This window comes from Trichococcus ilyis (assembly GCF_900109135.1).
GTDB classification, from domain to species: Bacteria; Bacillota; Bacilli; order Lactobacillales; family Aerococcaceae; genus Trichococcus; species Trichococcus ilyis.
Genome location: NZ_FNYT01000004.1, coordinates 57672 through 115342 on the forward strand (window position 1 = coordinate 57672; position 57671 = coordinate 115342).

Genomic DNA, 57671 nt, shown 5'->3' on the forward strand with positions numbered 1-57671 from the left:
TACGGTCATCCCTACGGAGCATCGGGGGCCATCATCTTGCTGCACCTCCTGAAAGTACTGGAACTGCAGCAAGGCTCCCTGGGCATCGCCACGGTGGGCGCTGTGGGCGGCCAAGCCGTCTCCATCCTGATTGAGAGGTGTACCGATCCATGCGCATAGACGGGAACCTGAAAAAATGGGCGCAGGAACAGCCCGAAAGAATTTGCCTGATCCACAGCGGTCAACGCTTGACTTATCTTCAGCTGGAAAACGAGGTCGATGCGGTTTCCCGCCGACTGGCCAGCCAGTTGCAGAAAGGGGACCGGGTCGCCATCCAATTGAACGACCCTATCCAACAGATCCTGTACCTGCTGGCAACCGTCCGCGCCGGCGGCATTGCCGTTCTATTGGACCCATCTTTACCCGCGGACAAAAGACTGCAAACCGAAAAGAAAATACAGGCTGCGCTGCTGATTGATCCCACTTTCATCCTTCCGGAGGACAGCGCGGAGCAGCTGCCGGCAATCAAGCCGAGCGACCTTTTCCTGGGCGCCTTCAGTTCCGGCAGCACGGGCAACCCCAAACTCATCTGGAGGGATCACCAAAGCTGGACCAGCGCCTTTGCGGCCCAAAGCCAAGTATTTCATTTGTCCAGCGAGACTTGCCTCTACCTGGTCGGTTCTTTGGTCTACACAGGCAACCTGAACAGCGCCATTCATCTTCTCCATGCTGGCGGAACGCTCGTTTTCGGGAAAAACCGTTCGCCGCGGACTTGGGTCCAGGAAATCACAGCCCATCAGGTCAGCGCAATTTTCATGGTGCCCACCCATTACCGGCTCCTGCTGCATGCGCTCGATGAACCGCTGGAGCAAATCAGCGCGCTGGTCAGCTGTGGGGCAAAAATGGATTTCCAAACGGCCCGGCAACTCACGGAACGCTTCCCGGCTGCCCGGTTTTGCGAATACTACGGAGCCAGCGAACTGGGGCATGTCAGTTACGCTTCCTTTGCCGATCTGGAGAAATATCCAGACAGCATCGGCAAGCTTTTCCCGGGGGTGCACGTGTCCCTTCGCGATGGCTTGATCTGGGTGGAAAGCCCCTACCTCGCCCCGGACTTCCGCCCTTTCGCAACCGTTGGCGACCTGGGCAAAATCAACGAGGATGGCTATCTCTTTCTGACGGGCCGCGAAGGCGACATCATCAACAGCGGAGGCATCAAAATCCGGCCGAAGGAAGTGGAGCAGGTCCTGAACCGCTGCCCCGGCATTTCCGAAGCCGTTGTGAAGGGGATAGCGGATCCCTTGCGGGGCCAGAAGGTAGCCGCCTGGATCGTCAAGGCGGATCCGGATCTGAAACCGGATGAGATCAAGCACTTTTGCAGCAGCCAGCTTTCCAAACAAGCCGCTCCTCAAAAAATATTCTTCATCGACAAGCTTCCTCTGACCACCAGCGGCAAACCGGACTACAGCAAATTGACGTGCGAGGATTGAAAAAATCCGAATGTCATTAACTTAAGGGTACTGACAAATAAGAGACAGTGGAAATCGGAGATAAATCCTCTCATTTCCACTGTCTCGTTCATTTCTGACAAGCGAATAATCCCAGGAAAACAAACCGCTCAGCACAGGGGCTCGAAATTGTCGAATAGGTGAGGAACATTCGATTATGTGCTTCCGCATCGGGCCGAGTTTGTCGAATGCCAAGAAACATTCGGCAATTTGATTCCGCATCGCACTGGAATTGTCGAATGCGCGAGCGACATCCGACAATCTCTCACCCCGCAGTCAAAAAAAGCGAGGATGCATTATGCAGCCTCACTTTTTTTACAGTTGTCAAGTCGCTTAAGTTAATGACATTGAACAAAATCCTGCCCACATTAAAAAGCCTATGCAGAATTCACGAGTCGAATCTGCATAGGCTTTTTTCATCTTTGTTTTTGCGGCTGCCCTTCATTAAGTCAAATAGCACAAACATTTTTCCAGATCTGATCTGCTTTGGTCTATTTCTTTCGTTAGTTTTCTCTCGACTTCAGCTTTATCGATCATCAGCCTATGTCGTTTGACGAATGCGTACAGCTCTTGCCTGAACGCTGCATCCAAGCTTCCGAAGTCCAGCGGCAAGCGGGTCCTGTCCCCCGTTGTAAAATACATTTTGTACTGTTCCTTCGCCCAACTTTCGGCCTGTTCGCCAAGGCCGAAAGCTAATTTTTGGTTTTCCTTGGCTACTCTTTTCCAAGCAAGCAGATTCGGCTGCAAATACCTTGACCACAGCGCCTCCCTTTGCAAAAGAAGGAAAGCATTCCGATATTTTTCCAAGTAATACCGCAGGAGCGTTTCCTGCAGATAATCTCTATGCACTGCATAGCAACGCTCCACTTCGATTTTTTTGCTGTCGTTAGCTTCCTGTTCAAACTTATAGCTGAATCCCCGCACGGCACCGTCCACAGTAACTACAGAATTGCCGTAACTGGAAAGCAACCTGTCTTCTTTTTGAACATCAGGCAACCCACCAGCGAAGTATCTCTTGAAGGCTACAAACAAGCTGTAGTCCACCTGGATAAAGTCGTTTATCGGAACGGCGGGCATCGCTTCGCTTAATTCTGCTAGCTGAGGTCCTGCCCACGAAGATTCCAAAAACGAACGCATCCTATCAAAACTGAAATATTCAACTTCAGATCCCGACATCTTTGAGGACATCAGGAAGGCAAAATAGGAACCTATCACAAACAGCAAGACAAGCATCGTTACAAAAATCCCTTGGAAACCGCCGACAGCAAAGCCCACCATGGGAAGTGCCAGAAAAAGAATGAGGAAGATATTTTTTACCTTTTTCATAACCAAAGCCCACATACATTTTGGATGGCTTCATCAACCTTACCCTCTTTCCCAGGGAATGCACACATCAGCACGCATCCCGGATCGTATCTATGCAACCCCATTATACGGGAGCACATTTGCTGTTTATATTGATAGATTAGCTTGTGATAAGCATGTGCGTATCATATTCAACTGCGGTTTTTTTATCGCATTAGTTGAGTTACGGAACCCCTACTTGCTAATGCCATTCGGATGAATTTGACTGAAGAGATAGAATCGAGGATCTATTGCTCTGGATAGGTTACACTTAACTGGAAACATTACAAAAGGATGGTATGTATGGAATGATGAGTAAAATGTTGCATGATAAAGGTAGTTTGTGTCATTGCAAGGAAAGAGTAATCGTATTAACTGGAAAACGTCATTCCTGTTTTCCTTGTGAATATTGACATTGAATGATAAGATAAAAAGAGAACTTATGCACATAACAGATATGCGAAAGATAAAACAAACAATACTATCAAAGCATGGTAATCGTTAGATGAATAATACTATTTATGGAGGCACAATTGATATATGTGCCTTCTAGTTTTATATAGTAAGCACATCAAGAAAGTGGGTGAAGCCGCATGGCAACAATTGAACAAGTAAAAGCTTTGATAAGAGCACATTTTGATAGTAATGATGAGAAATTTAAGACTGTTGTTTTGCAAATTGCGGCTCACGAGGCAAAAGTTGGACACACTGCTAGTGCCAGAGAAATCAAAGACATTATCCAAAACCCCAAATATTTAAATAAGAACAAAGTCTTAAAGCTTAATAATCGCTTGGATATTTTGGAACACCGAATGGTCAACTCTACTATCTCGGACTTAATTGTATCTACTGAGATTGAGGATAAAATAAAGCGTGTAATCAATGAATATCACAAAAAAGATATTCTGAGAAAGAACGGTCTTATGAATCGATCAAAAGTATTACTTGCTGGAGATCCTGGAACCGGCAAAACAATGACTGCTTCAGTAATAGCTAATGAACTATATTTACCTCTTTACATTATACAGTTTGATCGATTGATTACAAAATATATGGGAGAAACCAGTGCAAAACTAAGGCAAGTATTCGATCATATAAAAGAAGTTCGTGGAGTTTATCTTTTTGATGAATTTGACGCAATTGGATCAGATAGAAGCTTAGATAATGATGTCGGTGAAATGAGAAGAATATTAAATTCATTTCTGCAGAATCTTGAAGATGATGAATCGTATAGTATCATTATTGCTGCAACGAATAATCCAAATATTTTAGATAAAGCTTTATTTAGAAGATTTGATGATGTCATAGAATACAAAAATCCTGATGCTGAACAAATTGAAAGATTATTTAAAATGAAACTTCATGGGAAAGCATCCAATGATATTTTCTCAGAAGATATATATATACAAGCTTTAGGATTGAATCACGCAGATATTGTAAAGGCCTGTGAAGATGCAGTTAAGTATTCGATTTTAGAGGATAGCATTATTACAAAAGATATTTTAATGAATAACATCCAAGATAGAAAGGATTACTATAAATATAAGGAGGCTTAAGAGATAAATGGAATCAAGATTAAGTAACTTATATGTTAATCAAACAGCCAGAGCTATTGATTATACACCTGTTTCAAATAATAGAGGGACCAGTAATTTTCCACCAAGATCTAGTAGAAGATCTCATGCAGAACACCTTGAAATTGCTTTAAGAAGAGCATGGGAATTAGCAGAAGAGAACCAAGAAGCAATCGGAACAGTTTCTATTGCTTCAAGACATGGTGTTTATTTAGAAATAAAGGGTCAAGCAGGTTATGACTTAATCACTAAGAGCTTAGAAAACATCACTCAGCATGTTAGATTATGTAACGTTAAGACTGAAGATGTTGGTGAAGATCAAAAAATTATAAACTCAACAGTATTTGTCCCTGAAAATAAAAGGGATTTTTTTGTTAAAAAATTAAACAAATACAAAGAAACTGAAAACGAAGAAAAAGTCATTGGTACTATAGAGAGCATCAATTTGGCGTTTGTAGAGGCTCTTTGGATGAGTGACAGAAATGAAATACCCACCACGGATCCAAAATGGTGTGAAGTATGGCTAATGTATGAAAGCGATGAAAAAATTGAAAAAGTTATCCATGAGTTCTACGCGATTTGTAATGAAAAAAACATTCAATATAAGGATCAAAGAATAATATTCCCGGAGAGACTCGTTTTAGGAGTAAGAGCGAATAGGCAGCAATTGTCTGAATTACAATGGCTCAGTTCAAGGATTGCTGAATTTAGAATCATGGTTACCCCTACTGGTTTTTTTGATAATCTTTCCGAAACTGATCAAAGAGAATTTGTAAAGGATTTATCAGAAAGAATAGATGTCTCATCCAGGTCTAATACTTCTGTATGTCTACTAGATACAGGAGTCAATAATGGACATGAATTACTCAAGCCCCTTTTATTTGATGAAAACATGCATTCAGTAGACGTTTCCCAGAGTGCTTATGATATTGCTGACCATGGGACCAGAATGGCGGGAATTGCTGCATACTTTACGCTGGAAGATAAACTAGAAAGCTCTGATCCTATTGTGGTAAATCACTTTTTAGAATCAGTAAAACTATTTGATAATAGTGGCGATAATCATCGGGAATTGTATGGCTATGTGACAGAGAACGCTATTAGTTTAGCTGAAATACAAAGTCCAGAGACGAATAGATCCATTTGTATGGCTGTTACTGCTCCAACAAATGCAATTAAAAACGATGGTAGACCCTCTTCTTGGTCCGGCGCAATTGATTCTATTATTTCAGGCGCAAATGAAATTGAACAATCTGACATAAACAGAAAGTTGATGTTTGTATCAGCAGGGAATACTCTTGTTGAAGAAATTATAGAAGCGGGTGATGCTAAGACCGCGGTTATTAATCATATAATTGAAGATCCAGCACAAGCTTGGAATGCAATTACTGTGGGTGCATATACAAACAAATATCAAATACCTGAAGAGTTGAATGGAACATTTCAACCAGTTGCTGAGCCTGGATGCTTTTCACCTTTTACTTCTTCTTCTCTTATGTGGAGTGATAAATGGCCAGTAAAACCTGATATTGTTCTTGAAGGTGGAAATCTGTCCTATGATGAAAATTCCGATTTTTACTCTGAACTGCCCGACTTGCAGCTTTTAACCACAAGTATGAAATTCGAAACGGGGAAATCCTTTGATACCATAAGCATGACAAGTTCAGCTACAGCACAAGCAGCATGGCTTGGTGCAAATATTCAGCATCATTATCCAGATCTTTGGCCGGAAACAGTACGAGCGTTGATTATACATTCAGCAGATTGGACAGATTCTATGAAAAATGCGTTATTTGAGAATACATCCCCGAATAGAGCTGATTATCGTCGATTGTTGAGAACGTGTGGATATGGAGTGCCGGACTTTAGCAAAGCAATTTGGAGTGCATCAAATCGAGTGAACTTGGTTATTGAAGATGAAATTCAACCTTTTTTAAAAAAAGAAAATGGCAGTGTTACTTCAAACGAAATGCACATCCACAATATCCCCTGGCCAGATGATGTGTTATTGAGTTTAGGAGATGAGATTGTAAGAATGCGTGTAACACTATCATACTTTATTGAACCAGGTCCGGGTGAAGTTGGATGGAAAGACAAGTACAGGTATCCTTCTTGCAGGCTTCAGTTTGATGTTAATAATTCTACAGAAGATCATGAAAATTTCTTAAAGAGGATTAACAAAGCTATCAGAGATGATGAAGAAGATAAAGGTGATGTTAAAAATGACAGCAACCGCTGGGTAATTGGTTCATCAAACAGAAATGTTGGTTCTATACATTCTGACATTTGGGAAGGGACAGCAGGTGAATTAAGTCAAAGTAATAGGATTGCAGTTTATCCGATAACAGGTTGGTGGAAGTTAAGGACTAATCTACAGAAATTTAATTCAAAAATTCGATATTCTTTAGTGGTGAGTATCGAAGCGCCAGAAGCAGAAATTGACTTATATACTGTCATTAAGAATAAGATTGAAAGTGAAATCAGCGTTGAAAACAGAACCACAGTTTCTACTGAAATTACCTACTAACAACATGAACAACAGTAAGCCCTAAATATAAAAAACATACTAACATTAGTAGCACAAACCACGGCCATGGTTTGTGCTACTATTTTTTTATAGTAGAAGTGAAGGTAAGCCGACCAGCCTCTGGGACCATATAGAGTCCGCATCACAAACCGGCTCATTTCACACCCTTGTTTGAATCAGTTTAGTATGTTGGGGCCAAGAGACCGTGTATAAGAAAATGGAATCGATAAGGCACTGTGAGATCTTCTATGATGGCTAATGAGGAGGAAAAAAAATGAAGCATATAATCGCACTTGATGTCAGTAAAGGAAAGAGCACTATGGTGCTGTACAATCACAACCAGCAATGCGAATTCGAAGGTGAACTTCTGCATACGCGTGCTGGATTTGAACAGCTGCACCAACGAATCATTACACTACACTAGCTGAGTTGGACGGGCAAGCGCCTGAAATTGTGTTCGAAGCAACGGTAAGCGCCAAATAATCAGGTATATACTACAACACGAATAACCCTACTACAATATGGATATCATATCGTAGTAGGGTTATTTGCAGTTTGCTTGGATCTCTGGATTCCATGGCAAATAATCCTCAAGAAGTTCGGGCTCCTCTTTGAAGGGCGTGTTCGGAAGTTCCTTGAACAAATAAGTCAGGTATTTGAATACATTCAGATCATTTGCTTTGGCAGTCTCAATGATGCTGTAGGCAATGCTGCTTGATTCAGCGCCCTTAGGGCTGGCATAAAAATTCCAGGCTTTACGACCGACCACGAATGGTCTTATGCTTCGTTCCGCCAATTATCCTGAAATAAGGATAATTGGCGGAAAACGCAATTAGAGCCAATGTCATTGGGCGAAAAAATTGGCTTTTTTCCGTCAGCGAAGCTGGTGCTCAAGCGAATGCCATCTGTTTAAGCGTAAGCCCGTATTCAAACGACGCATATAAATATACAGCACCTCCTGGTACGATTAGCGTATCAAATGAAGGAGGTGCTTTTCCTATGCCGCAACAAAAATTGACAATCGTCCCCGTTACACTACATCCTGATAACCAATTCCCCTCTTCATCTCCGGCTATAACCCCACCTTATGCCTGTTGCAAAATCAAAATGGCCAATCTGGAGATCTCCTTTTTCAACAACGCGGATGAGCACGTCATTCAGACGGTCATGAGGGAGCTGAAAAAACTTGAAATGTGACTACACAAACGTAAAAAATATCTACATTGTCTGCGGAAAAACCGATATGCGGAAAGGAATTGATGGATTGGCCACGCTCATCCAGGATTCGTTCGAGTTGGATCCCTACGGGGATTCCATTTTCCTGTTTGCCGGTTGGAATAAAGATCGTTACAAGTGTTTGTATTTTGATGGAGACGGCTTCGCGCTGCTTTACAAGCGCTTGGACAACGGCAAGCTTCAATGGCCGAAAGATGAACAAGAAGTACGCACGCTTTCGCAACAGGAACTTCGTTGGCTGTTAGAGGGGTTATCAATCCAACAGCCGAAGGCTATCCAGCCCTCACCGAAAGGCGCCTTCTGAATCCTGTTACGCGGCCATTTTTATCTTTATTACGGCATGCAAACCCGTTATAATGGAGAGAACGAAATCGAACGAAACGTGGTGAAACAGGTGGAAACCTCTTCTGGGAACAACAATCAAACTGAGCATATCATTCGTCTGCTCGAAGCACAGTTGGCTCATTCAAATCAGCAAAACAAGGACTTGGCAAAACAGATCGAAGCGCTGACCGAACAGGTTCGCCAGTTGACCAAGCTTCTTTATGGATCAAAAACGGAGAAGACTAGGTATCAATCAGCCGATGGACAAGCATCGTTATTTGATGACGATTCCTCTTTTAGTTTACCTGAGCCCACAGAAGAACAAAGCCAACAGACTGCTACATATACTGTTGTTCGAAAGATCCGTACGAAAAAAAGAAATGATTCCCTCCGGGAAGACATCGAAACCGAGGAGATTCACCATCATCCCGAAAATATTATCTGCGACTGTTGCCAACATCAAATGGTTGAAATCGGCAGCACCATTGCCCGCGAAGAAGCTACCTTCATCCCTGCGAAGATGATGAGGGTTCAGCATATTGAACATGCATATGAATGCAGATCCTGCAAAGGCGACACCCTTCAACTAGCGCAAATTAAGCGAGGGAAGGCGCCAAAGGCGGCGATCCAACGCAGTCTCGCAAGTCCGAGCGTCCTCGCAAAACTCATCTACGATAAATTTATCCAATATTTGCCCCTGTACCGTCAGGTAAAGGAATGGGATCGTTATGGGCTGGAAACAAATGATAAAAACCTCTCCAATTGGGTTATTCGTGCAGCAACTGACTGGCTGTTGCCTGTATACGAACACATGAAGGAGGAGATGATGGCCAAGTCTATCTTGCATGTCGACGAGACATATGCCCAAATCATCAATCGCTCCGATGGCAAAACGGGACAAACGAATGCCTATAACTGGGTCTATCGCACAGTGCCAAGCCAAGGGCCGACGATTGTCCTGTTCGACAGCGCCTTATCACGCTCCCGTGCGGTCCTCGAACGGTTCACCGAAGGATATAAGGGGACGATTATTTGTGATGGCTACTCTGCCTACGGCAAGTTGAAGGACGTGACGTTCGCCAATTGTTGGGCACATGTGCGGCGTTATTGGTTAAAGGCTGACAGTAAAAATGGCCGGATCGGTGTACAGTATTGCGACAAATTATACGAACTGGAGAGGGAGTTTAAGACACTCTCCCCGAGTAAGCGTCGCAAAAAGCGCCAAAAACACTCGAAGCCGATTGTGCAGGAATTTCTTCGTTGGGTCGAAACATCACCTTTCTTTGGGAAAAACGCTTTGGCCAAAGCAGCCGAATATACGTTGAACCGCGTGGAGGGTTTAACAGCATTCTTGGACGACGGTCGCATCGAAATCGACAATAATCCTGCGGAAAACGCAATTAGGGCCAATGTCATTGGGCGAAAAAATTGGCTTTTTTCCGTCAGCGAAGCTGGTGCGCAAGCGAATGCCATCTGTCTAAGCCTGGCAGAAACCGCCAAAGCCAATGGTATTGATTTCTATGAATACATCAAGAAACTGTTCCTGGATTTGCCAAACTTGGATATCCATCAAAATACAGCTGTGCTGAATCAGTACTTGCCTTGGTCACAAAAAATCAAGGAAACGTGCAGCGTAACAGCATAAATAGCCGGAAACTTGCGAAAAAATCGCACAGTATTCGGCTATTTGTGGTGCGCACCTTTTGGTGCGCTGTTTTTTTATATTTCGGGCTTACGTTTAAGCCTAGCAGAAACCGCTAAAGCCAACGGTATTGATTTCTATGAATACATCAAGAAACTGTTCCTGGATCTGCCAAACATGGATATCCATCAAAATACAGCTGCGCTGAATCAGTACTTGCCTTGGTCAAAAAAAATCAAGGATACGTGCAGCGTAACAGCATAAATAGCCGGAAACTCGCGAAAAAATCGTACAGTATCCGGCTATTTGTGGTGCGCACCTTTGGGTGCGCTGTTTTTTTATATTTCGGGCTTACACTTTACACAAACATCTTTTGAAGCATAGCTTTCTTTATTTGTTGATAGTCATTGACCTTCTGCTGATGGAGATTGATAGACTGATCCAATTGATTGAAAAAATTACTGATTTTGATTTGTTCTTGTAGTTCAGGAATAGTTAACTTTAGATTCTCCAACTTACTAAGATACATGTACGTACGAGATCCGCCCTGTTTCTGTAAAGTAGCATAACTTCGGAACTCTCCTCCGTTATTTAACTGATACTGAAGGAAGTCAGAGTCCAATCCCTGCTTTGTTGTGAATACTGGATATAACGTGCTCACAATCCCGTAGTCCACTATATCATTTATATTAAATTTGAATATTTCATCATCGGACATATGGCGGTAAGTGAAGTATCCTCTAGGAACAATGTTGTACCCAGTGTTATCTTCTGATGCTATTTGGTTTCCATTGTAATAATCAGTTTGGAGGAAAATACCTCGACGCGAAGAAGTTAAAACAGGGTATTGGTTATTTCTATTAGTTTTTTCAGCATAAGGTACAATCCATTCTCCCAACTTACGCTGTTCCCATCCTTCTGTAAATCCTTCAAATCTAACCTCCGGAACTTTTTCTCCATTTTGAGGAAACATTTTTTGTAGCATGGCCTTCTTTAATTCTTTGAAGTTATCCAACTGACGCTGATGAAGAGCGATAGTATCGTCAAGGTGTTTGAAGAAAGTACCAATTTTAGTTTGCTCTTCATTTTCAATAGGAACGGCTAATGTTAAATCTTTAACTATAGCCCCCGATAAGTTACCCTGACCGCCTTGTAAATATGTACTAATAATTGAATTTTTTTGTCGTCTTAGCCACTGCATTATGAAATTTGAGTCGTATTCGATTTTTGGTTTGATCGCTAAAATGGCTTGATTTATTGCTCCATTTATTTGAGAAATACCAACTTCTCCGCTAGTAGCTCCATATAAGGCATATAAAATATCTCCCTCTTCTACAAGCTTTGCAGAAGAACTATTTAGCCCTTCTTCTGTTATATATAGTTCAGTATTTTTTGAGGTTATCTCACCAGAGCGTATGAAAGGAATACTACCACCATAGTATGATCGATTTGATACACTCGGGGTCCCCCCTGAATATGATTCGGAAATTTCACTTAGCTTACGCTGTTCCCAAGTGTCAGTAAAACCGTTAAAGCGAATGGAAGGATTTTTTTTCATTTTGCTACTCATTTCCATCACCAACATTCATCAATTTCGCCAGCGCATTCTGCAATTCTCGTTCTGCTTCTTCGGTTGTACCATGCAATTCTCCGAACAACGCAAATAATTCTTTCTCTGCTTGAATGATTTCTTTTTGTGTCTGTTGGATTGCAGTTGCGACTTCATCCAAGGAAATTTTTTCTTCTTCCTCGAACGTATCTACGTAGCGCGGAATGTTTAGGTTGTAGTCGTTCTCCTTGATTTCATCCAGAGTCGCCACATAGCTGTATTTGTCGATTGCTTCCCTTTTTTTGTAGGTAGCCACGATCTTTTCCACATTTCCATCGGTCAGGTTGTTTTGGTTTTTGGCCTTTTCGAATTCGTTTGAAGCATCAATGAATAGAACGGTATTGTCGTCTTGGCGGCATTTCTTAAACACCAAAATACAAGTTGGGATGCTGGTACCGTAAAACACATTAGCCGGTAATCCGATAACTGCGTCCAAGTAATTCTTTTCTTCAATGAGATACTGACGGATGACACCTTCAGCTGCGCCACGGAATAGAACACCGTGTGGTAAAACTACGCCCATTGTGCCGTTGTCGTCCAAATGATAAATCATATGTTGGACAAAAGCGAAATCAGCTTTTGATTTTGGTGCCAACTTACCGTAACTGCTGAACCTTTCATCATCGAGGAACTTCGCATCAGCACTCCAGTTCGCGCTGTATGGCGGATTGGCAACAACCGCCTCGAACCGCATGCCATCGAAATGTGGATGTTCCAGTGTGTCGCCTAATTCGATATCAAAATTTTGGAATGATACTTCATGCAGCAACATATTCATGCGGGCTAAGTTGTAGGTAGTGCTGTTAAGCTCTTGACCGTAATAGTGGCGGACATTTGCCTCATTCCCGATACGAAGCAACAATGAACCGGATCCGCAAGTTGGGTCATAGACATTTTTCAGGTCAGTTTTATCGGCGGTCACGATTTTCGCCAGAATTTTGGAAACCTGTTGAGGCGTGTAGAATTCTCCTGCCTTTTTGCCTGCATTCGCTGCAAACTGGCCAATCAGGTATTCGTAAGCATCTCCTAGCACATCGATTTCTGCATCTTCATGCATGAAATCAATTTCGTTCAAATTGATGATAACTTTAGATATCAGGCTGGAACGGGCTTTCACGGAATTTCCTAATCGTGATGACGTCAGATCCATGTCATCAAACAGGTGATTAAAATCCTCTTGGCTGTCATGCCCTAGCGTAGATTCTTCAATCTTGCTGATGGCTTTCTCGAGCACTTCCACGTCAAAATTTCCTTGTTCGCCTTTTTCGATTTCTGCTACCATCGCAGAGTAAAGATCTTGAGGCTCAATGACATAGCCGATTTGAGCTATCAGTTCTTCCTTCAGACCTTTTTGGTATTCTGGATCTTTCCAGGCTTCTTCGTAGCTGGTGTTATCTTCTTCCAACAGCTTGATTACCCGTTGTTCCGTTTTCTCAGATAGGTAGCGGTAGAAGATCAGTCCCAGAATGTAGTTACGGAATTCGCTGGCATCCATTGTCCCGCGCAAATCGTTGGCGATAGCCCATAGTTTCTTATGTAATTCTGCTTGTTGCACTTTTTGTTTTGCTGATGTACTCATTTTAGTTTCTCCCTTGTAGGTATGTATTTAGTAACGCGTGTACTGCTAATTTTTCTAACCTGATCTTTTCTAACTGCAATAGTTCTCTTTTTTGTTGGAGACGATAGATCGCGCCTACTCGTTGCTGCTCTTCCAAAGCGGGGCACAGCAGTTCAAACTTGCGCAATTGCTGGAGGCTTAAACGAGATACAAGACTTGCCCCTTGTTCATTCATGGCAATTTGCTTTCTGACTGCATCCGATTCATTGTAGACGTAGCAGAAGTAGTTCGGATCTATTTTGCTGCTATCATACGCTACCCGAATATAGTTGGATGTCAGGAGGTGTCCTTCATGCGCTTCGCTGACAATTACGGCTTTGTTCGTTGTCAGGCTGATCAGCAGCATCCCCGGTTCGACAAGCATCACGTCTTCCTCTGTACGGATGACTTTATCTTGCTTTCCGTCATCCGACTCGAACTGAAAAGAATCGGCTAAAAAATGCTTTCCAGAATAGACTACGTACCCACTTACATCCGGATCATCCACTTCCCTGATGCGCGTCAGTAATTGTCCAGGTTGAAGCTTCGCAATCTCATCGATTCGGCATTTCATCCCTTCACCACCTTTGTAATTTCTTTAAATTTCATGCCCATATGCCTATCATAGTCTTAAAAAAATACAAAGTCAACTAAAAAGAGTGTAATTTTAATAAATTACACTCTTTTTAAACTATCTTTATGAAGAGCTGAGCGGCAGACTACTCAATTTTTGCCACTCCTAATTTTAAACAGACATGAATTTGCGGGTATTTTCCATCACGAACTCAAAAATCCGGTCGATTTTTCTGCGTTTCTTGATGAAACTACCGTTGATTTGGTCGGAAACGCGTTCTCGGTTCAGACTGCCGCTGTATTCGTACTCAGCCAAAAATTCATTGACCACGGCAGGCTCCAGCTCCACGTTTTGGGCAAAGTTATAGATTTCCCCTTCACGTTCTTCTTCTTCGAATTCATTGTATGCTTCGTCGAGGTTGGTTTCCTTGTCGAGCACAGGAACGACCTTATCCAGGAACTTGCGGATCAGGTCGGCCTTCAAACGCAAATCTTCATTATCTGCTTGGTCAAGTAGTCGGTGAATCGTTGCAACATTTTTGTCCCGCTCAGCTTCATCCTCCAGATTGATGTTACGGATGAGGTTTAGTATGTAGCTGACGTTGATGGTATCCGTTTGGATGACCTCTATCGCAAAGTCCAGGTTATCGAGGATGGAAACCTCTTCCCCTTTTTCCTTCTTTTTCACCTTTTCATAGATGGCAAAATACTTGCTCTTGAAATCCTGGTAGTTCTGCTCAACAATTCCGATCGTGTCTTCCGAAAACTCGAATTCATCAAAAGTGCGTAGCTTCAGCAGCAACTTAGAGAGCTCCCGGAATAGTACCACAAACTGATACTGATCCTCTTCGGCCTCCAGTTGATCCACTGATTCCGGTGTCGGTGCCAGTTGCAGCAAAGAAGCAAGAGCCGCTCTGAATTCGGTCAGATATTCCGCATAGCTAGCCATCAGCACCGTATTGGTGTCATTGGTTTGCGAGTACAGTTTGATTGCTTCATCGGTTTGGTACTTCAGGTTGCGATAGCACACGATGTTCCCGTATGGTTTGGTTTCCTTTTCGATCCGATTCGTCCGGGAATACGCTTGAAGTAATGTGTGGTATTTCAGATTTCGATCCACGTAAAGAGTATTCAGAGGCTTACTGTCAAACCCCGTTAAAAACATATCCACCACGATGAGGATGTCCAGTCTTTCGCCAGGAACGCCTTTCTTGATGCGCTTGGAAACATCCGCAAAATAGCCATTGAAATTATCCGTCGAGAAATTTGTGCCGAACGTTTCATTGTAGTCCTTCATGATGCGCTCTAAGCTATCTCGTGAGTGCTCAGTAGAAATATCTTCGTTGCCGGGTTCATTTGCACCGTAGGTAAAGATGCTCGCGACATTGATTCCATCTGCATGTTGCTTGAACAGATTATAGTATTTGATCGCCATTTTAATGCTTTGGACGGTAAAAATGGCGGTATATTGCTGATTTTTGGTCTTCTTGCGGTGGTTCTTAAGGATGTGCTTGGTGATGTCCTCCAGCCGTTCGTCCGCCATCCATACTTCGTTCGTGTTGATGCCAGCAACCCTATCCTGATCCTCTTCATCGAACTGTCCTCGGAATGTACTGATGTATTCTACCGAAAAACCTAACACGTTCTCATCGCGAATGGCATCTTTGATCAAGTAGTGGTGCAGACACTTCTGGAAAATATCTGCCGTGACTCGACCATCCTGACTTGGATTTTCAGGAAAACGTGGTGTCCCTGTAAAGCCAAAGTACTGTGCATTCTTAAAGTGCTTGTGGATCAGTTTGTGCATTTCGCCGAACTGGGTCCGGTGGCATTCATCGATGATGAATACAACCCGGTCTTCCCTGTAGCTGTCGATCACCTTATGCTCAGATTTGACGGCATTGGCCATCTTCTGAATAGTCGTCAAAATCAGCGGTTTTGTCCTATCTCCCATCTGTTTCAACAGTTTGTAGGTATTGTCGGTCATGTCCACAGAATCCGCTTCAAACTTATTGAACTCCGCCAAAGTCTGGGAGTCCAAATCCTTCCTGTCAACCAGGAAAAAGACTTTCTCGATGCTTTCTTCTTGGGCGATGATCTGGCTAGCTTTGAACGAGGTCAGCGTCTTTCCGCTCCCTGTTGTATGCCAAATATACCCATTATTTTTGGTCTCCAATGCCTGCCGTACTAGCGCCTCTACCGCGTAAACTTGGTATGGTCGCATCACCATCAGAAGTTTGTCTGTTTCGTTTATCACCATGTAGCGTGCTATCATTTTTGCCAAATGGCATTTTTCCATGAAGCTTTCCGCAAATTCACTCAGTACATTGATGCGGTTGTTCTCCACGTCGGACCAGTAGAACATGTGACTCTTCAGGATTTCTCCATCACTGTTGGAGAAGTAGCGCGTTTCTTGGCTGTTGCTGATTACGAAGACTTGGATGTAGCGGAAAAGTCCGGTGAAGGTGTGTTTCCGGTAACGCATGATTTGGTTGAATGCTTCCGTCATGTCAACGCCGCTGCGTTTCAGTTCCACTTGCACGAGCGGCAGACCATTGATCAGGATGGTCACATCATAGCGGTTTGTGTATTTCCCCTCAAAGGTGATTTGGTTGGTGACTTGGAAAGTATTTTTGCACCATTCTTTCGTATTGAACAGCTCTAGGTAGAGGTTCTTGCCGCTGTCTCTTTTAAGCAGCACCTTGTCCCTCAGGATTTTAGCGCTGTCGAAGATGCTTTTTCCGTTGATCTGTGTCATCAGGCGCTCGAATTCTTTATCGGTAAGGGGCTCTTCCCCGATGTTGGCACTATTTCGTTTCTCCATTACCGTTCGGAAATTCGCGATCATTGTAGCTTCGCTCTTCACTTCCGGTACCCATTGGTAGCCCTTTGAGACGAGTTGCTCGATCAATTTATTTTCTAATGCTGATTCACTTTGATAGGCCATATTTACCCTCCTGACAAGTACGCAATTTCTCTTGATTGGCTTTTTATTATTATCTCAATATTCTGTCATTTATTCAATGAGTTTCTTCCTAAATGAGACTATCTGGAAAATCAGCGACTGGAACGAAAAAAAATCTGCTTGTAATGCTGATTCCGGTACACCTCTGTAGGTCAAACTGCCCTTCGAGAACCCATTCTTTTCCCCACATGCTTTCCTTGTTTTTTAGTGAATTCCCCGTTTTCCCGTTAACTTTAGCAGTTAGAGCTGCTTTTTTTATTAATCTTTGCGGTATCCTCTTTTGTAAAACTAACATTATTTTTATGGGGAAACGGGATTATTATAGTTTATATATGCCATTTCCTTATTTTTATTGAATCTTATCATCCCCGTTTGCTTCCCGCACGCTTGGGGGCGGCAGGGAAGCTACGGGTTTACTGATGCGGGAGAGGGTGAAGAGCTAGACTTTTCTCACCACCGGCTGGATATGCCCTGCAACTAAATCAAGTGGGAAAGCAGAATCCTAGGGTAAGCTAAATCGGAAAGACTAGACATTCAGCAAGTCCCGATTGTTGTAGGTTCTCCATTCCTTCACAGTATCAGACAAAACTCCTGAGACAAAACAAAAGAGCCATCACCTTCGGTAGGTGATGACTCTCTCTCAGTTGCGTGACTCAGTTTTCGGACGAAATCTTGACTAAAAAGCAAGTGAAGGGTCACATCTTTGCTTTTCTTATCGAATGTTATTTTATCGATGAACACTTTGTAGATTTCTTTCAGTTCTTTGTTACGTTTGCCATCAATGCTTCTCCCCAAGAGCTCCAGCGTTCTTCGCGCTTCTTCCAAGGAGACACTTTGGGCATCTCTGCTTAGCTCTCTGTGCAGTTGCCGTTCCTTTTGTACAAGCGCCTGTTTCTCTTGTTCCAGTTGTTTGATCCGCTTATTCAGATCCGTAGCTATTTCAGGCGCTTCAAGCATCAATTCCAAAAGTTTGTCGGTACTGCTTCCTTTTTGTGCGATTTCCACCTTGATCCGGTCCAACTCCCTTTTTACAGGTTTTTCTCGATCCTGCAGTTGTTGGTTCATTCGTTCCACTACTCTTTCCAAGACTTCGGGTTGTGCCACAACTTCCTTTAGCTTTTCGGCAACCTTTCTTTCGGCGAGCTCAGCTTGGATGCTGTTGGCGTGGCACACAGAGGCTCCTTTGTTGCGGAACTGGCTGCAGCTGTAGTATCGGATCTTTTTCTTTGTTCCATCCTTCAAATTGTTGTAGACATTGTTTATCACCATGGAAGATCCGCATTCAGGGCATCGAATCATCCCTGTCAGAACGCTGGTGCCAGTTTTGTTCCAAGAGGGATGCTTACTGCTGGCCTTCAACTTCAGCTGAACCTTTTGCCACAGCGCCTCATCCACAATAGCTTCATGCTGTCCTTCGACAACGAAAGCATTCTCACTGAGTCCCTTCCTACGTTTGTCCGCCCACTTTTCATACTTGTTATATTGGATTTTGCCTACGTAGGTTTGGTTGTAAAGAATGTCTTTGACCGCGATCGTACTGAACGGGTTCCCTTGTTTGGTCCTGTGACCAGCTCGATTCAAGCTATTTGCGATTGCACGATATCCCTTTCCAGTAGCTGCCTCTTGAAAAATCAAACGAATCAGTTCGGCTTCTTTTTCGTTGACTTGCAGAATTTTTTTGCTGTTTTCATTTTCTACGTTATCGTATCCCAGAATTCGGCCGCCATTCCATCCACCATCGAAGGCCCTTTTAGTCATGCCGAGCTTTACATTTTCTGCAATCTGGTTGCGTTCCAATTCGTTTACTGACGCCATTATCTGCAACATGAAGCGTCCAGTGGTCGTATCAACCTGAAACTTCTCGCTGATGCTGTAGAAGGCAATGTCCTGTTTCTGCAAAACATTCACGATTTCCAGCAGGTTCATCAGGTTTCGGGCAACCCTGCTTATCTTCCAGACGACTACAGCATCGAAGTCTCCATTCTCGGCATCATGAAGAAGTTGCTGCATCTCCGGACGCCCTTTAATGTTCTTCCCGCTCTTGCCTCTGTCGACATACACACCAACGCATTCCATGTTCTCCCTTTGACAATACTCTTGGATTGTCTGAATTTGGGCATCAATGGAGTAGCCTTCTTCCGCTTGCTCCTGCGTGGACACGCGGACATACCCCACACAGCGCTTCTTCGAAAATGATGACTGTTTGACTTTATTTAATGTAAGTTCTTGCATATTCCTCACTCCTTATCTTCAGTATCCAAAATATTCTGACTCCATCCTTTAAGATAGACCCCAATGATTTCTTTGTATTCACTCACTTCAATTCGATCAATGATTTCTTGGAAAAATTGGTATTGTTGGACTGTCGGCATTTTCTGTACTTTTCCCAAGACAGCAATCCGATTGCCTAGTTCTTGGCGATGCACAACATCCGTAATCAACTTGTCGGATGGTATGATTTCCTCAACCTTCGTAAATCGTTTCAATCGAGTCAGCTCTTCCGTCAATTGTTCTGCCGAAATACGTCCTTTTTCAAACATAATCAGCGCATCTTGTTTTCTTTTATTGATTCCTGCTAAATCTTCATTAGCTTTGGCCTTCTCAAAAGAGATTTTTTGCTGCATGTTATTTTTGATTTTTTCCAAGAGTTGCCTATTCTGGAGGAACCTCTCCAAAACTGTTGTTACTTCCCGTTCTATCTTTTCGGCATTAAGATGGATACCTTCACAGGCAATTCTTCCGTTTGCGGTATAGGATGAACAGCTATAATAGTAGATTTTTTTGTATTTTCTGCTTGCTTTATGCGGATATGCGATGTGCGGAGAGAGCCTTTTTCCACAGTAGGGGCAACGAATTTTTCTTCGCAAGATATTTCTGCGAAAGTCTTTTTGCACAACATGTTTAGAACGCTGGATTTCATTCACCCGCAATTGTATCTCCTTTGAAATAATTGCGGGATGTTTTCCTTTAGCAAGACCGAACTCATTCTCGATGTATCCAGTGTAGAATTTTTGTGACAAGACTCCTCTTATGTTGTGGATTTTAAATTGCTCTCCTCGAAAAAGTAATCCTTCCTCTGCAAAGATCGTACACATTTTTTTGTATCCGATGCCGTCTAGGTACAGCTTGTAAATCCGCTTAACCACGTCAGCTTCTTCCGGATAGATAGTAACGGTAGTTGCATCCACGTATCTATATCCAAAGGGCACTTTAGCTGTTAATGGCAAGCCCAGTTGATGTTTCTGGCGGTATGCAATATGTTGATTTTCCGCAATCAATTCCCTATACAGCTCCGCCACACTGCCAATGACAGATAGTTGAAACTTGGTCATAGCGTCATTAGAGTCTCCAAGCGGATCAGCGATACTGATGATTGTGACACCGTATTGGACACAATAGTCATATAAGCTTAGTAGATCAGTGACCTTCCGACTGACCCGATCTAACCGCCACACGTACAGAAAATCAATGTTTCCCGCCCTAATGCAATCTTTTAGCATCCTGATTCCTGGGCGATCCATGCTTTTACCGCTGCCTTTATCGTAAAAAATTCGGCTCATTTGATGATTACGCTTATCCGATTCTTCTTCTAAAGTTTGTTGCTGCCACGCAAGACTTTTTTGTTTTTGGGTCGATTGGCGGATATAACCGATTGCTCTATTCTTTTTCATATCAGAAAGGCGCCCCTACATTCAGCGGGCGCCATTCAACTCCTTCCTTTGTAAAACGAAATCTCTTAGCTTGAATCACTTATTCAATACTTGCCACATCAAACAAATCGGAGAGCGTCCATATGTGCATCATATTATTCAAGTACCATGCTAATTTAATAGAGTCATCCTTCACAGTATATGCCATTGGCCGGGCGTCTAGTTTTGACAGACTGTTAATAATGTGAGGGATAATAATGATTCGATCTTTTTCTTCCATATCAGACAATAACTTTCCCTTAAAGCTAGTGATTTCCGAAAATGCCACCACATCTTTCACTGTTTCGATATCGTCCAAGACATGCCCGTCATCATATTCTTCAAAGTAGCTATTTTCTTCCGACGAATCATCCAATTCTGTCACATAACAACTTTTTTTATCTCTAATTTGGTCAAATTTATTTTGAGCATCATCGAACACAATCCAATTCTCTTCATGGTATTTCCCTAATTTCTGCATTAATTCCATTTTTATTCATCCTTTCTATTTTCCAGCTGTATCTTCCACAGGTTCCAAATGGTGCCACAGAGCAATCATTTGCTCGGCTACAATATCTATGAATACATCGAATTCTTCCATAAGCTGAACACTCCTAATCAAAATCTGAATCTACATCAAGCAACTCTGTCATCTCATCAAGCATTTTAGCATTGTTTGAAAACCGCGGAAGCATAGTAGACATGTCGTAAGTAGGCGGTTCAAAAAACAAATTTTTGTACTCATCAGGAATTAAAAAACTGTATAGAGGCACCTTTTTCTTTCCACTGCTATCAATATCCAAGTTCATCCGTACTGTTTGCCTTCCAGCCTCCGTAACAAGCAATCCCTTTTGATTCCAATCTTTAAGAATCACTCTGGAATCCTGGTACTTCAACTCTGCCATGATAGAGTCGAACTGTGCCTTCAATATGGAAATGACCATCTGGTTACTCCCAGATATTCTTTTGACACTAAGAACTCCTATTACCTCGTTGGGTATCCGGCTTTGATTATCTCGTACCAGCTTCGATTGGTGTTCCACAAGATACTGTAGAACATCCTCCATAGCTTTAGCCCCATGGTCACGACTATCAAAATTTTCTCGATCGTTTTCAATTAATATATCTCTTATGTGATCGATATTAAGATTGATCAGACCCATCGTATCTAATAGATAGGCTGTAGCCATTATGACTGCCAGCTTCATTGAAACTCTTACAGTTGTTGGCGAATCTTTCATTTTTGTTAACAGTATTTGCCTTTGCTCTTCAAACGCTTGATCTATAGATGATAGTCCTGATTTTAAGAGCCTCTCAACGAATAGCGGCAAAAGATGTCCGTAGTTTGTTGAGACATTGTGCTTGATTTCTTCACTTTGATTGCCTGACACTGTCCATTGAACTTGAGTGAATTCTAATATCCTCATTCTAAGTCCAAGGTTCTTATCAAGTTTATTGAACATACTTAATTCACCGGTGCTAAGTATTGTTGTGCACCAATGGGCAGTTTCTTTTAATATACCGTCTATATTAGAACGATCTTTTTGTTTACCTTCTGCAAGAGAATAAAGAAGTGACGTGAGGTTAGCTGAACGGTTCTGACTCAATTCATCAAAGCAAGTAGCTATTCCATCGATAGCGTTCAGATGTGACATTATAGCATTCTCAGTGCTATTCCATGATTTAAGTAATCCATTAGATGTAGGATTACCACCAACTGACAAAGCTAACATCGCTGCAGTTGTCTTACCTTGGGATGACTGTCCATTTAAATGTACAATCAACGTCTTCAAATCAGGGTATTGAATCGCCAAATAATTTAGTATTACTGACGATGTTCCCAAAACAACCGCTAACTCAAGTGGTGTGTTACCCTTCACATGGGTATTGTACATCGAAAGCCAGTCTGTATAACTTCCTCTCGGTCGAAGATCTAATCGAGCAGAATCAGATTGTCTATAGCAACTTTGTGGCCCTTCATGAGTGATCGCATTCGCATGTAGGAAAACAGTCCCCAGTTTCAAGGTTCGCCATCCATAAACATCATACACAAAAGCATTACTAGCGTTCATTCTGCTTCGGGTCAGAGCAGTAAGAACCTGTCTCTTATTAGAAGGATTGATGTCAACACCGTATTTAACTAATTTTTCAGCTTTGCTACCAATTAGCATTTCTCCATCGATTCTCTTCCTAATAATCTCTTTAGTACTTGATCGATAATATTCAAGAACATAGCTCTCTTCATTAGTGAAAAGGTCACTTCTTACCTCTATTATTCGAGCGTACTCTGCAATTTTTTGAGGTGTATCATCATCTTTTCCTTTAGCGAGTATGCCTTTTGTTTTTGAAAATATATATCCGCCAATTTGAATGTCTGATGGTTGCTTCTCATTAATCTCAAAATTCTTAAAATACTTATCCGAAATATTGTCACTCGTAAGCATTGTCTTCATCCCTTTCTTATTGTTGATGACTTTCAAACTGATTTTCAGGACTACTTCTTTGTAGCCCTGAAACAATTCAGTTCGAGTTATTTAGTTAATAGAAATCACCGATTAATCTCGATATGCGATTAAATTGATTAATCTTGGTACTACGTCACCATTATCGAAGGATTTTTTTTCAATAGAAAGAGCAAAGCTTTTACCTTTTAGATCAACTAAATCGACATTACCTTGGTCATCCATAGGAATATCATATGCTACTGACTTAAATAGCACGTTATATGAATAAGGTTTCTCGACTGCTTGGTTAATACTTGGCAATGCTAATTTGAATGTATTGCCAAGTTCTTTTATCGCCTCAGAATCTATTAACGAAAATTCAATTACTACTCGAGGATATCCTGTCTCCGAAACATAAACATCCGTGCAAATGGCCTCTGTATGAATTCGAACTTGATATTCATATATGAAATTATTTAAATTAAAAATTAGTGGCTGGCTATTTTGTACTTCCATTTCATTCACCTCTGATTTTATTTCGAATATTCTTTTCTCAGCATTTTTAAATTTAACAAGCTTAAATTTAAAATTTGTATTGCTGGTAAAATAATAATCGATGCGTGTCGTTTGTGTTTCACAACTGAGCGCTCTGTTGCTTACAAGGTCAGTGTACACGCAAAAAAAAGAGATTAATATAGATTTGGAACTACTCAAAAGGCACGCTAAAACAAAGTGAGCTTGCTCCCATAGGCCTCCTACGGAAACAAACAGACTTCGATATAGCGTGCCTACTAATTGTAATATTAGATCGGTGTATTTTCATGTTTAATCGTAATAAATCAAATATCCTACCGCATAAAAATGATTCAGATTTAGTTCATTCTAGATAATCTGACATTATTTTTTTCACTTTTTGTTTTAACTCCATAGAAGACGTGTCTTCTGAAAAATTAGCTTGTAATTCCGCAAGTAAATCCATTACTTCTTGCCATCCATCCCGATTTTTCTTCGCTTCTTCTACTTCTTCTTGTGTATACACATAGTCATAAAGTCCAAAGAAAACATACCTTTCTACCATTTTATTAATCAGATTGACATCGCTATCAATTGTTTCTTGATCCTGCGCGAAGAATTCCTTGAAAAAAGCGTAAAGATTCTTTGTTCCTTCTTGGAACTCGCGCCTTGTACCATACCAATGTCTAAATCTTGGCAAATTTCTTTCTAGCGCATTATTTATTTGGTCATTATATGTTGCAAGATAATTCTCAATATCCACTTCTATTATAAAGTTCTGCCATCTGCTTTGTAATGATTCAGTATAATCTTTAAATTGATTAATAAACCTTATTTTTTCTTCATATAAGTAGTCTTGATCTATATGAAGATTACGATTTTGAATTAGAGTATAGTAGTTATTTTCTTTTTCGAGATAGGTATAAAATTTAAAAGTTGGTTGATCATAATCTTCACAAATGTAGAATTCTATTAGAGCAAAGAGGAATAAACCTTCGATTCCTTCAAATGTTTCTCTGTCTTGCTGAGATCGAGTTGAGGCATTACAGGTGGGAAATCTATTCTTTATTCCTTCTTCGAGTTTATCGTTATAAGAAACTATTTTTCCCATTAACCTTAGCGCTCCTTGAAAAGCACGTTTTCTTGTGGTTTGCTCGTAAAACCCCAAAGTAATATCGTTCTTTTTTATTCCATAAAAACAGTCTTTCCCTGTAATTGCATGCATCATGTTATCACTCCAATGATTTTTTTCATGCTTTTAATATAACATATTTCCCTTCACTCTCTATAGCATCAAAAGACATCCAGACAGAGAAAATATTCACTAGGTTACATCGTCAATATCCACATTACATTTCAACAGATTCCAATCATATCGTACACTTGTTGCTAGGGGATGATAATAATTTTCTCCTTCAGCGTTTGTTAGGTAATAGCATTTATGTAACTGCGTATGTAGTTTAGAAAGCAATTCATCTACTCGTTTTTTGACCATTGCATTCGTATTCGGCAAACTTCCCCAAGCAAAAATGATTTCTGACGATTTTTTTGCACACGTGAGAATTGCCTTATCGTTCTCCCTATCCGTTGCGTTTGATATTTCTCGCCTGTCGCGCTCCGATAGACCTAATTTCGAAAATAAATTCACGCTATAATAACCTCCATATCCTCTACTATGGAGGTTATTGGTCAGTAACATCTGTGTCGTGTCCAAAACTACTAATTCAGCTGATCCAGGATAAAGTGTAATAATAGTACAACATGGCTTTTGATCATCCCATAACTTATGTAAAACATATCTATGCATCGTATCGTCTGACTCTATTAATTCCACAGTAATGCTTGACTCTATTCGTTTCACCATATTATAAATCTCCTTCTATATGTAACAATTCTTCTATTAGTATAATTGCAATACAGGCAACTAGCCTTAAAAATAATCTCTCCATCTCTATATCAATCCTTTCGCTCATCTTTTGTCAATAAATCCGAAATGACTCTCAGACCTTCAAGAATAATTATCCATAACTTCTTTTCCATTTATCCATCCTCCTCAATCAAACAATTGATAGTAAATAAGCTTGTGACCTTGCAGCACGCCAAGCAACTTACACTTCAGGTCACATACATCGGTGATAATATATACAACGTAAATTCCTACACTAAAATAGTGAACCAATACTTCATTTTCTATACAGAGTTTATCGAAAATATCCGGCAAAAGATTCGCATCTAATTCATCTCGGAACAACAAAATGCTTTCCGTCGCGTAGTCAGCGCTATTGGTGGTACACCCGAAATGATTGTGCATCAAATCCATTACATACTGTAGTTTATCCATCTCAAATTCTCCTCTTTCCTTGCCATCAGACGCCCCAGCCTTCAGCAAGGCACACCACGTCTTTGTAAAAATTAGATTACTTCTCTTGGGATTTTTCATTACTAATTTTGTTTTTACATATACCCGCCTGTTTTCAACGATACAAAATCATCATCGCCCAATATGATGTGGTCCAGCACATCGATGCCCAAGAGTTCACCTGCTTCAGTTAGTCTTGCTGTCGTCACAAGGTCCGCTTCAGATGGTTCAGGATTCCCACTTGGATGTGTGTGTCCTACCATGATGCGGGCTGCATTGGAGAGTATAGCTGTCTTGAATATTTCACGCGGATGCGCAATGGATGAGTTGATGCTACCGATGTGACAGCAATTAATGTTTGTGGGCTCGTTTTTAGTATTCAAACACAGCACAATCAGGTATTCACGATCAACATCCCCCAAAAACTGGCGCATCAATTGGTAGGCATCGTTCGGGCAGCTGATGGCACGGTACTTGTACAGTAAGGATTTGTCTTTCACCATCTGGATCTTCACGATATCCACCCGTTTAGCTGCTGTAAGGGCTAGTTCTTCGAACGTGTGTTGTTTCGTTTGGTTATTGTATTCGTTTTTCATTTTGAATTCCCCGTTTCTGATTAGTATTCTTCCGGAAAGAGCATGGTTTGGTAATCATCGCTGTCAATCACCCAGATGGTTTTATTGATGCAGCATTCGCTAGGAACCGCCATTACTGTTACTTGGCTCCACTGTGGCTCCTCTTGACTATGCAGAATCTCTTGACCTTTTTCTGTAGCCTTCAACTCAAATTTTTGGAAATAGTCCAAGGTGTTACCGTTCTGTACTTGCTCGTCTATTAGGGACCACAGAAAGAACTGCGTTTCGATTGGTACGGTATTATCCACACTTCTGGTGACATAGCGGTTATTTTTGGATTGAAACATATTTAATCCCTCTTCCACTCGTTATTTTTAGGCAAAAAGAAAAAGGTCAAGATCCGCTTATGGAATCTTGGCCTTCTTTTTACCTGATGTTTCAAAGTTATTATATATATTTGAGTTCATTTTTATTTCGTATGCCTTAGTTATTGCTGAATATTACTTTTCCACACTTCACAATGATTTTGTCATCATGTTTAATCACAGTTATATTGATTGAATTTCTTCCAATTCGAAAATATCCGTGATCATTGAATGAATATGTTTATTAAAAGCTTTCTCTTTTAATTTCCCTTTTATTCCATATGCAGTATACCCTACACCGACCAGAAATGTTACTGGTCCTCCCGCAAGTAAAGTTATAAAAGTCCCAGTGCCTAGCAAAAAATTGTTACTATTTTTTAGTGCTTTATCCAAATTCATTTCTTGAATTCTTACAGTGGCTTGATTAACATGTTTCCAAAGAAATATTACTCTACCTCTTTTGCCACTAGGATCTTTCATAGCAATTCCTGTTGCATGTTTATATTGCGCCTCAGCGTCTTCATCAATGTGGGTTTCAACCGTAAACTGAAGATTAGACTTATCTGATAACTCTTTTAGTTTTTCAATTAACAATTCTTCTTTTTCTGCAGAGTATTTGTAAAAAGCGTCCATATTAATCACTCCTAATTTTTTAGTCATCTACACCATTCAACATTATTCAGATCTTTTATTACTAAGAACTGTATTTCTATATTTTTGTGAAACCGATATAGAACAAATCCCATTATCCACAAACTGAGAACGCCCCCAAACCATCCCTCTTTAAAAAGAAATTATTTATCCTTTATTAAATTTGAACCCCATCGTTGTGAGTACCCATATCTCTTCGTCAGCTCAGCCAAATTAGTCCCATCGTACTCTTTTCTGATTTTCTCCGCCGCAAGATTTCGGTCATACAGTTTCATTGGGACTGAAATTTGCATGCCTCGGTATTCATCATAGATTTTCAACATATTTTCCTGACCGACTAGATCATACAGAGTTTTATAAAATGGATGTAGAACTTCATATTCAAGCTTCATGGTATCTCCTATCAGTAATAATATGTAAATATTGTAACAAACCTTAAAAGCGCTTAGTAATGCAGATTTCCTTGCATTTTACTTGTCGTTATTCATGTGTTTTTCAAAAAAATTGTTCTAAAGTACAGTTCTTTCTTGCAAACCATGAAGACCACCCCCATTCTTGTACTCTGACAATCAAATAATCAGATTTAGTTTCAGGGTGATAATATATATTTCAAAACTACTTCGTTACTCAATACAAACGCTGGACTGAAAGCGTTTAAATCCTCTCATCTGTCGTTTTTAAAATACATTATAGGTAAAAAAAATAGGCCAAGATCCGCGTGGAATCTTGGCCCTTCCTAAAGTTGAGTTATTTGTAACTAATTTTTGTGAGCTCTAACCAATTCTTCGTGTGTATAGCCAAACATATAGTCTTCATCCTGTCCGTTTGAGAAATAGATGTCTGCTGCATCATATACACTTAAACTTTCATCTTCATCATCTTCGAATTCTTCATCTAAGACGAGTCCATAATTCTCAACCTCTGAAACCTTCTTATCTTTTTTCTCTCTTCCAAACATTATTACCCCTCCTCAATATATTTTATACAACTGGTTTTTATACCCTATGCTTTACAACCGGAAAATCATTAGTCTTTGAAATCATCATATTCTTGTTGGGTAGCAGTACCGCGGTATTCGACACTATAGAATGTTTCCCCGTCGAATTCATAACCTATATAAGGAAAGACTCTACCATTTTTCTCAGTCATCTTTTCTACAGGTTCAAATTGAGCCAGCGCCTCGTGCTCACTAAACTCAGATGTCGCAAAGAAAAAGTGATCATACATATCTTCCCAGCCAAACCTTTTTGCGCTAATAACATGATACTTCATTTTCTTCACCTCTATTGTTTACTGTAATCAGGTATTTCCTTTCAAATTTAACTTTTGCAACCTAAACGTAATGTCACACATGCACCCATGATGTGTTTTACCGATCTGCTGAGCTAGGAATCTTGCTGACATTCTACCTACAATAAAACCTTCCCATTTTGTACTGCCTTACCGCCTTTTGCATATCCCTCAACCCATGTTTGACCCGGTTGAAGTGTATACCCATGTTCTGCTGCCGAAGCTAGTTTCTCAAGGGATGCATGATTTCCATTTGGCAAATTTCGTATATGGTCATGCACATCAAAGGGATTCTGCAAATTTCTATTTATAGGAAATTCAATGATTTTCATTTCTGCTATGGACTCAGCCATCGGAATCGATTTTCCTGCACTTTGGGTAGGAAGCTCCACAACATCTTTCTTCAGGGAATCCCATAAAACTAAAATAGAATCCTTGTGCTTAACCCCTACGATGATACCAATTAATGCAGCAACGCTTACTCCTGCAACTACGAGCTCCTTCTTATGCGCCTTAACCCATTTGATAAAAGTCTGTTTTTCTTCCATCAGTATGACCCTCCTAAAATCCTAAACATAGACATTGATGTCCGCACTTGTTATAATCAAATTATAGAAATTAACGTTCGCAAAGTCAATAAAACCGGCTGCGGCGTTTTTCCATAAAATGTCCGTACAGAGGGGGAACAACACATGGGAAATAAATCTACAGCAACAGTGCCCGTTAATAAGAAACGTTTCATGGAAGTGCTAAAGCTCCGAAAATGCAGTATTCGCAAGTTGGGAAATGCTTACGACGAAATTGAACGCACAGAAAAAACCATACGACGCTATTTGGATAAGGGTGAAATACCACCAGACCTTCTTAATAAGATTGCAAAATTCTTAAATGTTCATCCAGATTACCTTTCCGGTGTGTATGATACTAAAGCAGACCAAATTAAGAATGCCTATTTACGTTCTCTTTCCAAAGCCAACATAAATCCAGAAAAATACCCATACCTTTTGAAAGCAAGAAGTGACATCGATTACACTTCTTATTTTGAAAATATACTCACAATGAACAATATCACGATGGAACAGTTTAGAACACTGCCTCCAAGGGATCGTATTACGTTCCGGCAGGAAATGGTTGTTGCAATCTTGCAAGTTGTTGCAAAGCATTTTACTCAGGATTCCCTTGGCAACGATTTGGCTGCTGAACTGTCCTATTGCGAAGCTTTCGTTGGTGACTTTGACCCATTCTCATACTTTGCCCACTTGGAAGGAATCGGCCTATCTGAAGACGATATCGAATTTCCACCTGATGATGGTGAACCTTCAGATTTTGAGACTAGTTTGCAAAAAAAGTACGGCATATAACACTATCGCCTCACTACTGGTTCGCACAACCAACAGCGAGGCAATTTCTATCTAATATCTGCTGAATATATCTCTAACTTTACCTTATAGGGATCAACAGTAGCTCCATTTTTGTTAAAACCATCCATAGGATGCAAGGCAAAAACAAAGCGGAAAGCCCGTCACTATAGGCTTTCCGCTTTGTCGATTCTATTCTCTTTTTCCAGGCATTTCTGTAGCTCACTCAGAAATATTGGCACAACACCATTTCCTTCAAAAAATGACTTCTCAAACGTGTTCTGATTCGTATGTCCCTGCATAATCCAAAACCCACGGTGAATCTTATCGGCTTTTTTAAGCTCGAAACATCCCCTAAAAACCATCCCGAAATCACTTCATTAGATGGTCCGCTGGTACTTTTTGGATTTTTAATTCTATCATTTTCGGTGTTGGTAACTAAACCTCTGCCACTAGTCTTAAATTGGAGGGAGATAAAAAGAATTCAACGCGTCGTGGTTCTTAAAACGAACAATTTTTTTGAATTCGCAACTACTCAAAATTCCTCTGCATTCACTTAATCCCGTACTTAATAACTTGATTTTATTTTCATAATTATGTACATGACCAGTCTTTCTATAGTGGCAAATCCTTCTTGGTAAAAATGACATTAGAGGCTGCATACAAGACGAAGGTAATGCCTCCTAAAGCCACCAATCCCCAACCAAAATCTCCACCTGTTAGAATTGCTTCAGTATCAAATAGAGTCGTTATAGTCAGATACTCGAGATTTTCTGATGTATCCATCAATTGTTGTACCATGGTAATAATAAAGAATGTAAATGGAATTCCGCCACCAATAGCTAAAGCTAAACCTGTACGGTTGAATAGCGTTGATGCAAAAAAGGAAATCGAACTAAGAGCCAATATCAACAACAAAAGTCCGACACTTAACCAAATATACGCTTCAGCATCAAATTCCAACGCTTCATCGACCGCTTTGGCAGAGCTGACCATGCCATTATTAGCCATTGTAATGATTTGTTGCTCGGTTAAATCCGTTGCTACCATCGCCGCTTCTAGTGCCACTGGATCTTTAATCAAGGCAATCTTATCCGCAACTTGATCAGTCTCCATATTCAAAGCTTTCGCTGAAGACTCAATCACTAATTGCATTAAGATATCGGCATTATCTTCGGATACCATGACAGTCGGTTGTGTAGCCGGTTGTGCAGTCGCTTCTGTACCCTCTTCATTTGGTGTTTTTTCCTCTTTAACGGCGACTTCAGTTTCCTGTTCAAGTGAAACTATTTCATTATTGATAAATTGTTGGTATTCATTCACTGACAAGCCTGTTACTTTTGCGCCAGTAACAAGGGCATCGTTACTTAACAGAAGCATGGTGGGGTCGGCGGCCAATTCCTCCGCAGTGATTTCAATATCTTCGTCTTCCATGTCTTCATCATCTTTGTAGATATCCCAGCGTTCATCGGTGATGACTGCTGCGGCTTCCTCATAGGAGCGGTCATTGATGACACTCTCAAGATAGATCGTATAGGCTTCGGTATCCATATTTCTGACTGCAGCTGCTTCCCGCATGGCATGATCGTTTTCCAAAATTAGATACATACGCTCGGATATATAGCCCTCATCTTGATTCAATGCCTCAGCGGCTGCCCGCACATCATCGGTAATGGTATAGCCGGTGACGTTTTGATACTTAAGTTGGGCTGCAACCAGACCGGTGGATCCAATGATTCCATACATCAAAACAATGGAAAGGACCAAAAAGATCGATTTAGTAAAAATAACACTGGACCGTTTAATCGGAGTGGATAAGGTATAGGCCATTGAGCCAGAATCCACTTCATTAACCACCAGGTTGTTTGCGGTGAACACGACGTAGACAATTCCCAGGATAACGGCAATCAGTTTATAGAAGTTTTCCAGACTTCCCAATAAGCTTGTCATCGTTGATAAGATATTAGAAAATCTTGTCCCTTCAGCAGCAGATGCGATTGCCGCGAAGCCTTCTGCATCAAAAGTTACCGTAAAGGCCGATAGGATCATCGCTGCAACGAAAGTAATAATAACCCAGAGCTTCCAATTGGCTTGAATACTTTGCTTAAAAATTGGTTTTGAGAACATCTTATTTTTCCCCCTTGAACACTTGCGTGACATAATCTTCGAATGTGACTTTAATTTCCTTGAAATACACTAATTTAAAGTTCTTTAAATCTTGGATCAAACGATTAATATCTTGATCATGAATCATGATGTTTAATTGCAGGTCGTCCACCTTAACCCGATGTAGGTCATAACCGAGACTGCGGAAGTGCTCGAAATCTTCAATCGATTTAAACTCCATTTTATAAGTTTTCATCTTGTTATAGCGGATGTCCTTCATATCAATCACATCAATGATCATCCCATCACGAATGATTGCGACGCGGTCACAGACCTCTTCCACTTCTTGGAAAATATGACTGGACATAAAAATGGTTTTCCCTTTGGCTTTTTCCTCTTTCAATAGCTCGATAAAGATATCCCGCATCAAAGGATCCAGTCCTGTCGTTGGCTCGTCCATTATCAAAATATCAGCATCAGAGGCAAAAGCTGAGACGATAGCGGTTTTCTGCTTCATTCCTTTGCTCATGGCTCGGACATTCGCTTTCGCGTCTAATTGGAGCTGGTCAATAACATTCTCTGCATATTCCCAATCACCTCGACCTGATAAATAAATCTGATTTTTGATAAAATCCTCTCCGGTCGAATTACCTGGAAAATTAATTTCACCAGGTATATACGATACATAGCGCTTTACCTCTGCACTACTTTTGTTCGCATCAAGCCCATTAATGGTGACCGTTCCTTCATCCGGTGTTAAAAAGCCCATCATGTGTCGGATCGCCGTGGTCTTGCCTGCACCGTTTACACCAACAAAGCCATATATCTCACCTTTTTCAACTTCTAATGACATATCGAAAATACCGCGTTTCTTTCCATAGTCCTTTGTCAGATGCTTAATTTCAATGTACGCCATGTTCTAGGTTCTCCTCTCCGGCTGCTATAGATTTCTTACGATCATAGAAGTCCATAAAGTAATCTTCCAGTGTAAATTTAATTTCTGAGATAAAACGAATACTTACTTCACTTAGTTCGGTAAACAACCGTTGCATCGTCTCATCTGTCAGATTTAACTTAACTTGATTCTGATCGGGCCGTTCGACCGGAATTTTAAATTTCGTTCGGGCCAGGAACTGTTGGTAATCTTTTTTTGTCGCAAACTCTATTTTAAAAGTTTTGTTTGTATTATGTTTAAGTTTGGCTGCTTCAATAGTTGAGACAACCACTCCATCCTTGATTATGGCAATCCGGTCACACGTTGCATCCACTTCACTGAAGATGTGGCTAGAGAGCAGAATGGTCTTTCCTTCTTTTTTTTCTTCCAAAATAAATTGGATGAAACGTTCTTGCATGACCGGGTCCAATCCTGAGGTTGGCTCATCCAGAATTAATACCTTGGGATTATGCATGAAGGCTGTCACCAATGCCAGCTTTCGCTTAGAGCCAAGACTCATTGCTTCAATTTCCATTGCTGAATCCAATTCAAACATTTCCTTCAGATAATCTGTTCGGGACATATCGCTGATTTGTCTTTCTTCAGCCATGAATTGGATAAAGCCCTCTCCGGTCATCCCCTTCGGAAAGGCCAACTCTCCAGGTAAGTACCCAACATCATGTTTAATGATAGCTGCTGATTTCCAACAGTCTTTACCATTGATATATAGTTCCCCTTCTTGAGGCTTGGAAAATCCCATCAAGTGGCGGATAGTAGTGGTCTTCCCGGCACCGTTAGGCCCAAGAAAGCCAAAGACTTCTCCTTCTGCTATCTCAAAGGAAACATCGAATATTCCCCGTCCATGCCCATAATCTTTGGTTACGTGTCTTACTTCGATAACTGACATAGTGTCACTGCCTTTCTTTTAATTTGCTTATGTAAGATAAATTACATTCGTTTCTTTATTTACATTTGTTACAATTTCTATTATACTAATATCGAAAAGCAGAACAAGATACATATAATTGGTATTTGATACTTAACTTACATTCTTTTGATAATTGATAGTTTTCCTTAAGGAGGAAACCCAGGATGGAGCAATTAGATTTAAGGGTTCAAAAGACGTATAAAGCCCTAGTTGAAGCATTTGAACGCTTACTACTAGAAAAAGAATTTGAGAGTATATCCGTAACCGAAATATGTGATGCTGCCATGATTCGTCGCCCCACTTTCTACAAGCATTTCTTGGATAAATATGACTTCATAACTTTTTTCATTAAACACAAGATGAATAAAATATTTGATTTTGCCATTCAAAAGTCAAACGATGAAGGTGTTGATTTTTTCATTGTTGTTTTCGAGCAGCTTTTGGATCAATTCGACAATCTCTTACACCTCATTTTCAGTATTCAAACGAATGGGAACAGCATCTTTGAACTTGAAAGTGTACGGGAATACGGAAAGAGTATGTTAAACAATTACGTAAAAAAAGAGGACACTGACAAGGAACTGCCTCTGCAACTAAGTTATAAAGGACAGATTATTATGGGCATCACGATTCAATCTGTTTTTTGGTACAAAGATAAGAAAAGTCAAATTAGTCGTAAAGAAGTTATTGAACTCTATACGCAAACACTGGATAGACTTCGTTGACAGCATTAACAATTTTGCGTAAATGGCTTGTTCCCACTGCAGATTATTCCTCATTTTGTAACTATTCTAAAAGACTATGACAGACCCGTAAGGAATAGCAAATTTCTTAAGTTACGAACGCGATAAGCTTAAAAAACTAAGATGCTAACCCTTTCTTACAGGATTAGCGTCTTAGTTCCGTAGGTTAATTGGAAGGTAAAAAAAAGCGGAAAGCCCGTCATCATAGGCTTTCCGCTTTATCGATTCTATTCTCTTTTTCAAACCTTTTCTGTCACTAACTCAGGAATGCCGTCACACCGCCATTCTCCCAAAAAAAATGACCTCATTTATGATAAGCATGCCCATGAATAATCCTAAAAGCGCGGTAGATCTGCTCGACAAGCACCAGCCGCATCAGTTGGTGCGGGTAGGTCAGCTTGCCGAAGGAGATGTGCTGGTTGGCGCGGGTGAGGACGGCTTGGCTGAGGCCGAGCGAGCCGCCGATGATGAAGACGATGTCGCTTTTGCCGGAGGTGCCGAGTTTGTCGATCTCATTGGCGAATTCGACCGAGTCGTACTCTTTGCCTTGGATCGCCATCGCGAAGACGTAGCTCTGTTCCGGGATTTTGGCGAGGATTTTTTCGCCCTCCTTGTCCTTGATCATTTCCATCTCTTTGTCGCTCAGGTTTTCCGGCGCCTTTTCGTCGGCGACCTCGATGATCTGCAGCTTGCAGTAGCTGCCGAGCCGCTTCGTGTACTCGGCGATGCCTTCCTTCAGGTACTTTTCCTTCAATTTGCCGACGGTGATGATTTTTATGTTCATGATTGTTCGCTCCTTTTTCTTCTCACCTTCTATCCTATGGGAACATACCTGTTTTCGCAACCGTCTTTTTCTCTGATATTTTTGATAAAATAGTGAACCAATTTGCCGATTATCCTTTTATTAACCAAACCTGTTGTTCATTCTTATTATAATAGGAAGAAAATACAAAATTTCATCGGAAAATGGCATGGAAAGCAGTTGCTTTTTTCTGTAAATGATTTAATATACTCTTATGCTTTTGAGTTGCTTTATCATGCGGTAGCATTATAATAATATCAAATCCTATCCGCGTGCTATTTGAGAGGAGATTTGGAACATTGTGTTAAAGAAATTTTCGAGTTGGTCTGTGTCACAAAAGATCGCCACGAGCTTCGCTTTTGTCATCTTTACCGGATCGATTCTGTTGACGCTGCCGATCAGTCAGCTTCCCACTTCGGAAGCCACCTATTTCGACAATCTGTTCACTGCGATATCGATGGTCTGTGTGACGGGCTTGTTTACCGAATCTGTCCATGATTCCTACACGATCTTTGGCCAGGTCGTGGGGATTATCCTTATGCAGATCGGCGGGGTGGGGTTGATGACCCTGATTGCTTCCGTCATCACCCGCCTGAAAGGACGGATGGGCCTGCGCAACCGCTTGGCCGTCCAGGAAGGGATCAATCGCGGGGATGCGCGCGGCTTCAGGGAATACCTTTCGGATATCCTGAAATATACGGCTGTTTTTGAAGGACTCGGTTTCATTCTGCTGTCTTTCCGCTTTGTTCCCGAGATGGGTTGGCCGATGGGCTTGTTCACTTCTCTTTTCCTGTCGGTGTCAGCGTTCTGTAATGCCGGCTTCGATCCGATGGGGAACGTCAGTCTTGTGGATTACGTCCACGACCCATTGGTGAACTTCACCATCACCTCGCTGATCATCCTGGGCGGGATCGGTTTCTCGGTCTGGTTCGATGTATCGAGAAGCGTCAAATGCTACATGGGCAAAAAATGCCGTCCCAGCATACGGGTATTTTTCCGTACTTTATCCTTGCACAGCCGCTTGGCAATCAGCGTTTCTCTTGCGGTTATCCTTGTCGGTCTGCTGTTCTTCGTCGCTGTTGAATACAACAATGACAATTCGATCGGCACTTTCACCTTCCCGCAAAAACTGATGGCTGGTTATTTCCAGACCGTCACTATGCGTACGGCCGGATTCGCGACCATCGACTATACGACCGTCTACCCGTTCACGCTCTTCTGGTTCGTCCTGACGATGTTCATCGGAGGTTCTCCAGGCGGTACCGCGGGCGGTCTGAAAACCACGACCTTCGCAATCATCTTCCTGACCCTCTACAACGAGTTGCGTGGGCAGAGCAATGTAAATATCGCGAACCACACGATCAGCCGCCAGCAAGTCCGTCAGGCTTTCGTCATCTTTATGGCGTTGTTGGGGACGCTCATCATCGGCACCAGCCTGTTGAGCATCCTGAATCCGGAAGTGGATTTCATTTACGTTCTTTTTGAAGCAATCTCGGCGCTTGCGACAGTCGGGGTCAGTGCTAATCTGACGCCTACATTAGGCCGCCTCAGTCAAGCAATCCTGATGTTCTTGATGTTCGCCGGCCGGATCGGCCCAATCACTCTGGTGGATAGTTTAGCCAGAAGCACGCAAAAAGTTCATGATGTTGAATATTCTAAAGGAAATATCCTGATCGGATAAAAGCAAAGAGGAGCGTATCAAACTATGAGTAAATTGGTTGGAATTTTGGGATTAGGTATTTTCGGATCAACAATTGCTAAAACATTGAGCGAGTTCGATTCAGATGTCATCGCTGTCGACAAAGATCCAGAAAACGTGAACAGGCTGGAGCCTTTCATCGCCAAGGGCATCATCGGAGACGTAACGGATCTGGCCCTATTGGAGTCGATCGGGCTTTCCGACTGCGATGTGGTCGTGATCGCGACCGGTACCGTGTTGGAAGCCAGCGTGTTGGCCGTGATGAACTGCAAAAAACTGGGCATCAAACATGTCATCGCAAAAGCCAAAAATAAAAACTACCGTGAAGTGCTGGAAGCGATCGGCGCTGACACCGTCATCCTGCCTGAAAAGGAAACCGGGATGCGCGTCGCCAAAAACATTCTGCGCACAAACATCGAGGATGTCGTGAACCTGGACGAGCAGACTTCCATCATCGAATTCTATCCGCCCGCAAAATGGGTCGGCAAAACACTGGGTGATCTGGACCTGCGCAACAAATACGACATCAATATCATCGGTCTCCGCAAGCACCGCGGTGAGCATCTGAACGTGTCCTTCACAGGCGATTACGTTGTGGACAAAGACATCGTGCTTGTCGGCATCACCGAATCCGATGTCTTCGAACGTTATGACTATCTGAACCAACTGACTTGATCTATGCATGCTTGAGCCGCCTCACTGAGGGCGGCTTTTTTGTTTGGTCTGCATCTTAGCTGCGCGTTTGGCAGGGTTTTCCCGGTGCAGGATGCTTGCTGCGGTTTTTGGATTCCGGCTCCGGTTATGCCCATTTCGCACACACAACCCACACCTTATCCACAAAAGTTATCCACATGCACACACGTTCCCCCGTTATTTAGTGGTAGCATTATTTTTCGGCACAGCATCTTGATCCGCCTGAAAATACTTTGTCCCGTACTGATCAAAGTTGTGCACATACCCAAATGAACAATCCAAACACCCGAAATACCCTCACAGAACAACAAAAAAAATATTCTTTTCACATGCGGCAATCAACAAATCCACAGACGGACCCCGATTCTGTGGATAACTTTCGTTTTCAGAAAGCACTGTTCCCATAACCATTTACGCGTTTTACACACAAATACTTTTTTTCCACATAATTTATCCACATTTATGTGGATGTTTGCGCTTTTCGTGTATTCCAAGCACGTAAAACCCCGCATGGTTTCTCATAAGAGAAACCATGCGGGGGCAACAGTTTATTCAGCCGAAGTCTGTCCTTCGGTCAAGGTCACGGTCGTAGTCTGCAGCGTGCCTTCGCGGTAGTAGGAGATCTCCACGTCGCTGCCGACTTCCAGTGAATAGAGGATCTTGCGCAGGTCGACGATGCCGGTTACGGCTTCGCCGTTCATTTCGGTGATGACATCGTACTGTTCCAGGCCGCCCATTTCGGCTGCCGACAGCGCTTGAACTTCGGCGATGACGACGCCTTCCGTCACATCTTCAGGCAGTTTGAGAACGGAACTTTGTTGGGAAGCGGAGATCTGGGACAGATCAAGCATCGATACGCCAAGGATCGGACGGACGATTTCGCCGTTCCGTTCCAGCTCGTTGATGATGGTCAGGGCATCATTGCTCGGGATGGCGAAGCCCATCCCCTCAACGTTGGAGTCGGATATCTTCATCGAGTTGATGCCGATGACCTGGCCGGCGATATTGATCAGGGCGCCGCCGGAATTGCCCGGATTGATTGCTGCATCCGTCTGCAGCGCTGTCACATCCCAGTCGACAATGCCGTCTCCATCCACATCCGTTGAGACGGAGCGGTTTTTGGCTGAGATGATGCCTTGCGTGACTGAGGTCGCGAACTCGGTGCCCAGCGGCGAGCCGATTGCGATGGCCGGTTCGCCGACATTGACTGCGTCGGAATCCCCGAAAGAAGCCACTGCGGTGACATTCGTTGCCGGTATCGTCAGGACGGCCAGGTCGGTCCAGATGTCACTTCCGACGACGGTTGCCACTTCCTTCGTGCCGTCTTTCATCAGGATTTCCAGTTCATCCGCGCCGTCGATGACGTGGTTGTTCGTCACGATATAGGCGAGGTCGTCCTCGATCTTATAGATGACGCCGCTGCCTTCACTCGATGTCTCCAGCGTGCCATTTGTGGTATCGGAGGAATTCTGCGGCAGATCGAAGCCGAACATGTTTTGGCTGCCCTCCTGCATATTGATGATGGACACGACGGCATCCTGCACTTTTTCCACAGCGGCAGTCGTGTCGGTCGTCACATTGACGGCGACATCCGCCACAGTTTCATTGATGGCTGTGTTGCCGTTATTGCCTGTTCCGGAACCGTTGCCGAGGATACCCGAACCGAACAGCAAACCGGCACCGATCAAACCAACCATCCCGCCGCCGATCAAGCCGCCGATGATGCCGTTTTTGATGGGCGAATTTTTGCGTTCTTTCGGGCGTCTGGAAGCATCTTCGTTTCCGTTTGCGGTGTTGTATACGCGCGCGCGTTCCTCTTTGTTCATCACAGGCCGTGCGCTGGCGGTTGTTTCCTTTTCAGGTTCTTTCTTGCTTGCCGTTTCTTCGACTTCAGTGAAATCGGCATCTATTTCTCTTTCTTCGGATAAGTCTTCCTGAATGTGATCAGCAGATGGAGCTTCAGCGGCAGTCGATTCCATTTCAGATTCCGGTTCGTTGGATTTTTCTTGATCGGTCGGATTGTTGTTATTTTCTTCGTTCCTGTCCATGATGATTCCTCCTTATCGTTCTACGAGTTCAGTATAGTCCCTTATTTTGAATAAATTATGAAGATAATGGGAGAATATTTCGGAAAATCGATACTCAATGGCTTAATTGTAGCATATCCGGGTACACAAAAAGGAGCGGAATCCCTCGAACCGCTCCTTTCCCGAATGCGCTCCGGCTTGACGGCTAAACTCTGAAAAGTTCGGTCGGATCGTCCGGATCGGTATCATAGACAAAAAAGTCTTCATTGACGCCCATGCCTTTTTGCATCAGGATGCTTTCGGCCGTCTGATGCGCCAAGCTCTTGATGTTGTTGTCCCTGCTCAAATGGCCGAGGTAGATGCGCTTTGTCCGGTTGCCCAGCATTTCCGCGATGGCTGCAGCCCCGTCCTCATTGGACAGATGGCCTTCGTCGCCCAGAATCCGCTGCTTCAGCGACCACGGGTATCCCCCCATGCGCAACAGCTCCAGATCGTGGTTGCTTTCGATCAGGTAGGCATCCGCATCGCGCAAAAGGCCGCGCAAGCGATCGCTGACATAGCCGGTATCGGTCAACATGACCATCTGCTTGCCTTCATGATGGAAGGAGTAGAACTGCGGTTCCGCGGCATCGTGGGAAACGCCGAAACTCTGGATGTCGACATCACCCAAAGTCAGCACCTGGCCCATCTCGAAGATGTGCTTCTGTTCGGTTTTGACATTGCCGATAATGTGGTCCATCGCCTTCCAGGTCGCTTCATTCGCATACAGATCCATATGGTACTTGCGCGCCAACACACCCAAGCCATGGACGTGATCGCGGTGTTCATGCGTGACGAGGATCGTGTCCACATCCGCAATGTTCCGGTCGATTTTTTCCATCAGACCGGCGATCTTTTTGCCGCTCAGCCCGCAGTCGACCAATATTTTCCGTTTTGGTGTCTCGATATAGGTGCAGTTGCCGGAACTGCCGCTCGCCAAATAGCTGACGTGCATGCCCTCTTTTTCTATTGTCTCAATCAAACTTAGCCCCTCCAATACATCCATAAGTGTAACTTATTTTTTGGAAAATGCCAGTAATTTTTCTCCCTGTTAGGAAAAGTTAATCTTCCGGCAATGCTTGGTCAGGCTGCTCCGAAGGCCGCTCATTTTTTGGTTTTGCGCAAGGCTTTTCTGGCGATTTTGAGGGCGCGCAGTTGGGCGGTTTTCTTGGACTGGTTCTGTTGGCTCTGCACGAGGATCGCATCCAGCAGGGTGATCCCCTCTTCCACGAAAGCACCCTTGTTCAGCATAACGCACTCCGCCTGCGCGGCCATCGTCGCATCCGACATCTCCGCCCGCGTCGGCACGCCGTTCTTGACCATGTTCTCGAGTACTTGCGTGCTCCAGATGACCGGGATATGTGCAGCTTCACAGATCCAGAGTATTTCCTCCTGCAGCTCCGACAACCGCAGGAAGCCGGCTTCAGCTGCCAAGTCCCCGCGGGCGATCATGATCGCCAATGGGTTTTTCCCGGCTGCGGCCACAATCAGCTCCGGCAGATGATTCACGGCTTCCACCGTCTCGATCTTGATCACAAGCGGGATGGCGGCAGCCGCTTCCGTTCCGGCTTGTTCGGTCAGCACCTTTTGGATGGCGACGACATCCTTGCTGCCGCGCACGAAGGAGAAGCCCACCAGATCGGCTTCCTCCACGGCAACCAGCAGATCCTTACGGTCCTTTTCGGTCAGGATCGGCAGCTTGAACACGGAATCCGGGAAATTGAGCCCTTTTTCCGGCTTTATCCGGATCCCTTTTGCCCTGGCCGTCTTTTTCACTTGCACAACGACCCCTTGCGGTTTCCGCTCCACAACACGGCCTTCCAGAACCCCATCATCCAGAATGACCGGGCTGTCGATCTCCAGTTCATCAAAGTGATTCAGGCTTTCGCTGAACAAAATGATCGGGTAGTGCTTCAGATCATTGAAGGCGGCATCCGCTGTCAGAAAGAACTGCTCGCCCACTTTCAAACGCGGCTTTTCCTTTTCGCTCAGCACGGCATCGACCCGGATTTTCGGGCCGGCGATATCGAAGTAGATGCGGCAACTTTTTCCAGCGATTTTTTGGGCAGCCTGCAGGTTCTCGACCATCTGCAGCCAGACGGCGCTGTCATCATGGGCGCAGTTGATGCGGGCGATGTCCATGCCGCGCTCCAGCAGGCGGACAAGGAAGTCTTTGTCTGTTGCGGCTTGTTCCGGCAGGGTGACCATGATTCGGGTCGTGCGGTGCACCGGCGCCTCCCCGAGCAAGGCTTTTGCCTCGGTCGCCAGTTTTTTCCGGCCCGGGAACTTCTCGGGCGTCTTCGGATAGTCATCCAGTTGTTTGATTTCTCCGGCCATCAGCGCCAAGTTGCGCACGATCGCATCCAGTTGCTGGAGTACTTTCGATTCCGTCCTTCCCAATGACGACAGGCCCCATTTCGACAGACGGCTCTGCAACATTCGGATATCCCTGCGGCGCAGAGCCAAATAGTAGGCAAGATTTTTCGCGCTCAGCCGGAAAGCCGGCCGGGTAATGCTCGGCTCCCACTCCGCATAAAGGGCATTGCCCTCCTCGTGGACCGACTCCCGGAGCGCTCGCATCTCCTGATATAATGACCGCAACTCATTCCACTCTTTTTCTTTCACTTTATCCACACCCCGACCTTTCATTTTTTTAAGCAAAAGATTATTTGTCCGAAAAGGGACTGCTGGCTGAAACAAAAACACCCTGCTCTGCTTCAGAATAGGATGTTTTTGAAAGTATGGACGGCATTGGTCAGAAGGCTCCGCCGCCGGAACCGCCACCCGACCCGCCGGATGAACCGCCACTGAAGCCGCCGCCGAAGCCGCTGCTGTTCGAGGAAGTCGGCATCGATTTGGTTACGCCGGTGTTGATGCTGTTGTTCAAGGACGACAGGAAGATGGCGTTGTTCATGTAGTAATAGCTGCCGAAAGCGGAAGCCTGGATCTCATTCACCGGGAACTCGACCTGCATCTGCTTCATGACCTTGTCCGCCACACCGAGAGAAACGGCATAGACCAGGAAATGATCCCATAAAGCGATCGAACCGACTTCGCGCATCGGGAAATTCCCCACGTCCTTCAGCATATTGCGGAAACCCGCCCATTCCTGTTTCGCCCGTTCACCGTCGGCCGTCATGATTGGCTTGACGCTAACCATGAGGAGCTGGATGAAGCTGAGTGCCACGCCCAGGACTGCCAGGATGATCGCCCAGACGGTGAAAGTGCCGCCCATGATGCCGAAGAACACGATCGCAAGCAGCAGGACGATGTTTGCAAGCAACGCCAAGGCCGCGAAAGCGACAGCTTTCTTGTTGTCCTTGGACCGATAGTTTTTCCTTTTCGGCGAAGCGACATCCATCACCCGCTCTTGCCAAGTTTCCCGTTTCTCATTGAAGCGTTTGGCTTCAGCCGAGTTGTCGGCGATGTTCTCGATGTCATCGAGCGTGACGCTTTCCCCGTCCCCGACGTCCTGGATGAACCAGTCCAAAAGCTGCTTTTCGTGGCTCAGGAGCGGGGCGTTTTTCGTATCCTTGATCTGCGTCAGACGGAAAGAATCTTCCGGTTTTTTCTCCCGTCCGAAGAGCCCTTTTTGGGGGATCTGAACCGGCGAAATCGTCAGATAGCCTTTCCGCACCAGATCGAGGATGGTCGCCGAAATGTCGGCAGCCTGCACATTCCCGCTGAAGACCGCAGCGCTCATGACGGCCGGCGTCATATCCTCGGGCAATTCGTAGATGTGGTCCGGCAGATGGATTTCCTGCGGAATTTCTTTTTTCCGGGCTTTCCGCACCCAAAGGAAGACCAGAATCGGCAGGATCGGTGCTGCTACGGCCAGCACCGCACTGAGGATGCCGAAGAGCAGGGCATTGCGTTGCTCTTCTTCAGCCAAGGCGGCTTCCTGCGCCAATATTTCCTCGAATTTGTCTTCGTTCACCACATTCGGGTTATCTGCCGTGATGCTCGTCGGAAAAATCACATGGGCTTCGACGAATTGGCTGGCCGGATTCTGCGGGACGTACAGCGAGACCTTTTGGTTATCCTCCAGCGACACCGTGCTGTTCTCGCCGCCGCCATGGCCCCAAGCGCGCAATTCCTCTTCGCCGGTCGCTTCCGGCAAAAGGATGGTGACATCGACATCATTCAGCGGATCCTCCCATGCGGAACCGATGACTTTGCGGTTGAACTCGGCGGTGTCGTTGTAATTCGTGACGATTTCAGGAATGCGGTATTGATAGATGACCGTCTGGATTTCATCCGTCATCTTGTTGTAGACGGTGAATTTCAGGAAGTCGCCGGTGTTGTCCAGTTTGAACGTCCCTGATTCCTCCGTGTCGCTCAAAGCGAACGGAAACGGATTTTCCGACAGGTAGCCTTGCATCGAAACCTTCACGTCGGTAGGATCCGCCACCTCCGAAATATCCAGATCATACAGCACACCATTGAATTCCCCTTCAAAATCGTATGTGATGCTTTCGGTGAAAAAAGCGCTGCCATCCCGCTGTATTTCGACCAGCACATCATAATTCGTAATCTCATAGGAACGGGCCTGCGCTTCCTTCTGTCCAAATCCGATCAAAAAAAAGAACAGGAACAGCATAATCGAGCCTATCCGTTTCATCGTCACCTTCCCCTTCCGGTACTTTCCATCAAGCTTGTCGCTTCTGATACAATCATTTTAACAAAGATGTCTGCACAAAAAAAGGAAGAACCTCCTTTCGGAAAATCCTTCCTTTTGTACTTTCAGTTTTGTGTCACTCGCGTACTTCTTCTGTTCCCGACGAGTCCGCTTCCTCAAGCAGCAACGCACTGCTTGTGGATGTCTTGGCTTTGATTTGCGCTTCGGCTGCCGGAAACGTGACGGTAGGCGACGTGATGATGCTGCCGGTCAAGGCATCCACGCGCCTGATTTCCACGGGCGCATTTTCTATTTCGATCTCGATGTACCACATCGGACTGTAGATATCCATGTCCGAGAGGCTCAACGTGCGGTAATACGCCAACTGCACCATCCTCACGGTGGAATCCACGGGGATCTGATTGTTGAGGTACAGCGCTTCGACTGCACGCTTCTGCGAAATCACGGATCTGCTGTTGCCCTGCACTTCTGCGGCCCCCGCATAAGTCTGTTCATAGGAAATGACTTCATAATCGGGATCCAAGTTGAACGTGATGCTGCCCGTATTGTCGCCGATCGGGACATTATTGGCGACCTGCGCATAGATCAACTGCCTGCGGAGCGGCAAATAGGTAAGGAATCTGTATTCAGCCCCGTGGAGTACGTTGCCTTCCGAGATGAATTGCGTGATCGGTGTCCTGTCCACAACCGCCAGATTATCCGAGTCAAGCTTGAGCGGGATGGGTTCGGACAAGATGCTCGACAACGCCCCCTCCTCGAAGACCGTCGTCTGATTCACCAACTTCGCTTGATCGGCTTCCAAGGTGCCGCCTTTGTCCGTCTTCAGCAACGGAATCTTCTCCTGATCGGTCGACAGCGTCGGAAAACTGATGTCATCGGCTTTCATTGCCTCTTCGATGTTCAGGGTTGTGCTCTCGCTTCCGAAGCTCAAGGTGGTTGCGTTTTTCTCCAACAGCACGCTGAGCAGATAGACATTCAAAGCCGCGAAAGTGATGATGAAAATGATTTTGATGCGTCTAAAGTCCACTGTCGTCCGCCTCCGTTTCCGTTCCGCCGACCCAACGGTCCAGCGATTTCCAGACGCCGTCGATCTGGATGAACCATTTCGGCGTCAGATTGACGAGACGATTGGATTCTTCGCTGAAGGTCCAGTCATACCCCAATGCGATCATCTGAATTTCCTGACTGCTGTAGCCAGCAGCCGCCAGCGCAGCCAAAAGGTCCGCACCGCTAAGCAGCGTGACATCCTCTCTGCGGTCCGTCAACGGCGTCTGGATGACTTGCGAAAGGAATTGCAGTTCGGTCAAAGAGGAACCCGACATATGGATCCGGGTCAACCCGTAGTCGACTTCCCCGAAGATCGGATAGCCGTTCACATATCGGCGGTAATAGACATTGTCCGTCTCCGCGTCAAACCCGTAGAAATAAAATGGATTCGTCCAATTGTCCAACATCTTGATTTCATGGAAGCTGTCCCGGATCAAACGGTAATCGGGCAGCTCTTCGGCATCGAGGATGTTGCGGTAATAGCTCAACAAGCCCGTCGCCTTATGGATGCTCAATTCAGAAATGTTATCGCTGTAGCTCACATATTCATCGTTCCCGTTATCCTTCAAATCTGTCGTGTCATCGAAAAGCAGATCGATGAAATAACTGTTCGACGGCTTTTCCACCAGATAGACCAACTTTTGGATCGTGATTGCCTCTTTCGGAAGGTACGAGATGGCGGACTCGGATTCATACGACTCCACTTCCATATAGGCGTCCTTTTGTCCTTCATAGAGATCCACCAGCGGCTGCAATACGTTCTCCGGCCGCAGTGCGGTGAAAACTTGCTTCGTCTCGTCATTCAACAGATAGACCGGATCTTCTTCCTTCGCATTGAAAATGATCCGGTCGATGCTGTCGTCATAATAGTCCTCCTGGAGATTCGCGAAATACCGCGAAAGCAGTTCCAGCGGGATTTCTTCGGCAAAACGGATCTCCAGCTGCATAGGCGAAAGGATGAGCGCATCATAGTCCTCCTGCAGGTAGGTTGAAACGCCTTCGATTCCGTCAAGCGCGCCCTCCCCCAACAACTCGTTCACGCTCTGCATGATTCCGGGTGCCTGCGTCAAATAAATGCGTTTGTCTGTATGGACGATCATCCTGATCGGCGCAAAGACATCCTCAATTTTTTTCGTGTTCGTCAGATTGGCGGAGACGGATGTCGCCGAATTCTGGCTTAAGCCCATCGTACTCGGGGTGGAAAGGATCCTTACCGTCAGGAACAGGCTGATTGCGACCAGTGTGTAGAGCACAGCGCTCAATATTGGTGATTCTTTTTGTTTCATCCCCATTCATCCTCCTCGTCCATCGGAATGTAAGGCAAGGAAATAAAGAACGTGGAGCCTTTATTTTCCACACTGGTCACCCAGATTTTTCCGCCATGCAGCTGGACGACCTCTTTGGAGATGGCTAAGCCAAGTCCGGTGCCGCCCATGGAACGGGCCCGGGCCTTGTCGACACGGTAGAAGCGGTCGAAGACATGGTTGATATCCTTGCGCGGTATGCCCAAACCCTCGTCGGTGATGCTGATGACGACGCTGTTGTGCGTTTCCATCAGCCTGCAGGTGATTGTTCCGCCGTCCGGAGAATATTTGATGGCATTGTTCATGATATTGTCGATTACTTGGATAAATTTATCCTGGTCGATTTCGACCCAGAGCGTGCGCTGCGTAAAATCGCGTTCGATCTTGTATTTTTTGTTGCGGTACTGTTCCGATTTCAGCATCATTTCGAAGCGGTCGATGATATGCGCGACCAGTTCATTGATGCTGACGAACTCGAAGTTCAATTCCTGTTTGCCCTGATCCATCCGCGACAAGTTCAGCAGATCGGTGATCATCCGGATCATCCGGTCGGTCTCTGTGGAGATGACCTTCAGGAACTCGGGCGCGATGTCTTTGTCCTCCCAAGCGCCGTCGATCAGCGACTCCGTATAACTCTTCACGCTCGTCAACGGCGTCCGCAATTCGTGGGACACGTTGGAAACGAAGCTGCGGCGTTCCTGTTCGACTTTTTCCTGCTCGGTGATGTCGGAAAGCACGCAGACCAGTCCGCTGATGAAGCCGGATTCCCGCTGGATGACGGAAAACTCTCCGCGCAGGATCGTATCCTGGTCTTCTGTCGCGATATTCAGGATCAGTTCATCCTGCGTCTCCAGCAACTGGCGGAAAGTGAATTTCTCGCCCAGCTTCAGCACCTTCATGATCGATTGGCCGATCGCTTTGTCTTGTGAAATCGAAAGCAAGTCCATCGCCCGACTGTTGATGATGATGATCTTGCCGCGGCGATCGGTGGCCAGTACGCCATCCGTCATATGCCGCAGGACACTGTCCAACCTTTGGCGTTCGGATTCGGTCGTTTCCTGGGCATCTTTGACTTTGTAGGACAGATCATTGATCGTCTCGGCCAATTCGCCCAATTCGTCCGCGCCGTAGACCGTCACCTTGCCGGAATAATCGCCTTCAGCAATATTCGCCGTCTGCCTGCGCATCTCGGAAATGGGCCGCGTGATCCCTCTGGAGATGATCACCGCCAAAATGATCGTAATGATGATTGCGACGACCGATGCATTCAGAAAGATGCTGACCGTCTGGTTCATCTGCGAGTAGACCGATTCGATGTTGGACTCCATCACCAACACGCCGATAAGGGTTCCGGTATTGTCGGTCGAATAGATCGGGCTGATATTCTTCAGCACCCGGCTGTTCGTGTCTTCCTTCACATATTGGTAGGAGGAGGGGGAGTCGAGCAGGATGACTTGTTGGACATCTCGGTCGGTTGACTTCGTTCCGATCAGGGACTGCAGCGTTTGGTCATTGATGCCGAGAATATAGCCCTGTTCGTCCAGGACTTGCGTTTCCAGAATGTTGGTTCCGGTAAAATCGCTGAGAACAGTCTGCACGGAAGCCTCCAGCTTTTCCGCATCATCATCCATCAGCAGCGGCTGCAGCGTCTTCTCCAGGAAGCCCGCGTTCAGGCTCATCTGGCTGTCGAAGTTGCTGATCATTTTCGTTTCCAGCTCCCGGATAAAATATGCTCCGATCAGCTGCAGCGATACCAACAGAAGGAAAATGAACAGCATCGGTATCTTGAAATGAATGGAGTGAACCAAACGTATCTTTTTGTTCATATATTCTTACTCCTGATCCGGATTCTTCAAGAAGTAGCCTACTCCTCTTCGTGTGATCAGCCAGGTCGGGTGGCTTGGTGTATCCTCGATTTTTTCACGCAGTCTGCGGACCGTCACATCAACCGTGCGGACGTCGCCGAAATAATCATAGCCCCAGACGGTCTGCAGCAGATGCTCCCGCGTCATCACCTGGCCGATGTGTTTCGCCAAATAATGCAACAGTTCAAATTCGCGGTGGGTCAATTCGATCTCCACCCCGCGTTTCGATACGATATAGGCATCTTCGTGGATGACCAAGGAACCGATCTTGATTTCGTTCGTGTCCTCTTCTTCAACAGGCGCTGCCACCGGAGCGGCTTGTCTCCTCAAATTCGCTTTGACGCGCGCGACCAATTCCCTGTTCGAGAAGGGTTTCGTGACATAATCGTCCGCACCCAGTTCCAGACCGAGCACTTTGTCGATTTCGGAATCTTTTGCCGTCAGCATGATGATCGGCACATCACTCGTTTTGCGGATTTCCCGGCAGACTTCCAATCCGTCCATTTTCGGCAGCATCAGATCCAGCAGGATGATATCCGGGCCCACTTCGGCAAACTGCGCCAAAGCTTCTTCGCCATCATAGGCAGTAAAGACGTCATAACCTTCCTTGGTCAGATTGAACTTGATTATATCCGAGATCGGTTTTTCATCGTCCACCACTAATATCTTTTTCATATTCGAACCTCCTTGTTTCTTGCAACTCTCTGTCCCATGCGGAACGTCTACTCTTCATTATACAATTGCCGTCGATTAAGTGCAAAGCGTTCCTGAATCAGCCCCGGACAGGAACCCGGATTGCCGATTCAGGGACAGCATGACTGTGCAAAAAAGGACGAGGCATCAATCGTTTTCCTGACTGATGGCTCATCCTCCTGTTAGACATTATGGCGTTCGTTGACGCATCAGCTGTGGATGACGACCGGAACCCCGACACTGATCATCCCGAACAGTTCAGCCATTACCCCCGGTGGCGTATTGACACAGCCATTCGAGCCGGCGGTAAGCCAATATTCGCCGCCGTATGCAGGCTGCCAGGATGAATCGTGGATACCGACCCCGGTCCAATCGACAGGCATCCAGTATTCGACGGGCGATTCATAATCTTTTTCCGTCTTTGGGTTGTAGCCTTTCAGAACGGCATCCTCTTCTTTGTTCCAGATATAGAAGACACCTGTCGGAGTTGGTGTCTGCGGGTGTCCGGAAACGATGTCCGTTTCGAGCGCAACGGCGCCGTCCTTGTAGTACCACATGTGCTGGCTGGAAAGGTCCACTTCGACATAGGTTGTGCCGATATCAGCGCCATCGGCATGATAGCCGGTGCCGTTGTAATTAGGCGTCACCGTAACGTCCTTACCTGCCAAAACATAGCTGATCAGGTTGTCCGTTTCGTCTGCGACAGCCAAGGTCCATCCGTACGTACCGGCTGGAACTTGGACCGTTTCGCCGTCCGCCGCCAAGAAATCCCGCGTGCGGGAATAAGTGCTGTATTTGTCGCTCAGTCCCTGCAGATAGGCTGTGACGCCTTCTCGGTTGACCGACACCTCGCCGTTCTCATCGATGCCCAACCATTCGACAATGGCTGTTTGCGGCACCGTCTCGGTCTGTCCGGAAATGGTGTATTGGATGACCGTGTCCGTCAACTCGTCCAATTTTTGCACGGTTTCCTTCAGAACCGGATCATCCGCCGTCAACGCGGGCTGTTGGTACGCCGCTGCCACATCGACTTCGCTTTCTCCGGCAACGACTGCTGCCAGTATCGTTGCCTTCAACTGCTCCAGATCGACCTTGTTCCCCGCTGCTTCGGGCGTAATCTCATAGCCGTCCGTTCCTTTTACGACTGTAGCGTTCACAGGGGCCGTGCGGTTCTCGTTATCCAAAGGGATCTCCGCCAGGATGCCCGCCAAAGCTGCTTCATCAACGGATACGCCGCTCAGGTCGGTTTGTGCCTGCTTCTCCCGGAACAGCAGGATCGGCCAATTCCACCCTCTCTGCTCGGCCTTCATCGTTTCCAGTTTTTCGGTATTGTCGACGGACACGCCCAAGTCGGCCGGTGTGAAGGCATGGATCGCCTCCCCGTTTTCGACGATTTGGATCTGTGCCTGTGCGATTGCCGCGGTTGTCTCTGCTTTTGCTTGGGCTACGGTGTCATTCGATATGTCAATGCCATCCAGCGTTGTATTCGGTAAGAACTTATCCTCATAATAGCTACCTGCACCAAAGTATCCGGCTGCAATCAATAAGACCGCCGTAGCGCCAATGATGATGGGTTTCTTTTTCACTGTCCAGACCACCTTCTCGTTTTGTTACACTGCGATTACGTTTGTGTTACAAATCATTGTAACTTACTTTTTATTACTTTACCATGTTTTCTTCCAAAAGCAAGCGATTTTTTCTTAATTTTTTTATATATCGGCCTGTTCTTAGACTTTCATCATAATACCAATGGGACAGAATTGCAAACAGGCATGCTGCGTTTTCATTCGCGCACCCTGCTCCGGTGAACATAGGCTTCGCTGGAGTTCAGCCAACATGGGGGTTGCCTTCTCCGATTCGGGCGGCTTCGTCGGAGCTCCGGCTGACTGTTACCGGTGTGCTCCGGCGAGCGGACCTTTCACCGGAGCTGACGATTGATTCAGAGATCAAGCTCCTGTATGGTATCTTTGCGCTTGTCCGATTTCTTACGGTTATCGGACAAGCTCTGCTACATTTGCCTTGCGCTTGTCCGATTATCTCATTACGGACTTTCATTGTCGGCTCGGAGCCAGTCTGGGCTAAAGAAAGAAGGGGCCCCCTCTCGACAAGGGCGCCCCTTCTTTCTTATGCGTGATTCTGTTTCTCCGCTTGGATTTCATCCAGGATATAGCTGAAATCGAAATCCTCTTTCTTTACGATCAGCAGCAGCCCGTCGCCCAGAGGCACGAGCGAAGTTTCCAAGGCTGGGTGGTCCAAAACGGTGTCCATCAGCTGGTTCAGGCGTCGGTGGATCTTGCGGACCCTTTTCGGAACATCCGCCTCGTCGTCCAGGATGGTGCCGCCCTGGAACACATCGTCGATGACCAGCATGCCCTCTTTTTTCAGCAGCCGGATGCAATGCGGCAGAAACTCATAATATTTGGCTTTCGCGCTGTCCATGAAGATGAAATCATAAGGCCCTTCCAGCGTAGGCAGGATCTCTGCGGCATCGCCTTCCAGCAGCGTCACTTTGTCGGCAAGGCCCAGCTTCTCGAAGTTGGCTTTGGCGTTGTTGATCATGACCTCGAAACGGTCGATGGTCGTGACATGACCTTCCGCTCCGACATGCTGCGCCATCAGGCTGCCCGAGAAGCCGATCGCTGCACCGATCTCCAGTATCCGCTTGGGTTTGATCTGCCCCAGCAGCATGTTCAGGAATACCGCAGTTTCGTGCGGGATGATCGGCACCCCTTTTTCATTCGCGGTTTTTTCCAGTTCCCCCAACTCTCCCGGGAAACGTTTCAGTCTGTCGCGCATAAAAGCGACCAGTTCTTTTTTAACGACGGGTCTGTTCATCATTTCATTCAATGCCATGCTTTTTTCTCCTTATCAAACACACTTTTATTAATGGCAACAAGGCTGGGGCAGAAAGCCGCTTTCTGCATCCGGCCCTTGTTTGGGTCTGCATAAACGCGGGACAGAACGCAGCCCCTGGCTCCACTGCACAGACAATGCGCGGATGGTTTGCAGCCATCCTGGGTTTGTGCGCTCCAGTGGTCCGGGGCTGAACGCGTTCTGTCCCGCTCTTTTGCGTTTATTCGTCTTCAACAACAACTTCTTGGACCGGCCCCCTCGTGACGCGGATGCCGCGGATCCTTCCGCTTTCGACCTGCGTAGTCGTCAGCAGATACTCTCCAGCTTGGATCGTCGCCTGCTCATCGTCTTTCGGGAAATACCCGAGTTCCTCGATTATGTAGCCGGCGATCGTGTCCACTTCTTCGGAAGCGATCGCCGTCTTGAACAACTGATTGAACTTGTCCAGCGGCATGCGTCCATTCACGACGTAATGGTTCTCATCGATTTTTTTCGACATACGGTAAATCTCATCATACTCGTCCTCGATATCCCCGACGATTTCCTCGAGCAGATCCTCGAGGGTGATGATCCCTTCCACGCCGCCGTATTCATCTTTGATGATGGCCATATGCGTGTGGGTCTTGCGGAACTCGACCAACAGATCGTCGATATAGATGGTCGACGGGACAAACAAAGGCGCATTGACCAGTTCGCGGAAATCAATCCGCGCGAAGCCGACTTCCTTCGATGCCTTCAAAACATTTTTCATATGCAGAACACCGATGATATTGTCCTTGTCTTCCTCATAGACCGGAATCCGCGAATATTGACTGTTCAGCACCAGCGCGATATTGTATTCCAGATCATCATCCAAATCCATCATCAAGGTATCGGTCCGCGGCACCATCAATTCACGGGCCAGCTTCGTGTCCAACGAAAGCACGCCCTGCATCATTGTGAACTCGGAAGGATCGATGACGCCTTCGCCTCGGCTTTGGGCGAGGATGGCTTTCATTTCATCGCGGGTGAGCTTCTCTTCCTCATTCGTGAATTCGATCGGCGTCAGCTTCTTCAGGATGCCTGTAGAAAACGACAAGAGCCAGACGAATGGCTTGAAGAGGGTCTTCACGACAGCGATCGGGCCGGCAGTATGGCGCGCAATCGTTTCCGGCATCTGCAGGGCGATCTGTTTGGGATACAGTTCACCGAACACAAGCGTTATGTAGGAAAGGATGACGGTGATGATGATCATCGCGATCGTTTTGCCGCCGGTGATGCTTCCCAACAACGGTTCGATATATCCGACAAAATTGGATGAGGCTGATGCACTGCTGAAGAATCCGGCAAAGGTGATGGCGACTTGGATGGTGGCCAGGAAATCATCGGGATTCTCCAGGAGACGCAAGACCCTTTTGGCCTTTTTGTCGCCTTCTTTGGCTAGCTTCTCGATTTTGGAACGGTTGATGGAAACAAATGCCAATTCCGCTGAGGCGAAATAAGCATTCAATAAAGTCAGGGTTAGGATCAATGCTAATTTTGATGATAACGACTGGCCTTCGGGGTCTGGGTTCATATGATTTTTTTCTCCTTTTTCATGTCTGCTCACGCAACGAGGATGCCTTTTGAAAGCGGCCTCCGTCCAGTTGCATAAAAAAATATAGATTCTGTTCAATTATATACTACTTAATATAGGGAACGCCACCCGAAAAATCAAGAGATTTTTCCTGCTCCGGCTGAGGCATCCGATTCGTGCTGTTCACGGTGGCGATTTTCGGGAGTGCCGGGCAGCGACAAGTGTTCTCATCCCAATCTAATGTTTACCCGAACCCGACACCTCGTTGTAAGGGCTTCACTGCTTGATTTATCAAATGTTTAATATTTTCCAAGTATGCGTTTTTAACCGTTGCTTTTTTTCATTTTAATGTTATTATCACTTTAGACAACTGTGTTTTTAGGAGGACCTATACTATATGCTTATCCGCTCACTTGCCATCCCGAAACGGGAGCTGACGATCGTCAAAGAGTCTGCCACGCTTCGGGATGCGCTGGATATTCTCGAAGAGTCCGGCTTCCGTTGCGTTCCGATCCTGGACGAAACCGAAACCATTTTTCGTGGGAATATCTACAAGATGCATATCTATCGGCACAAAGCGAACGGCGGCGACATGAACCTGCCGGTCACGCATCTGCTGAAGAATGCCACCAAATTCATTTCGATAGACAGTTCATTCTTTAAGGTGTTTTTTACCATCAAAGAATTGCCCTACATTTCCGTTTTGAACAAGGATATGACCTTTTACGGCATCCTGACCCATAACGCCTTGCTGAACATGCTTGCCCAATCTTGGAGCATCGATGTCGGCAGCTATGTGCTGACGGTCATCGCACCTGGCCAAAAAGGCGATCTGTACCACATCACCAAAATCATCAACCGCTACTCTTCCATCGCCAGCTGCATTTCCCTCGACATCAACCGGGAAGATGCGCTGCGCAGGGTACTGGTCACTTTGCCCGCAGGCACTCCCAAACAAGTGCTGGATTCCATCGTGAAGGCACTGGAGCGCAAGGATTTCCGCGTGACCGAAATCGAGAACCTGCAAGTGGATTTCTGAAAAAGCTCCCATGTTACACGCATAAAAAAGTCGGACAAGCTTTAGGCTTGGTCCGACTTTTTTTGCGCGCACCCGAATCAGCGGGTGGCGCCGTTCAGATATGGGTTGGAATAGATTTCTTCCCTTACGGTCGTAGGATCGCCGTGTCCCGGGAAAAGGACTGTTTCGCCCGGCAAGGTCACGATATATTTTTGGATCCCTTCGATCAAGGTAGTATGGCTGCCGCCCGGCAAATCGCTGCGGCCGACGCTGCCTTTGAAAATGACATCCCCGACGATTGCGAAGCCGTTCTCGCGGAAAATGAAGACAGTGCTTCCCGGCGAATGCCCTGGAATATGCTGCATCTCAAAACGGAACTCGCCGATTTCGTAAGGACCCATCTCCTCAAAGAAGATATCCGCTTCTTTCGTCAAGCGTACATCCGGAACGTTCGGGTTGCCTGCTGAGCCATTCAGACGCGGATCCAACAGCCACTCCCGCTCGATAGGGTTTTGGTAGACGGGAACGTTGTATCTTTCCCGGATTGTTTCGAGGGCGCCGATGTGATCATAATGCGCATGAGTCAACACGATCGCGATCGGATGCAGTTCATTTTCTTCGATGGCGGCGATGATATCCTCCGCTTGCTCACCTGGATCAAAAATGATCGTATCATTTTCATGATCACCGATCAAAAAATAACAGTTTTCCTGGATAGGACCGACTGTAATTGCGTACATTTCCATATACTCATTCCTCCCTCGATTTGGATTACCTCTCTATTATAAGAGAATGATGAGAAAAATCCTAGCAAAAAAACGCGGGCTTCTGCTTTTCATCCGAAAAAAGCCCCCGTTCTCATGTTTTTTCATATGAAATTTTAATGAATCAAGCCATTTTTTCGGCGAAACCGATCAGCTTATTCAGGTATTTCATGAGCGGTGCTGAAACAACCAGCACGACCGCTTCGCCGAATGCCGCAGTGGCAAAACTGAACCAGAAAGGCAGATCCAGCACGATATAAAGTTCGATCGCGACAAGCACCATCGTCAATGTGAAGACGAGTGCGGTCATCATCATGCGTTTCATTTCGGAATCATTGGGTTTGAACAATTTTTCCAGAATAAGGAAAGAAATCAGTGTCTGGCCAAATCCGAAAACCAAGTCCCAAGCCCCTAATGTCGAAAAGATCAGATTGGCGATGAAAACCCCCGCCAGAACGCCGTATTTGTAATCTTTGTGGTAGCCCACCAGATGATTCAACATTTCCGAAACGCGGAACTGGATAGCACCGAACGACATAAAAGCAAAAATCCCCGTCATAGCGACATATAGTGCTGCGATAATTGTATTGATAACCATTTTTCTTGTATTCAAGATGAAAACCCCCTAGTTTTTTTCCGTGGGATGGTCGACGAACCACGTGCTCCTCCAAGAGCTAAGTCAGTTTACCACAGATGTCCGTTTTTGAAAACGGCAAACGGAGCATTTTCATCTGATTTTCATGGCCGGAAGCGATGTGCGCCGGAGATCCGGCTCAGACTGCGCTCCGCCGGTAGATCCATCCTCGACCGGCGTCGGGACGCACGCGCCCTTCATCCGCATCATTCGCAGCCAGTCCTTTCACACACAGCAAAAAAACTGCCATCTCTGACAGCTTTCTTTGTTTTCTCTATTTGTAGATGCGCGGAACGCGGGCATTGATGCCAGTCAAGATTTCATAGCCGATCGTATCGATCGTCACAGCCATTTCGGACGGGTTGTTGACGATTCCGCCGTTTTCGCCCAGGAGTGTCACTTTGGTCCCGACCGGATATTCTTTCGGCAGGCTGATCATGCATTGATCCATGCAGATAACGCCCCGGATCGGACAACGCTGGCCGTCGACGATGACTGTCTGATGGCGAAGATCCCGTCTCCAACCGTCCGCATAGCCGATCGGAAGCGTAGCGATCCATTCCCCCTCATACGCGCGGTAACGTGCGCCATATGCGATCGTATCGCCTTCATGCATCTGTTTGACGTAGCTGATTTCGGTATCCAACTGCACGGATGGCTTCAGTTCGTATGGGAGTTCCAGCACGGTGTCGGAAGGGTTGTAGCCGTACATGGCGATCCCGACGCGGACCGCATCCGTCCGGAACGCTTCATGCCAGAGCGAAATCGCCGAATTCGCCAGATGCACAATCGGCGGCCGCTGCTCCATCGCCTCCAGGATTTCTTCGAACAAAGCCAACTGGCGCTCCACCAAAGTCGGATCTTCTCCATCAGCCGTAGCGAAGTGCGTAAAGATGCCTTCAAAAACAAAACCATCCAGTTCGGCAAGGCGCGCTTCGAAGGCTTTGACCTCCGCGACCGTGCGCAACCCGATGCGCCCCATCCCGGTGTCGATCGCCAAATGGACACGCACCGGCAAATCGGTTTTGCGTTCCTGCAGATGCGGCAAGGCCGCTTCCAGCCATTCCGTCGCCGTGACGGCGACGCTGATCCCGTTATCTGCAATCAGGGCGGCATCCATCGCTTCCGTCGGACCCACAACCATGACGAAATCATCGGTCAGGCCATTCTCCCGCAGTTCCATTGCCTCATCCAGCAACGCGACAC

52 protein-coding genes, 2 pseudogenes and 1 riboswitch (2 of these 55 cut by a window edge) are annotated in these 57671 nt (G+C 45.1%); of the genes and pseudogenes, 15 read left to right on the forward strand and 39 right to left on the reverse strand.

All coding sequences use genetic code 11. From position 1 onward, the window contains the following. Positions 1-159, forward strand: the final stretch of a protein-coding gene (locus BMX58_RS03110) for a thiolase family protein (RefSeq protein WP_204243751.1). Its footprint begins 1035 nt before the window's first position; 159 of the gene's 1194 nt are visible here — the last part of the coding sequence; the start codon falls outside the window, past its left edge; the stop codon is at positions 157-159. Continuing rightward, positions 150-1469: a class I adenylate-forming enzyme family protein gene (locus tag BMX58_RS03115; RefSeq protein ID WP_068621806.1), complete on the forward strand. Its 1320-nt coding sequence runs from the start codon at positions 150-152 to the stop codon at positions 1467-1469. Before BMX58_RS03110 ends, BMX58_RS03115 begins: the two co-directional genes overlap by 10 nt. 462 nt (positions 1470-1931) lie before the next feature. Here the strand turns inward: BMX58_RS03115 and BMX58_RS03120 are convergent, their stop codons facing one another. After that, positions 1932-2813 carry a hypothetical protein gene (locus tag BMX58_RS03120; RefSeq protein ID WP_131814028.1) on the reverse strand — a complete coding sequence of 294 codons (882 nt, stop codon included), beginning with the start codon at positions 2811-2813 and terminating at the stop codon, positions 1932-1934. A gap of 611 nt (positions 2814-3424) precedes the next feature. Between BMX58_RS03120 and BMX58_RS03125 the strand changes: the two genes are divergently transcribed. The 3 genes from BMX58_RS03125 to BMX58_RS03135 all read left to right on the forward strand — a co-directional run bounded on the left by BMX58_RS03125 (position 3425) and on the right by BMX58_RS03135 (position 7356). Further along, on the forward strand, positions 3425-4387 hold the full coding sequence (locus BMX58_RS03125) for an AAA family ATPase (RefSeq protein WP_068621802.1): 963 nt from the start codon (positions 3425-3427) through the stop codon (positions 4385-4387). 7 nt (positions 4388-4394) lie between these two features. Continuing rightward, on the forward strand, positions 4395-6932 hold the full coding sequence (locus BMX58_RS03130) for a S8 family peptidase (RefSeq protein WP_068621800.1): 2538 nt from the start codon (positions 4395-4397) through the stop codon (positions 6930-6932). Between the two features lie 274 nt (positions 6933-7206). Beyond that, a complete protein-coding gene (locus BMX58_RS03135) occupies positions 7207-7356 on the forward strand; it encodes a hypothetical protein (protein ID WP_204243750.1) in 150 nt (49 codons plus the stop codon). Between the two features lie 120 nt (positions 7357-7476). Here BMX58_RS03135 and BMX58_RS03140 read toward each other — a convergent pair. Continuing rightward, positions 7477-7728 (reverse strand): annotated as a pseudogene (locus tag BMX58_RS03140) (transposase domain-containing protein); the annotation flags it as partial. Positions 7729-7748: 20 nt separating this feature from the next. Here BMX58_RS03140 and BMX58_RS14885 point away from each other — a divergent pair. The 5 genes and pseudogenes from BMX58_RS14885 to BMX58_RS15050 all read left to right on the forward strand — a co-directional run. Further along, a pseudogene (locus BMX58_RS14885) lies at positions 7749-7850 on the forward strand (IS66 family transposase); the annotation flags it as partial. Between the two features lie 81 nt (positions 7851-7931). Next, entirely contained in the window at positions 7932-8129 is a 198-nt protein-coding gene (locus BMX58_RS14890; RefSeq protein WP_068621797.1) for a hypothetical protein, read from the forward strand. Beyond that, positions 8119-8472 (forward strand): IS66 family insertion sequence element accessory protein TnpB, encoded by a 354-nt coding sequence (tnpB, locus tag BMX58_RS03150; RefSeq protein WP_084253803.1) that lies wholly within the window; start codon positions 8119-8121, stop codon positions 8470-8472. The genes BMX58_RS14890 and tnpB overlap by 11 nt, the downstream gene beginning before the upstream one ends. Before the next feature lie 81 nt (positions 8473-8553). Beyond that, the gene (tnpC, locus tag BMX58_RS03155) at positions 8554-10137 is read left to right on the forward strand and encodes an IS66 family transposase (RefSeq protein ID WP_204243749.1); all 1584 of its coding nucleotides are present in this window, start codon (positions 8554-8556) and stop codon (positions 10135-10137) included. Between the two features lie 42 nt (positions 10138-10179). Next, positions 10180-10398 (forward strand): transposase domain-containing protein, encoded by a 219-nt coding sequence (locus BMX58_RS15050; RefSeq protein ID WP_068621920.1) that lies wholly within the window; start codon positions 10180-10182, stop codon positions 10396-10398. 94 nt (positions 10399-10492) lie between these two features. On the opposite strand, the gene BMX58_RS03165 is transcribed toward BMX58_RS15050, so the two are convergent. The 19 genes from BMX58_RS03165 to BMX58_RS03255 form a co-directional block, all read right to left on the reverse strand. Further along, a complete protein-coding gene (locus BMX58_RS03165) occupies positions 10493-11692 on the reverse strand; it encodes a restriction endonuclease subunit S (protein ID WP_239420523.1) in 1200 nt (399 codons plus the stop codon). A gap of 4 nt (positions 11693-11696) precedes the next feature. After that, positions 11697-13322 (reverse strand): type I restriction-modification system subunit M, encoded by a 1626-nt coding sequence (locus BMX58_RS03170; RefSeq protein WP_084253801.1) that lies wholly within the window; start codon positions 13320-13322, stop codon positions 11697-11699. A 1-nt stretch (position 13323) separates the two neighbouring features. Further along, positions 13324-13914 (reverse strand): restriction endonuclease subunit S domain-containing protein, encoded by a 591-nt coding sequence (locus BMX58_RS03175; RefSeq protein WP_068621795.1) that lies wholly within the window; start codon positions 13912-13914, stop codon positions 13324-13326. 171 nt (positions 13915-14085) lie between these two features. Continuing rightward, positions 14086-16860, reverse strand: coding sequence for a type I restriction endonuclease subunit R, EcoR124 family (locus tag BMX58_RS03180; protein WP_068621793.1), 2775 nt, complete (start codon positions 16858-16860; stop codon positions 14086-14088). Between the two features lie 588 nt (positions 16861-17448). Continuing rightward, positions 17449-19110 carry a recombinase family protein gene (locus BMX58_RS03185; RefSeq protein WP_084253800.1) on the reverse strand — a complete coding sequence of 554 codons (1662 nt, stop codon included), beginning with the start codon at positions 19108-19110 and terminating at the stop codon, positions 17449-17451. A 5-nt stretch (positions 19111-19115) separates the two neighbouring features. After that, complete coding sequence (locus tag BMX58_RS03190) at positions 19116-20549, reverse strand: recombinase family protein (RefSeq protein ID WP_068621791.1); 1434 nt, start codon at positions 20547-20549, stop codon at positions 19116-19118. Between the two features lie 79 nt (positions 20550-20628). Beyond that, positions 20629-21057, reverse strand: coding sequence for a hypothetical protein (locus BMX58_RS03195; RefSeq protein ID WP_068621789.1), 429 nt, complete (start codon positions 21055-21057; stop codon positions 20629-20631). Between the two features lie 124 nt (positions 21058-21181). Then, positions 21182-23011, reverse strand: a complete 1830-nt coding sequence (locus BMX58_RS03200; protein WP_068621788.1) for a DUF927 domain-containing protein — start codon at positions 23009-23011, stop codon at positions 21182-21184. A gap of 111 nt (positions 23012-23122) precedes the next feature. Next, positions 23123-23527 carry a hypothetical protein gene (locus BMX58_RS03205; protein ID WP_068621785.1) on the reverse strand — a complete coding sequence of 135 codons (405 nt, stop codon included), beginning with the start codon at positions 23525-23527 and terminating at the stop codon, positions 23123-23125. 361 nt (positions 23528-23888) lie between these two features. Beyond that, complete coding sequence (locus BMX58_RS03210; RefSeq protein WP_068621783.1) at positions 23889-24752, reverse strand: hypothetical protein; 864 nt, start codon at positions 24750-24752, stop codon at positions 23889-23891. 96 nt (positions 24753-24848) lie between these two features. Then, the gene (locus tag BMX58_RS03215; RefSeq protein ID WP_068621782.1) at positions 24849-25388 is read right to left on the reverse strand and encodes a DUF1643 domain-containing protein; all 540 of its coding nucleotides are present in this window, start codon (positions 25386-25388) and stop codon (positions 24849-24851) included. 189 nt (positions 25389-25577) lie between these two features. Continuing rightward, the gene (locus BMX58_RS03220) at positions 25578-25865 is read right to left on the reverse strand and encodes a hypothetical protein (RefSeq protein ID WP_131814030.1); all 288 of its coding nucleotides are present in this window, start codon (positions 25863-25865) and stop codon (positions 25578-25580) included. 113 nt (positions 25866-25978) lie between these two features. Beyond that, positions 25979-26479, reverse strand: a complete 501-nt coding sequence (locus tag BMX58_RS03225) for a JAB domain-containing protein (protein WP_084253798.1) — start codon at positions 26477-26479, stop codon at positions 25979-25981. Positions 26480-26499: 20 nt separating this feature from the next. Further along, positions 26500-26805, reverse strand: coding sequence for a DUF960 family protein (locus tag BMX58_RS03230; RefSeq protein ID WP_068621777.1), 306 nt, complete (start codon positions 26803-26805; stop codon positions 26500-26502). Between the two features lie 201 nt (positions 26806-27006). Continuing rightward, positions 27007-27483 carry a hypothetical protein gene (locus BMX58_RS03235; RefSeq protein ID WP_131814032.1) on the reverse strand — a complete coding sequence of 159 codons (477 nt, stop codon included), beginning with the start codon at positions 27481-27483 and terminating at the stop codon, positions 27007-27009. A gap of 134 nt (positions 27484-27617) precedes the next feature. After that, complete coding sequence (locus BMX58_RS03240) at positions 27618-27866, reverse strand: Mor transcription activator family protein (RefSeq protein ID WP_068621773.1); 249 nt, start codon at positions 27864-27866, stop codon at positions 27618-27620. 365 nt (positions 27867-28231) lie between these two features. Further along, on the reverse strand, positions 28232-28432 hold the full coding sequence (locus BMX58_RS03245) for a hypothetical protein (RefSeq protein WP_068621771.1): 201 nt from the start codon (positions 28430-28432) through the stop codon (positions 28232-28234). Positions 28433-28500: 68 nt separating this feature from the next. Next, positions 28501-28746 (reverse strand): hypothetical protein, encoded by a 246-nt coding sequence (locus BMX58_RS03250; protein WP_068621769.1) that lies wholly within the window; start codon positions 28744-28746, stop codon positions 28501-28503. A 137-nt stretch (positions 28747-28883) separates the two neighbouring features. Then, positions 28884-29312, reverse strand: a complete 429-nt coding sequence (locus BMX58_RS03255) for a hypothetical protein (RefSeq protein ID WP_204243748.1) — start codon at positions 29310-29312, stop codon at positions 28884-28886. Between the two features lie 144 nt (positions 29313-29456). Here BMX58_RS03255 and BMX58_RS03260 point away from each other — a divergent pair, with 144 nt between their 5' ends. Then, a complete protein-coding gene (locus BMX58_RS03260) occupies positions 29457-30125 on the forward strand; it encodes a helix-turn-helix domain-containing protein (RefSeq protein ID WP_068621766.1) in 669 nt (222 codons plus the stop codon). A 612-nt stretch (positions 30126-30737) separates the two neighbouring features. Here BMX58_RS03260 and BMX58_RS03270 read toward each other — a convergent pair. The 3 genes from BMX58_RS03270 to BMX58_RS03280 are packed head-to-tail and all read right to left on the reverse strand — an operon-like array spanning position 30738 to position 34069. After that, on the reverse strand, positions 30738-32249 hold the full coding sequence (locus BMX58_RS03270; protein ID WP_068621762.1) for an ABC transporter permease: 1512 nt from the start codon (positions 32247-32249) through the stop codon (positions 30738-30740). A 1-nt stretch (position 32250) separates the two neighbouring features. Then, positions 32251-33144, reverse strand: coding sequence for an ABC transporter ATP-binding protein (locus BMX58_RS03275; RefSeq protein ID WP_068621760.1), 894 nt, complete (start codon positions 33142-33144; stop codon positions 32251-32253). Beyond that, positions 33131-34069: an ABC transporter ATP-binding protein gene (locus tag BMX58_RS03280; RefSeq protein WP_068621758.1), complete on the reverse strand. Its 939-nt coding sequence runs from the start codon at positions 34067-34069 to the stop codon at positions 33131-33133. The genes BMX58_RS03275 and BMX58_RS03280 overlap by 14 nt, the downstream gene beginning before the upstream one ends. 185 nt (positions 34070-34254) lie before the next feature. On the opposite strand from BMX58_RS03280, the gene BMX58_RS03285 reads away from it, so the two are divergent. After that, the gene (locus BMX58_RS03285) at positions 34255-34815 is read left to right on the forward strand and encodes a TetR/AcrR family transcriptional regulator (protein WP_068560325.1); all 561 of its coding nucleotides are present in this window, start codon (positions 34255-34257) and stop codon (positions 34813-34815) included. Between the two features lie 322 nt (positions 34816-35137). Here the strand turns inward: BMX58_RS03285 and rlmH are convergent, their stop codons facing one another. Beyond that, a complete protein-coding gene (rlmH, locus tag BMX58_RS03290; RefSeq protein WP_068621756.1) occupies positions 35138-35617 on the reverse strand; it encodes a 23S rRNA (pseudouridine(1915)-N(3))-methyltransferase RlmH in 480 nt (159 codons plus the stop codon). Positions 35618-35936: 319 nt separating this feature from the next. Here rlmH and BMX58_RS03295 point away from each other — a divergent pair, with 319 nt between their 5' ends. Both BMX58_RS03295 and BMX58_RS03300 read left to right on the forward strand, forming a co-directional pair. Next, positions 35937-37316: a TrkH family potassium uptake protein gene (locus BMX58_RS03295; protein WP_084253797.1), complete on the forward strand. Its 1380-nt coding sequence runs from the start codon at positions 35937-35939 to the stop codon at positions 37314-37316. A 24-nt stretch (positions 37317-37340) separates the two neighbouring features. Beyond that, complete coding sequence (locus tag BMX58_RS03300) at positions 37341-38009, forward strand: potassium channel family protein (RefSeq protein WP_068621754.1); 669 nt, start codon at positions 37341-37343, stop codon at positions 38007-38009. 566 nt (positions 38010-38575) lie between these two features. Here the strand turns inward: BMX58_RS03300 and BMX58_RS03305 are convergent. The 11 genes from BMX58_RS03305 to BMX58_RS03355 all read right to left on the reverse strand — a co-directional run bounded on the left by BMX58_RS03305 (position 38576) and on the right by BMX58_RS03355 (position 54049). Beyond that, the gene (locus tag BMX58_RS03305) at positions 38576-39853 is read right to left on the reverse strand and encodes a trypsin-like peptidase domain-containing protein (protein WP_068621907.1); all 1278 of its coding nucleotides are present in this window, start codon (positions 39851-39853) and stop codon (positions 38576-38578) included. Positions 39854-40259: 406 nt separating this feature from the next. Then, positions 40260-41048 (reverse strand): MBL fold metallo-hydrolase, encoded by a 789-nt coding sequence (locus tag BMX58_RS03310; protein ID WP_239420525.1) that lies wholly within the window; start codon positions 41046-41048, stop codon positions 40260-40262. A 149-nt stretch (positions 41049-41197) separates the two neighbouring features. Beyond that, entirely contained in the window at positions 41198-42727 is a 1530-nt protein-coding gene (locus tag BMX58_RS03315) for a pyruvate kinase (RefSeq protein WP_162268599.1), read from the reverse strand. Between the two features lie 121 nt (positions 42728-42848). Further along, positions 42849-44714: a DUF2207 domain-containing protein gene (locus BMX58_RS03320; protein ID WP_068621750.1), complete on the reverse strand. Its 1866-nt coding sequence runs from the start codon at positions 44712-44714 to the stop codon at positions 42849-42851. Positions 44715-44847: 133 nt separating this feature from the next. Further along, positions 44848-45759 carry a two-component system regulatory protein YycI gene (locus BMX58_RS03325; RefSeq protein WP_068621748.1) on the reverse strand — a complete coding sequence of 304 codons (912 nt, stop codon included), beginning with the start codon at positions 45757-45759 and terminating at the stop codon, positions 44848-44850. After that, the gene (locus BMX58_RS03330; RefSeq protein WP_068621746.1) at positions 45749-47065 is read right to left on the reverse strand and encodes a YycH family regulatory protein; all 1317 of its coding nucleotides are present in this window, start codon (positions 47063-47065) and stop codon (positions 45749-45751) included. The genes BMX58_RS03325 and BMX58_RS03330 overlap by 11 nt, the downstream gene beginning before the upstream one ends. After that, a complete protein-coding gene (walK, locus tag BMX58_RS03335) occupies positions 47062-48909 on the reverse strand; it encodes a cell wall metabolism sensor histidine kinase WalK (protein ID WP_068621744.1) in 1848 nt (615 codons plus the stop codon). Before walK ends, BMX58_RS03330 begins: the two co-directional genes overlap by 4 nt. A gap of 6 nt (positions 48910-48915) precedes the next feature. Further along, positions 48916-49623, reverse strand: a complete 708-nt coding sequence (gene yycF / locus BMX58_RS03340) for a response regulator YycF (protein ID WP_068621742.1) — start codon at positions 49621-49623, stop codon at positions 48916-48918. Positions 49624-49850: 227 nt separating this feature from the next. Then, entirely contained in the window at positions 49851-51227 is a 1377-nt protein-coding gene (locus BMX58_RS03345; protein WP_068621740.1) for a L,D-transpeptidase family protein, read from the reverse strand. Between the two features lie 538 nt (positions 51228-51765). Beyond that, positions 51766-52494: an O-methyltransferase gene (locus BMX58_RS03350; protein ID WP_068621738.1), complete on the reverse strand. Its 729-nt coding sequence runs from the start codon at positions 52492-52494 to the stop codon at positions 51766-51768. A gap of 220 nt (positions 52495-52714) precedes the next feature. Continuing rightward, the gene (locus BMX58_RS03355) at positions 52715-54049 is read right to left on the reverse strand and encodes a hemolysin family protein (RefSeq protein ID WP_068621736.1); all 1335 of its coding nucleotides are present in this window, start codon (positions 54047-54049) and stop codon (positions 52715-52717) included. A gap of 397 nt (positions 54050-54446) precedes the next feature. Here BMX58_RS03355 and cbpA point away from each other — a divergent pair, with 397 nt between their 5' ends. Beyond that, the gene (gene cbpA / locus BMX58_RS03360; protein ID WP_068621734.1) at positions 54447-55088 is read left to right on the forward strand and encodes a cyclic di-AMP binding protein CbpA; all 642 of its coding nucleotides are present in this window, start codon (positions 54447-54449) and stop codon (positions 55086-55088) included. A 77-nt stretch (positions 55089-55165) separates the two neighbouring features. On the opposite strand, the gene BMX58_RS03365 is transcribed toward cbpA, so the two are convergent. The 3 genes from BMX58_RS03365 to alr form a co-directional block, all read right to left on the reverse strand. Then, on the reverse strand, positions 55166-55813 hold the full coding sequence (locus BMX58_RS03365; protein WP_068621732.1) for an MBL fold metallo-hydrolase: 648 nt from the start codon (positions 55811-55813) through the stop codon (positions 55166-55168). 142 nt (positions 55814-55955) lie between these two features. Continuing rightward, on the reverse strand, positions 55956-56444 hold the full coding sequence (locus BMX58_RS03370; protein WP_068621730.1) for a QueT transporter family protein: 489 nt from the start codon (positions 56442-56444) through the stop codon (positions 55956-55958). A gap of 6 nt (positions 56445-56450) precedes the next feature. Then, a riboswitch (PreQ1 riboswitch) is annotated at positions 56451-56496 on the reverse strand. 243 nt (positions 56497-56739) lie between these two features. Continuing rightward, positions 56740-57671: the 3' portion of an alanine racemase gene (gene alr / locus BMX58_RS03375; RefSeq protein ID WP_068621728.1), read on the reverse strand. The gene runs 190 nt beyond the window's last position; 932 of the gene's 1122 nt are visible here — the last part of the coding sequence; its start codon lies beyond the right edge, outside the window; its stop codon occupies positions 56740-56742.

Excerpts from the sequence above, each read along its gene's own strand:
- BMX58_RS03210 (WP_068621783.1), bottom strand. The coding sequence starts at position 24,752 with ATGATGCATGCAATTACAGGGAAAGACTGTTTTTATGGAATAAAAAAG.
- BMX58_RS03180 (WP_068621793.1), bottom strand. The coding sequence starts at position 16,860 with ATGGCCTATCAAAGTGAATCAGCATTAGAAAATAAATTGATCGAGCAA.
- BMX58_RS14890 (WP_068621797.1), top strand. The coding sequence starts at position 7,932 with ATGCCGCAACAAAAATTGACAATCGTCCCCGTTACACTACATCCTGAT.
- cbpA (WP_068621734.1), top strand. The coding sequence starts at position 54,447 with ATGCTTATCCGCTCACTTGCCATCCCGAAACGGGAGCTGACGATCGTC.
- BMX58_RS03240 (WP_068621773.1), bottom strand. The coding sequence starts at position 27,866 with ATGAAGCTTGAATATGAAGTTCTACATCCATTTTATAAAACTCTGTAT.
- BMX58_RS03230 (WP_068621777.1), bottom strand. The coding sequence starts at position 26,805 with ATGTTTCAATCCAAAAATAACCGCTATGTCACCAGAAGTGTGGATAAT.
- BMX58_RS03330 (WP_068621746.1), bottom strand. The coding sequence starts at position 47,065 with ATGAAACAAAAAGAATCACCAATATTGAGCGCTGTGCTCTACACACTG.
- BMX58_RS03300 (WP_068621754.1), top strand. The coding sequence starts at position 37,341 with ATGAGTAAATTGGTTGGAATTTTGGGATTAGGTATTTTCGGATCAACA.
- yycF (WP_068621742.1), bottom strand. The coding sequence starts at position 49,623 with ATGAAAAAGATATTAGTGGTGGACGATGAAAAACCGATCTCGGATATA.
- BMX58_RS03250 (WP_068621769.1), bottom strand. The coding sequence starts at position 28,746 with ATGAAGTATCATGTTATTAGCGCAAAAAGGTTTGGCTGGGAAGATATG.
- BMX58_RS03260 (WP_068621766.1), top strand. The coding sequence starts at position 29,457 with ATGGGAAATAAATCTACAGCAACAGTGCCCGTTAATAAGAAACGTTTC.
- BMX58_RS03280 (WP_068621758.1), bottom strand. The coding sequence starts at position 34,069 with ATGTCAGTTATCGAAGTAAGACACGTAACCAAAGATTATGGGCATGGA.
- walK (WP_068621744.1), bottom strand. The coding sequence starts at position 48,909 with ATGAACAAAAAGATACGTTTGGTTCACTCCATTCATTTCAAGATACCG.
- BMX58_RS03120 (WP_131814028.1), bottom strand. The coding sequence starts at position 2,813 with ATGAAAAAGGTAAAAAATATCTTCCTCATTCTTTTTCTGGCACTTCCC.
- BMX58_RS03355 (WP_068621736.1), bottom strand. The coding sequence starts at position 54,049 with ATGAACCCAGACCCCGAAGGCCAGTCGTTATCATCAAAATTAGCATTG.
- BMX58_RS03130 (WP_068621800.1), top strand. The coding sequence starts at position 4,395 with ATGGAATCAAGATTAAGTAACTTATATGTTAATCAAACAGCCAGAGCT.
- BMX58_RS03270 (WP_068621762.1), bottom strand. The coding sequence starts at position 32,249 with ATGTTCTCAAAACCAATTTTTAAGCAAAGTATTCAAGCCAATTGGAAG.
- BMX58_RS03320 (WP_068621750.1), bottom strand. The coding sequence starts at position 44,714 with ATGAAACGGATAGGCTCGATTATGCTGTTCCTGTTCTTTTTTTTGATC.
- BMX58_RS03215 (WP_068621782.1), bottom strand. The coding sequence starts at position 25,388 with ATGGTGAAACGAATAGAGTCAAGCATTACTGTGGAATTAATAGAGTCA.
- BMX58_RS03310 (WP_239420525.1), bottom strand. The coding sequence starts at position 41,048 with ATGCACGTCAGCTATTTGGCGAGCGGCAGTTCCGGCAACTGCACCTAT.
- BMX58_RS03125 (WP_068621802.1), top strand. The coding sequence starts at position 3,425 with ATGGCAACAATTGAACAAGTAAAAGCTTTGATAAGAGCACATTTTGAT.
- BMX58_RS03365 (WP_068621732.1), bottom strand. The coding sequence starts at position 55,813 with ATGGAAATGTACGCAATTACAGTCGGTCCTATCCAGGAAAACTGTTAT.
- BMX58_RS03225 (WP_084253798.1), bottom strand. The coding sequence starts at position 26,479 with ATGAAAAACGAATACAATAACCAAACGAAACAACACACGTTCGAAGAA.
- BMX58_RS03190 (WP_068621791.1), bottom strand. The coding sequence starts at position 20,549 with ATGAAAAAGAATAGAGCAATCGGTTATATCCGCCAATCGACCCAAAAA.
- BMX58_RS03235 (WP_131814032.1), bottom strand. The coding sequence starts at position 27,483 with ATGACTAAAAAATTAGGAGTGATTAATATGGACGCTTTTTACAAATAC.
- BMX58_RS03285 (WP_068560325.1), top strand. The coding sequence starts at position 34,255 with ATGGAGCAATTAGATTTAAGGGTTCAAAAGACGTATAAAGCCCTAGTT.
- BMX58_RS03165 (WP_239420523.1), bottom strand. The coding sequence starts at position 11,692 with ATGAAAAAAAATCCTTCCATTCGCTTTAACGGTTTTACTGACACTTGG.
- BMX58_RS03200 (WP_068621788.1), bottom strand. The coding sequence starts at position 23,011 with ATGCTTACGAGTGACAATATTTCGGATAAGTATTTTAAGAATTTTGAG.
- BMX58_RS03170 (WP_084253801.1), bottom strand. The coding sequence starts at position 13,322 with ATGAGTACATCAGCAAAACAAAAAGTGCAACAAGCAGAATTACATAAG.
- BMX58_RS03275 (WP_068621760.1), bottom strand. The coding sequence starts at position 33,144 with ATGGCGTACATTGAAATTAAGCATCTGACAAAGGACTATGGAAAGAAA.
- BMX58_RS03350 (WP_068621738.1), bottom strand. The coding sequence starts at position 52,494 with ATGGCATTGAATGAAATGATGAACAGACCCGTCGTTAAAAAAGAACTG.
- BMX58_RS03185 (WP_084253800.1), bottom strand. The coding sequence starts at position 19,110 with ATGCAAGAACTTACATTAAATAAAGTCAAACAGTCATCATTTTCGAAG.
- rlmH (WP_068621756.1), bottom strand. The coding sequence starts at position 35,617 with ATGAACATAAAAATCATCACCGTCGGCAAATTGAAGGAAAAGTACCTG.
- BMX58_RS03205 (WP_068621785.1), bottom strand. The coding sequence starts at position 23,527 with ATGGAAGTACAAAATAGCCAGCCACTAATTTTTAATTTAAATAATTTC.
- BMX58_RS03220 (WP_131814030.1), bottom strand. The coding sequence starts at position 25,865 with ATGGATAAACTACAGTATGTAATGGATTTGATGCACAATCATTTCGGG.
- BMX58_RS03305 (WP_068621907.1), bottom strand. The coding sequence starts at position 39,853 with ATGAACAAAGAGGAACGCGCGCGCGTATACAACACCGCAAACGGAAAC.
- BMX58_RS03175 (WP_068621795.1), bottom strand. The coding sequence starts at position 13,914 with ATGAAATGCCGAATCGATGAGATTGCGAAGCTTCAACCTGGACAATTA.
- BMX58_RS03255 (WP_204243748.1), bottom strand. The coding sequence starts at position 29,312 with ATGGAAGAAAAACAGACTTTTATCAAATGGGTTAAGGCGCATAAGAAG.
- BMX58_RS03115 (WP_068621806.1), top strand. The coding sequence starts at position 150 with ATGCGCATAGACGGGAACCTGAAAAAATGGGCGCAGGAACAGCCCGAA.
- BMX58_RS03195 (WP_068621789.1), bottom strand. The coding sequence starts at position 21,057 with ATGGAATTAATGCAGAAATTAGGGAAATACCATGAAGAGAATTGGATT.
- BMX58_RS03245 (WP_068621771.1), bottom strand. The coding sequence starts at position 28,432 with ATGTTTGGAAGAGAGAAAAAAGATAAGAAGGTTTCAGAGGTTGAGAAT.
- BMX58_RS03135 (WP_204243750.1), top strand. The coding sequence starts at position 7,207 with ATGAAGCATATAATCGCACTTGATGTCAGTAAAGGAAAGAGCACTATG.